Consider the following 57,671-nt stretch of genomic DNA (forward strand, 5'->3'; position numbering starts at 1 on the left):
GTTCTGAATTTCTCATTCAAAGCTGTTCAAACACAGCTTATTATTAGAATTTTCAGGGTTTTACATACTGTTCAATCTTCTGTTTTCAAAGTGCTTTTTGTGTTGTCCGCTTCAGGAGTAACTCATATAGGATATCATGTCCGGTTGTTTTTGTCAACCATTTTTTTCATTTTCTTCAAAACTTTTCTCATCGTTCACTGATGTGTTTTGGAAGAAGTTTGCCGCCGTTTTCAGCGGCGAGGTATATCATACCAAAGCTTTCGACAAAAGTCAACACTTATTATGAAAATTTTGTCGATAACTTTTTGCGGTTTCAAACTATCTTTATTATCGTTAAAGTAACCAAAATATACCATAATGTGTTATATTATTGTTACAAACTGCCGATATAGATATATAATCCATAACTATTCAGAAAAGGAGGTGTTCCATAAAGCCTGTTTGTTATGGTTAAATCCAAATACAAACGAAACTACGGGTATCTATTAACTGGCGTCTGTAAGATGGAACAAAAGGATTGCAGCTTTATACATGATTGCTTTCCTTATAATAGCGCATTTATGGGGACTATATTATACTCTATTTGCCGACACCGGATATTTTATATCCGGTAGTCCATATGTTAGGGGAGAAAAAAATGAAAGATAAGAACAGAAAAGGATTCTTTGGACTCTTTCAAAATGTAAAACGCACTTCAGAGTCTTTGGAAGAAAACGAAACACCACATCTGGAACCGGTTAAAGCATCAGAAAGTGACAATAGCGGGGAGGACACCACCGTAACAAATGACATTTTATCTCCAGACCCTGTTTCGGACGATGAACCGGATATGAAAGAAAACGCTGCCCCCACATTAATATGGGAACCTTCCGATGATCCTTTGATACTCCGGGTTAACGAAGATCTTCTTGAGGTGGAACGCAGACAATTTGCTATGAAGATGAAAGCTCTTTCTAATATTTATAAGAAGAATGAGGTAACTACTTCTGAATCAACAGATCAACCAGAACCAAAAGCTGCCCAGCCCCATATACTGATCTCCACTGACAGAATGGCTGCATGGATCTATGTTTTTTCGCCTTTAAATGGTGGTTCGGATATCAAAGAAGAAAATCTGCGTTCTTTTCTTGCCCAGGAACATGTAAAAACCGGAATATTGGAAGATACCTTAAAATCAATTGCGAACGAGCATATTTATGATCAGGTATTGTTAATAGCAAAAGGGATACTTGCCAGAAATGGAATTGATGGTTCTATAAAAGATCACTTTGACCGGGTCATACAGCTGGCGTTCGAGGAGGACGAGAACGGTTCTGTGGATTACAAGAATCTAAATAATATACAGGCCGTTAAAGAAGGGGAAGTTATTTGTGAGATTACTCCTGCTATCCCAGGAGAAAACGGGACGACCATAGAAGGTCAGGTATATCCCTGTGAGATCAAGGGAACTCCCGTAGCGATTCCTGCCGGACGTAATATGCAGCTGACGGAAGATGGTACTCTTATTATAGCTCAAAAAACAGGACATGTTACCTTTTCTAATGGTAAATTTAATATTGATCCACTGTTGAAGATTAACGGGAATATTGATAATAGCACTGGAAATCTTGATTATGACGGAGATATTTTTATTTCTGGAGATGTAAGAAATGGATTCTCTGTAAAGGCCACCGGAGCCATTGATATCCGTGGATCCGTGGAAGGAGCTGAAATTGTTGCCCGGGGTCCAATTACAATTGCCAGCGGTATGTCTGGAAATGGGCGGGGAACGCTCACATCAGAATCTTTTATCAAATGTCGTTATCTGGAACATTGTACCGTAAAAGCAGAGGGGAATGTTTATGCAGAAAGTATTATCAACTCTAAAGTACAAAGCGGGGAAGACATCATAGTGACCACAGGAATCGGAGTTATTATTGGAGGATCCCTACTTGCAGCCTGTAATATCAACGCCAACATTATTGGATCAAAAGTCCGCCGTCTAATTACAGAATTAATCATAGCCAACGTTCCCAGAAACGTAGAAGAATCGTCCCGGCTTACACGGGAATTAGAACAGCTGCATCACAACCTGTCGGAAATCAGAAAGAATATTATTTATCTTGAGACAGTACAGAGACCAGATAAGCAGCAGCTGCTGGATAGTTTAAAACAGGCTTCCGATTATTTAAATATAAGGGAACAGGAAATAACAAATCGATTAACTGAAATTGCCTCTACTGATTCGGAGCAGGTTGGTCTCATAAAATGCAGACAGCTATTGCCGGTAGTACGTGTCCGAATAGGTTCATCCAGCCTTTTAATTCAGGAAGAATGCTCCAGTAGTGTTCTGTACAAAAACAGCGAAGGTGAGATTACCATAGGAACTAATTAGTTCTTCGAAAGGGGAAGATTATGAAAAAGACAATTATGATTGTTGATGACTCCATTTTAATAAGAAATGAAATTGGAAAACTTCTCGAGGGAACGGATTACGAAGTAGTCTGTCAATGCCGGAGCGGAGAAGAAGCTTTGGAAACATATGAGAAAATACTTCCTGATATTGTTACCATGGATATTATATTACCAGGAATCGATGGACTGGAAACTTCCAAACAACTTTTAAGCAAGCACCCGAAGGCAGGCATTGTTATTATCAGCTCCCTTGTATATGATAGAACCATGCAGATTGTTCAGGAACTGGGTCCTGCAATTCCTTTTGTATTTAAACCCATTAATCAATCATTCTTTATTGAATCACTTAATAAGGTGAGCAATGATTTAGATACAACTTTATAATTACATCGTATAGAATAAAGACGGTTTAATTCCGTTTCGTTTCATACAATGCAAAAAATACGCCATCAATTGAGCATGTACAATTGATGGCGTATTTAAATTAAATATTATAATAAGCTTCCGTTGCTGGAATCATTTACATCAAACTGACCCGATACGCCGTTTGAAGCCATCTGCATTCTAAGCTTCATAAGTTCAATCAGATATAAGGAATTTGTCTTTTGGGTTGTCAGATCCATATCAGTACCATCTGCTTTTCCTGTTATTGATTTTAAAATATCCAGCCACTGAGAACCGTTGAGGGAGTCCTGATCTGAGAAATAAGCGGACAGATCAGAAACCGAATTCCCGGAATAACCAGAAGCATATACGGCGTTATCATTCTCACCACCTGACACTTCCATATCTCGCATTATCTTCTTCACATATTCCTGTGTTTCTTTAAACGGAGGAATTCCTCCATACTTTTTCACATTATTGCTTCCTGCATTATACGCAGCAAGGGCAAGAGATACATCTCCATTATAATGATCCAGTTTTTCTTTTAGATATTTGGCTCCCCCCAATATATTGCTGCGCGCATCATATGGATCAGAAACGCCCAGTGATCTGGCTGTAGCAGGCATTAACTGCATCACACCCGCTGCACCTTTGGGAGAAGTAGCTGCCGGGTTATAATTGGACTCAGCCTTAGCAACTGCTTTCAGAAGTTTTTTTGATACTCCATATGTCCTGGAAGCTTCTGTAAAAAAGGAATCCAAATCTTTAGGTACTTCCATCACTGATTTAAGGACTTTTTTAAAATTTCCAGCCGGAGCTTTTGCGGTTTGTCCTTTCTCCAATGACTGCTGATTCCCTAACGCCATCATACGCAACTGATCTATCGTCGCCACTTATTCATCCTCCTGTTGGATTTATCTACTGTATCCATTTTCCGTCAGCACCAATCTGATATCCGCCTATATTTGTGCTGCTGGCCATACTTCCATCTGAATTCATGTAGTACCAGATTCCCGGTTGGGGTTGAATCCAGCCAGTCATCATCTCTCCGCCTGTTGGATTTAAGTAATACCATTTTCCATTAACAGACTGCCACCCTGTAAGGAGCTTGCCATCTGCCGGATTCATGTAATACCATCTGATCCCTGTTTGTACCCAGCCAGTGCGGCGCACTCCGTTTGCATCAAAATAATACCAGTCATTTAAAATCTGCTTCCAGCTGTTTCTTGGGGTACCACCATCTTCCTCTACATAGGTGCTGCCCTTCCATGTTCCAGAGGTACTTCCCTCATACTCCATAGTAATATCCTGAGAGGTTATATTGTCCCCCTCTTTTAAATACTTTCGGTCATCTGCGGTAAAGCCAATGGCACGGACCTCATAATAATAAACAGCATTCTTATCCATCAGATCTGATAAATCAACTGTATTGGTTTGTACTGTAAGTGCCTTTTTTAATTTATCATCAGCATAAAGAGATACTTTATATCCTGTAGCAAACTCTACCTTGTCCCAGACTGCTTTCGTTTTTTTGCTGTCAGTCCAGCCAGCCCTGGCTGTATTCCCCAGCTTAACTACCGGAATATAATCCACTTTTACCTCCAGTGTATTATTATCCAGCGCTTTTGCAGAGACAAATCTTGCACCAGTAATTTTACATTCCGAGCGGTTATAGGTTTCTGCAAAGATTGTATTGGAAGAAGTTAAAATAACACTGACTCTTTCTGCCTTTGCCGCCTTCCACTTGCTGATGTCACGTTTCCATACAAGATCCTGTACGGATACATCGGTAGTGGTTGTTGATACCTGAGGCATTAATATTTCCTGATCGCCAAACTGACTGTCGAATTTCAGATTCAGACTTCTTATTACAACCGATTCGCCTGCATAGATCTTTAATGGTGCCGCTCCTGAGAGTACTGCAGTTGTTACTACAGCCATTACGATACTAAATATAATACTTCTTTTCATTTGAATTATTGTTTCCATACCCCATCCTCATCTAACTGACAGCCGTCAATTACCGTGCTGACAGCCATAACTCCATCCTGCTGGTAAAAATACCGCCATACCCCGTCCACCTTTTGCCAGCCGGTGAGCATAACGCCATCTTCTCCAGTATAATAAGTCTTGCCATCACGGGTAAACAGCCCCTTTAACATAGCCCCCTCTAAGTTACCCTGTATTGTATTCAGATAATACCATCTTCCTGCCTGGTTGACCCAGCCCTTTTGCATGGCACCCTGGTTATTAAAATAACGGTAGTAACCGTCAATCACCTGCCAGCCAGTTGCTGCTGCCCCCATGGGAGCCTCATAGCCATTATCCGGATAGAAATAATACCAGTTGTTATCTATTTTATTCCAGCCGGTTACCATCGCTCCATTGGAAGCCATATAATAAATATCGGATTGCGTAAGAAACCAGCCTGTAACCATCTTTCCATTTTCATCAAAGCGATAGTAAACATTATCCAGCATAAGCCAGGAGTTTGCCTGTACGCTTCCGTCCGCATAACGGTAATACCAGACGCCGGATTGTTCTTCCCAACCCGTCTTCTTTTCCGGATTGGCTGCAGTTCCTTTTGTTGTATCCGATTCTTTTCCTGTACCATCAGAAACATCTCTGTCCCTGATAACCAGTTCATCGGATTCAACCCAGCCGCTTTTCTTTCCATTCTTCAGCTCATCTGCTTTAAACGGAACGGATCGGATCTTGAAGGAATATGTGCCTTCCTCCGTCATATATGGATAGAAATTGTAGGTAGTTGCTTTTACCTGCTCTTTCTTAAAAATCACCTTTTTACCTAAATAAAGCCAGACTTCATACGCTCCAGAGGTATTATCTCCCTTGGACCATACAGCCTGTCCCAGTCTCGTATCCTTCCAGCCGATATCTTCCGGCTCCGCATACAGTCCTTTAATTGCCTTAGCCCTTAAAGTAACAATCAGATCACTGCCGTTTCGCTTGGCACTCACATAGGTGCCTCCGCTTATCTTAATTTTAGATGCCTCATAGTTTGATTTAAAGTAAGCGTCATATTCATCGGAAGGTGTCAGTGTAACATTCATCTTAGGTTCTTCTCCGATTGTCATATCCTTTGAAGTTGACGTCACCCATTCGGCTTCTCTGATTGTGTATTTCTTATCTCCGGAAGTTACATAACATTCTCCATCTGTCTGATTAATCTTTATGTCGGGCAGTCTGTCTCCCGCTTCAATATTTAATGAGACCTTGACACTGACTGAGTTTATGGATTCTGTTGCTGTTACCTTCTGAGCAGTAAGACACAGACAAAGTGCGCTTATAATGCCCACTGCCAAAGCTTTCCTCTGTTGTTTCATTCACTCGCTCCTTTCCTTATAACTTTAAAATACAATAAAGCCTGTAAGTTATATATCGGCATAATGAGCTCCATTCATAAGCAATTACTGGATTTTTCTCCTTTTCAGCTGTTCCTGAAACGTAAATTTACGAACCATGGACTCCTGATAAGTGGACAAACCAAAATAACGGCTTCCATAACGATAAAAAGGTTCTTCTCCTTTTTCCGTAACTTCTCTGACCCATAAAACAGATGCCTTTAACCGGGTGTTTCCTGCATCTGTTTCAAACTCAAAAGAGAAAATCTGATTCTCCCTTAGCTTTATTTTGGATTCAAATCCGATTCCACCAGCACTGATGTCTTTTAGCTTTGCCGGTATATGGGTCACTTTCCCCAGTTCATCAGCAGTTTCCAGCACAACGGGAATTGCCACCCTGACTTTTAAGTCAATTCTTCTTTGTTCCACGCCCATCAGTTCATCTATTCTGCAGGGAACCTTATAAATGGCTCTCCCTAAGTCTCCCAGCTCATTTCCTACCACCTTGACTCTTGCGGACAAACTGCATTTACACGTTACAAGCCCCTGTATGCCGTCGTAGAATACAATCACGGATTCGGTATTAACCTTTTCCATGTCCTCTTCTTCAAAAATCAGAGCCATGCTGTCCTTCTCGGAATCAACCACCTTTACCTCTGCAAGAAAAACTCCATCAAACGAATAGATACAAGCCTTTTCACATTCCTTTAACATAAATTATTCCACCGTTTCTTCTTTTATTGTTTCCTCTTCCTCTGTCTCTGTCTCTGTCTCTTCCAAACTTTCTTTCATTATGCTATTTTGTTTTCCAGGTACATAATCCAGAAAATAAAGGTAGATGTCTACAATAGCCTGATACAATTCTTCCGGGATCTGGCTCCCCAGTTCAAGCTGCGTGAGTATGGTAGCAAGGGAATTGTCCTCATAAACAGGGATCCCGCTCTCATTGGCCAGCTCTACAATCTTTTCTGCTGTGTACCCCATTCCTGATGCAACGATTACAGGAGAAGTATTTTTTGATTCATCGTATTTTAAAGCAACTGCTTTTTTGTTAAGTGTACTTTTAAATTCTGACATCGACTGTATTCTTCCTTTCCTGTATTTTAGGAAAAACAGATACAAGAGAAGAAGGTCCCTCTCCTGCCTGCAGGATAATCCGATCTGACCGCAGGTGGTTTTTTTCCAGAATACTCTTAATTCCTCTCTGGATACTGGTTTCTGATTTCTTTAGCTTCTCCGGATAATAAAGCTGGAGAGTTGATGTATTATCTCCATAAAGCATTAATAGCTTAAATGGTCCAAGTTCTGCAATTTCAAATTTAATAAAAATCCTTGCAATCCGCTGGGCGCCTGCCTGTGTACTGCTGCCCTCTTCATCCGGGTCAATCCACATCTCTGAGAATAATTTCTTTCCATTGATTTCCATTGGAAATGCCAGATGAAGGATGGGCATATAAACGCTTTCATTGACCACAAGTGACTGGATTATATTCAGAAACGTCTGTCTGTTTTCAAGTCCGGCGCCTCCGCTTACTCCGGTTCTTAAAAAATCAATAAATTTATCTGACCACTGGTTCTTTCCTGCTGCCTGCTCCATGTCAACCTGACCAAGCAGTTCTCCAAATTCTTCTGCAGTCGTCGAACCAAAATGCCTGCGAAATCCCTGATATCCCGTAAGTTTTGCAAATGCCTGCAGGACATCTTCTCTGTTACCATTTTCATATCTTGCCATAAGAACGCTTAAAAGGGAAATCTTATCACGTACAGTACCCATATCATGGTTTGCAGCAATATAACGGCCCATAAAAGGAAGGATTTTCTCTTTCAAAAGAGCACTGTTTGCCTGGGTATCTCCCTCGTTTGCAGATAGATCCAGTTCTTTTAACATCTCCTCCAGCTGGGAAGCAGTCTGCTTGAATACATACCCTTCCATACCTTTTACTGTATTAAATATATCATGAAGAATATGCTTTCCGGAAGACATATCATTAAACTTTTTTATAAAATTTAATATATCAGCTTTTAAGTCAACAGAACCTGTGTCAGCCATGACCTGTCGCAGCTGATCAAAGATTCCTCCGTTGAAGCGGACGGAAGACTCCGCCTGTTCTTTTAAAAACCCAGGAACATCTTCCTCTTTCATCTGGCTTGCTTTAAAAAAAGAAGCAATTTGTCTGGCTGCTTCTTCTCCCATCACACCTCCGGTTAACATCTCTTCTCCCTGAAAAAAAACATCAGAAAAAATCCGGGTAATATCCGGAGTATTCTTGATCATATTGAGAAATGTACCGAAGTTGGAACGATACTGAAATGCCAGCTGCTGTTCCTGATTTCCTCCTGAATCAGTCCGGTTATCCCCACGCATCACTTTCGACGGATCCACAGGGTTTTGTATCTGAGGCCCCTGGCCTGCCTGGGGGTTATTTTTAATTGTAGAATTATCATAGCCGGACATTGGAGTTGTTACTTTCAGAATATCTGCCATATTATGCCTCCATACAAGTGGTGTTTCATATATTTTTTCAAAAGGTTGTTTGATTTACTATTATTTTTTTTTCAGCCATACCGATAAATAATTATATACTATACTAGACAAGGCGGTGTAAATATTATGGATAACGGCATGGATAATATGCTTGATATGTATCTTTTTGAAACCAATTCTCTACTGGAGCAATTGGACGAACTCCTGATCGAAGCCGAAAAAGCAGGAGATTTTACGGTGGATGATGTGAATGAAATTTTTCGTATCATGCATACCGTTAAGGGTTCTTCTGCAATGATGGAGTTTAACTCTTTGATGCAGATCGCTCATCACATTGAAGATTTATTCTTTTTTATCCGTGAGAACGGTTTGGATTCCCTTGAGAGTTCTCACAAAAGCACCCTTTTTGATTTAATGTTCCGCTCTACTGATTTGCTTCGTGCCGAAGTTTCAAAGGTTCAAAACAATGAGCCACTTAGTGATAATGTCGACAGTCTGACCGAGGAAATTAATAGTTTCCTGAAAAAAATCAGTAAGGATAATAAAGATACTGCACCAGAAAACAAGAAGACCGCTAAGCCGGCAGCAAAAGAAAGTGTGAAGCCAGCTGCTGCTCCTGTTGCAGTAGTGGATCTGGATGAGGTTCGTATGGATCTTGCAGAATGCCCGGATGATAATGCAGCTTATTTCCTCCGTATCTTTTTTGATGAGGGCTGCGGAATGGAGAATCTCCGCGCATTTATGCTCATCAGCTCTTTAAAGGAATCCGGTCTGGAATTTAATTTTTACCCCAGCGATGTGGAAACCAACAGTCAGAGCAGTGTTTCTATTATCGAAAAAGGATTTTATCTTGCTCTTGACTCCAGGGAGACTGCAGATGCAGCAATCTCACAGATCAATAATATGAACAACCTCCGCTCTTATGAACTGATTCAGAATGTACGGGCAAAGAGTGCAGTGGAAGAAAAGGCTGTAGAGGCAGCTTCTGCTCCCGTTAGCCAGGAAAACGCCGCTCCTGCAAATGCTCCCGCCGCCAGCACAGGACATCAGATGCCCAGTAAGCAGAATCTGATCAGTGTTAATTTAGCAAAGCTTGACAACCTGGTTGCAATTGTAGGTGAGATTGTAATAACGGAATCCATGGTTACTTCTTCTCCTGAAATCCAGAATATGAAGAATCTGGATAGTTTCTTAAAGGCAACCAGACAGCTTCGTAAGCTGACTGATGATCTGCAGGATATCGTTATGTCTCTCCGCATGGTTCCTGTTTCCGGCGTGTTCCAGAAAATGAATCGTATTGTCAGAGATATGAAGCAGAAACTGAAAAAGGATGTCCGGCTGACAATCGTTGGTGAGAATACGGAAGTTGATAAATCCATTGTAGACAGCATCGGCGATCCGATCATGCATATTGTACGTAACTCTATGGATCATGGAATCGAAGAGACTGCTGAGGAACGGATCAAAGCCGGTAAAAATCCTCAGGGTGAAATTATTCTTTCTGCCAACCATACCACGAATGAAGTCATTATCTCCATACGTGATGACGGACGCGGCGTAAATCCAGCCGGTGTCCTTGCGAAGGCAAAAAGAAACGGCATTCTTACCAAACCGGAAAGCGAGTATACCCAGAAAGAGATCCTTTCTCTTTTGTTAGCCCCGGGCTTTTCTACCAACGAGACAGTTACTGAGTTTTCAGGCCGTGGAGTTGGAATGGATGTTGTTAAGAAGAATGTGGAAGCCATTGGCGGAACCATTACTATTACAAGTGAGCTTGGAAAGGGAATGTGTACCACATTAAAAATCCCGCTTACCATGGCGATTGTTGACGGTATGGAGATCTCCGTAGGCAAATCCGTATTTACAATTCCGATTGCCAATATCCGCCAGTCCTTTAAGGTAAAGAACGAAGAAGTTATTTATGATACAGAAGGAAATGAAATTATCAGATGCATGAATCAGTTCTATCCAATTATCCGGATTCACAGACTCTACAATATTGAAACAGAAGTGACCAATATTGAAGACGGTATTCTGGTATGGGTTGAATCCGGGGATAAATCCTACTGTCTCTTTGTAGATGATCTTCTGGGCGAACAGCAGGTGGTAGTGAAGCCTCTTCCGGTATACTTAAACAGCTTTAATATTAAAGATTCCGGTATCAGCGGTTGTACCATTCTTGGTGACGGCAATATCAGCATCATATTAGACGTTTTAAATCTGTATGCTGCAGCTCATAATTAATTTTAATTGGAAACGGAGGAATACAAATGTCAGCAGAAAGTACTAGAACAGCTATGGATGGTGCAGATAATTTAACAGATTTTATCTCTGACGCAACAGAAGCCATGGAGCGTTATCTCACCTTTCGCACCGACAATTTAATTTTTGGTGTAAGCACAAACTATATTATTGAAATCATTACCAACCACGTAATTACTGCTATGCCCATGATGCCAAACTATGTAAAGGGTATTATCAATTTAAGAGGACAGATCGTTCCGATTATTGATATAAGGCTCAGACTGGGAAAACCTGCAATTGAATACACCAGCACTACCTGTGTCATTGTATTAAATGTTGATTCTGTTTTCATCGGTATCATTGTAGATGCAGTGGAACAGGTTCTGGATATTGATTATTCCAGAATATCCTCAGTTCCGGCAAGCAACCGGGAAGAACTTGTCAGCGGCATGATTTCCATGCCGGACAACAAAGTTGTTCTGCTTCTGGATTGCGAAACATTAGTTAATAACTCATAAAGGACGGCTATCTATGTTAACACTCTCACAGCAAGACTTCACACGGCTGGTTCAGTTCGTGAAAAAAAATTACGGGATCGATCTTTCTAAAAAGATGCAATTGATTATGGGGCGGTTATCCAATACCATTATATCAATGGGGTACACCTCATTTACAGATTATATAGATCAGATTACCTCGTCAAGAAACCCAGCCGACCTTGAAGTAATGCTGAATAAGCTTACAACAAATTATACTTATTTTATGAGGGAAGAGGCTCATTTTAATTTCTTTCGTGATACCATTCTCCCATATCTGTTAGCCACAAAGAAAAACAAGGTTTTAAGTATATGGAGTGCAGGCTGTTCTTCTGGTGAGGAGCCTTATACAATATCAATGATTATAAAGGAAACCCTGGGGGCGCAAGCCGCCCTCTGGGATACCCGGGTTCTTGCTACCGACATATCACAGAACGCTTTGCGGGCAGCGAAGGAGGCAGTATACGACGAGGATTCCCTCAAAAATTTGTCACCTGCATGGGTATCAAAATATTTCGTCAAAACAGCAGAAAAAGGTATTTATACTGTGGCACCCTCCATTAAATCCAATGTTATTTTCCAGACATTTAACCTAATGGACCCCATACGATTCCGATTAAAATTTGACGTCATTTTCTGCAGAAACGTAATGATTTATTTTGACCAGAGCACCAAGGACGCTTTAATACAGCGCTTCTATGACGCAACTGCTCCGGGAGGCTATCTGCTGATTGGCCATTCGGAGACGATTAACAAGGAAAAAACACCTTATAAGTATCTCATGCCAGCTACATACCGAAAAGAATAATCTGCCTAATATAAAATCTATTTACCAGTATAAAAACCGGTAAATGGATTTTATATTACACAGATTTATCCATATAATATGGATGATTTAAAAATCATTTTCTGACTGTATAAACTCAGCAACAGAGAACGGAGTATATTATGAATGAAAAAATAAAAGTTTTTATCGTAGATGATTCCATGCTTTTCCGCAAGGTTTTAATTGATAATTTATCGCAGAATCCAAATATAGAAGTAGTTGGATATGCAATTGATGCATTTGATGCAGAAAGAAAAATACCCTTAGTCAAACCTGACGTAGTGACGGTGGACGTAGAAATGCCGCGGTTAAACGGGATTGATTTTGTAAAAAAGCTTCTTCCAACCTACCCGGTTCCGGTCATTTTGGTTTCTTCCCTCAATTTAAATGTATTTGAGGCGCTTTCTGCGGGTGCGGTAGACTTTGTAAGAAAACCGGATATGTCCATGAGCATTAATACCAATACATTTTTAAATACATTAATGAGCAAAATATTTATAGCCTCACGGGCTAAAATTAAAGTGCCTGCAAAGGTTTCTCCTGCTGCTGTTCCGGTAGCTGCATTAGGGGGAAATAAGCCTTTCGGTCTGAATGCTTATAATACAGTTATTGCAATTGGGGCGTCAACCGGTGGAACAGAGGCCACGCTCCAGGTATTAAAAGATCTTCCCGCAGATACACCTGGCATCGTGGTTACCCAGCACATGCCAGAAGGATTTACCAAGATGTATGCTGACCGCTTAAACCGTCTTTGCCATATGAAAGTGAAAGAGGCACAAAGTGGTGACCCGATTGAGCGTGGGCAGGTACTGATTGCACCTGGCGATTTTCAAATGAAAGTAGTCCGTGTAGGTAACCGTTACAGTGTAAACTGCTATTCCGGTGAAAAAGTAAGCGGACACCGCCCTTCCGTAGATGTACTGTTTCAGTCTGTTGCAGACGCTGCCGGGGCTTCCTCCGTTGGTATCATTATGACTGGTATGGGGCGTGACGGAGCGGACGGACTTTTAAGCATGAAGAAGAAAGGCGCCTTTACCATCGGGCAGGATGCAGAAAGCTGCGTGGTGTACGGAATGCCTATGGTTGCCTACAATATTGGTGCTGTAGTTACTCAGGTTTCCTGTTCTAACATCTCCAATGTGCTTTTAAAGCATTTATACTCACTTTAATTAAAGAAAATCCTTGATAAAAAGTTAATATTTCTTATTAAATGACGATAATATAACTGTGATATAAAAAGTTAAGTTATTTGAAGCTCTCAGAAAGGAGTAATTTCATGCGTATCTCATCGAATTATCTTAATACGCTGTATAATACATCCATGATACGACAAAATCAGGACTCAACCAGCAGCCCGGCTTACGAATCAGCAAAAACCAATTACGATGAAATCACCATACGTTCCGCTTCCCAGGAAGATATGGATTCAAAATTTGCTGCCACGCTAAAGAACATGCTCATGAATGAAATCAAGAATCCAGCGTCTGACGAAAAGCTGAGTCAGTTAAAGGAACGAATGGAAAACGGTACCTATCAGGTAGATGCCAATAAGATCGCAGAGAAGATTCTCTGGTACAAAGGAGCAGAAAGTAATGAATGAGTTTACAGCCATCGTTGAAGATCTGGTTGAGCTCTTCAAAGAGCTGACTGAGATCGAACAGATAAAAATAGAAGCAGTGAAGAAGAACATGGTCACTTATGTGGAAGACTGCATGAATAAGGAACAGGCGGCCGTTTTAAAACTGAGAGGCCTGGATAAAAAGCGGGAAGCCTGTCAGAAGAACATGGGCTTTGAGGGATATACCTTTCAGCAGATACTGGAGAACACCACAGGGGAAGAGCAAAGACGGCTTCGGCAGCTGTTTGACACTCTCTCCTACCATGTCAGTCTTTTTCAGGACACCAATGAAAGTGCCCGGGCTATGCTTGAAATAAGCCTACATAATATTAACAAAGCCATACAACGCACCCACAAGGACAGTACAAAAGATAAAAAGAATTGGGAGGGTCTCATATGACACGATCTACATTTTCCGGTTTTACGATTGCTCAGCTTGCCATGACCGCCAGTCAGCGAGCCCTTGATGTTACCGGACAGAATATCGCTAATATTAACACAAAAGGTTACACAAGACAGCAGGTGGATCTTGTAAGCCTTAATTTAAAAGGTGCTGACCCTACCGGCAGCGGTCCTGGATCTAAAATCGGTTACGGTGTGGAAATCACAGGAATTTCTCAGATCAGAGATCCATTTCTTGATGTGCAGTATCGTAATCAGATTGCAAAAGTGGGTACTGCAGATGCCCGTCAGGCAGGTTTGGATCAGCTGGCTGATATCTTTGACGAAACTGACAGAGATGCATTAAAAAAAGCACTTAGTGATTTAAGCAGCAGTTTAGACCAGCTGTCTTCCAATGCAAATAACAGTGAATTTGACAGCATAGTTCGTTCCAGATCTCAAGTTCTGTTAAACTATATTCATCAAAAAGCTACGGATTTAAAGACTACCCGTGAAGAAACCATGTACGGACTGGAGAATACTGATATAAAGACTGTTAACAGCCTTCTCTCTGATATCGGTGAATTAAATGATACCATTTGGAAGGGTCAGATATTAGGTAATCCATCTCTTGAACTGATGGATCAGAGAAATAACAAGCTGGACGAGCTCGCTGGTTATCTGCCTATCAGCGTAAGTTACAAAGAGGTTACTATCGGCTCCAGCGAGAAATACAGTTATCCAGTGGTGATGTTAAACGGCTCCAATGGAATGAGCTATGAGCTGACAGCAGGGGAGCATGGAGAAAATACTGCATCCTTTTCCATGGAGGAACATAAAGACTTAAATGGCAACCCAGATGGAACCGTCCGTATATCTGTTATTCCTGCCACCAATTATCCCAAGGGTATAGATGTTTCTGCTCTAAAGACAGATATTACTAATTATCTAAAGGATGGATCAATAAAAGGTACAGTGGACTTACTTAATAAATCCGGAGAACTTGATAATCCTGCTACGGATTTCAGAGGTTTTGGGTATTATGAGAAGACACTGGATTCCATTGTTCAGACCTTTGCCAAGACTTTCAATGATTTAAACGGAAATATGCAGCCTTATACAGGAGCCAATTTAATGCCGTCTTCCGGGACTGCCAATGCTATGATTACGACAGGATCAGAAAATGCAGAATTTTCTTTCGGTTTTTCTAATACAACTGGCAATTTCTTAAGTGGTGAAACCATCAACTTTAATGGTACTGTGTATACCTTTGGTGACGGTTCCGGAACCACCATTAAAATTGGCGATACATTGGATGACAGTCTGGAAAATCTGGCCTCCAGATTATCTACAGAATTTGCCAGCTTAAATGTAAACGGTTCACCAGTTGATGGTAAGTGGAGCTATAACAGTAGCAGTAAAAAACTGACGTGGGCTAGCGATTCGCCTTTAAGCTCTGGTACAGAAATCACTAGTTCCAGCATAAAATTTACAGATACAAATACAATAAGCTTTTTATATAAAGCAAATAAAAACAATATTAAAAACTTTGATTTATTTAAGACATCTGACGGCAGTAAGGATTTCACTGCCTCAAATATAAAGATTAACGATGATTGGATGAATAACTCAATTCATATCATTGCCTCTCATGATCCGGATGCAGGCTCGACAGCCAATGATAATATTTTAAAAATGTTAAAATCCCTAACTGACAGCAGAGAGTTCAAATATGAATATACTACTACGGATAGCAGCGGCATTAAAACATCAAAATCTATATCATTTTATACCGGAAATTTCTCTGAGTGCTATTCCACTCTTGAGAATAATCAGGGTATTGACAGTTCATCAAATAAAGCAATATTGGATAATCATGTTTCAGTAGTGCAGCAGACAGCCAACAATAGGGATTCAGTATCTGGTGTCTCTTTGGATGATGAAGGAATCAATCTGATGCATTATCAAAAATCATTCAGTGCAGCTGCCCGTTTCATGACAACTTTGGATCAGGCTCTCGATGTTCTAATTAACAGTACCGGAGTAGTCGGCAGATAAAAGGAGGTAAATAAATGAGAATTACTACTAATGCGTTAATCAGAAATTACAAAAGCAATCTCTCTGCTTCAATCAATAACTTAAATATTTCACGTACTCATGTTATGACTCAACGGAGTTTTAATACAGCTGCCGAAGATCCAGCTTCTGCTGCCAGAGCCTCCCAGCTTCACCGTAAGTATTATAAGAACCAGGATAATTTAAAAATGCTTGATGAAGTACAATCCAGGCAGGATGGTCAGGAAGATGCACTGCGTCAGGTTTCAAATATGGTCAAGACTATAAGTAAAAACTATAATATACAGGCATTGAATGGAACCAACCAGACAAAGGAGGTACGCCAGAGCTACGCATCTGCAATCCGCCAGTTCCAACAATCTATGGTACTGAGTCTTAATTCTACCTACGAAGATACGTTTCTTTTTGCTGGCTCCGACGGAAAGAATCCTCCATTTGAATTAAGTTCAAATGGAACTCTGAGCTATCGTGGAATTGATGTTAATGCAAGCAAGGGTTCCGCTGACTACCAAAAACTTAAGACTATGTCAAATGAAAATCTGTATGTAGATCTTGGAATGGGACTTTCTATGGATAATTATGACCAGGTTGTATCTTCTAGTGCTTTCAACATGTCTCTTCCAGGGATTAATGCAGTTGGTTATGGGAGCGATGAAAACGGAATGAGCAATAATATAATTGTGATGGCTGGTAAACTTGCAGACGCTTTAGAGGCAGATACCTTTGATGCAGACCAGTTTCGGAATCTTATGAATAAATTTGATACTTTAGGTACAAATTTAACAAATCAAATCACTGAATTAGGAGTTAAATCCGAATTTCTGACCACTACAAAAGACAGGTTGGATAATGCTGAAATTTCAATACAGGAACAAATGTCAAGTGTGGAAGGTGTTGATATGGCGGAAGCGATCACCAATTATTCATGGGATCAGTACGCTTATAATGCTGCATTAAAGGTTGGAACCAGCATTTTATCCTCGTCTTTCATCGATTTCATGCGCTAAGATTTGCAGGAGGGATTTTATATGGAACCGTTGCTTCAGATAAAAACCATACCAATAAAATATGAGATGAAAATACAGAAGGCTGAACTTAGATATTCACAATCTAAGACTGATGTATTAATCAATAATGAAAGCGGTGGCCTGGATATTAACAGCAAGCCGATTAAGCTGTACATTGATACTTACGATGCCCGCAGTTCAATTAGCCCAACCACTATGGAGAGCGTCCGCCAGGCCGCTGCTTCCGGATTGGAGGCTGCATCAGAAGCTACCGCTAACTATACAGAGGAGGCTGCACTATTGTTAGACGCCAAAGTTTCAAATCCCCTTGATCAGATTTTCCGCCAGCGTGCTCAGATGCCTACCGGAGAGTTTGGTTTAGCTTTTATCCCAACTACCGGTCCTGATCTTGAATGGTCAGCCCCTGATTTAAATATTAAATATCAAATGGACAAGATGAGTTTTGACATCAGAGCTGCAAAGGGGGACTTTGAATTTATACCTGGCAGCATTGAAATTTCAATCACACAAATGCCCGATGTAGAAATAGAGTATATTGGCAAACCAATGTACGTTCCTCCAAGCGCTGCTAAATACTTTGATCACGAACCAATTGATGTCCTGGCTTAAATAAATATTTGGAGGTACACATGGAAATAAAAACGCAATATTTTGGTTCAATTTCATGTTCTGATGAGGAACTGATTCATTTTTCAGACGGATTATTTGGATTTTCAGAGTTGAAAAATTATGTACCTCTTGCATTTCAGGATAGTAGTGACGCTTTGATATCTCTTCAGTCTACTGATGATTTTAGAGTATCTTTTATAATCATGAATCCGTTTCAACTGTATTCTGAATACGCTCCAGTTTTATCTGCCGAAGATAGCAATTTATTAAAAGCTTCCTATGACGAAAAAAATATATCTTATTATATTATCTGTGTTATACATGATCGTATGGAAGAGAGCACCATCAACTTAAAAGCACCTATTGCAGTCAATACAGATACAAGAGAAGCAAAACAGATAATATTAGATAACCCTCTTTATAAATTCCGTCATCCAATCAAAGATTTTATAAAAAGGGGGAAATAATATGCTGATACTTCAGAGAAAGAAGGAACAGTCTCTAAACATTGGCGATAATATTTCTATTACTATATTGGAGATTGGAAATGACTGGGTAAAGCTGGCAATTGATGCACCCAGAGATATATCTATATTAAGATCCGAGTTAGTAGAAGCAGCTTCTGCTAATCAGGAGGCAGTTTCTCTACCTCTGAATGCAGGGTCAATTTCTAAAATAAAAGATTTTTTTTCAGAAAAGAAGGAAAACAGTGAAAATACCTGATATTACTTGGGTATTTCCACTGTTTCTTTTGATTCTTCATCTGTATTCTCTGCATTTGCTTTTCTACTAATAAAAGGTAATCGTTTCACTGCCCCAGATAACACACTTTTTAACTTAGGGTATATTATATAACGTAGAGGATTTGTACATATTCTGATTAAATATCTCCATAACCTTAACCCCCAGAATACCGGTAATAATAATTTAACCTTCCCCAACAACGGGTATATTGTTTCCATATATCTACGATCAGGGAAAAGCCAGATAACTATCTTTTTTATTTCTTCTAATCTGCGATTCCTTGCATAACAATCAGCAACTGTGTTTATCAACGGAAGAAGCTTAGAACTAATTTCTCTTCCATCTGTTCCTTTTGAAAGAATATATGATTCCATAGCTTCATAGATCTCTACATTTTCAATTACTGCTCCGGTACCAAACCATCTAAGAATTAAATGCTCAAGACGCTCTGAAAAATCAGCTATTTTTAACTTTTTAAGTCTGCCATATATATATGGCCAATTGAAATCTTCACTATAAGTCTTATAAAAAATCCAAAAATCCATAATTTGACTTAAACTGATATCTCCTCTTGCATAACTATTTGTAAGTCTGCACATTAAAAACAAATATCTGTCATCAAGAGGCAGTTCACGAATACTCTTATTTTCGTTCTTAAGCGGAGCTATTTTAAGCAGTTTCTTAAAAAATTTTTGCATGGATGAACTAAAAAAAAGTGTATAATCGAAATTTATTACCCGTATTCCCGGAATACGATAAAACAGCCTGCCTGTCTCATCGATTTTACGATCTTCAAAATCTACTTTTTTTAGTATTTCCCATATCATACGGGTACTTTTTCTACTGGAACCAATCTCGATGGATTCGCGGCAACACATCTCTTCAATAGGATAATTTTTTACTATATCTGTATAGCTAATATAAAAGCAGTTAATCCTCTCACGTTCCATCAGTGCGATCAGTTGCATTTCACTTTTTTGTAAACGTCCTACCCTATAAACTGATTCTAGATATTTATCAAAAAACTGCTGTCGTACAGCCTGAGGGATATCCTGATCAAGCCCTAAAATACCATAGTGTACAGCATGCGCAACGCCATGGTAATCAGATAACCGAAACATCTTTTCCCAATCAAGTGAACGTATTGGCTCAGGTGAAGGTTTTTGATTCATCACTGCAGATAGTATAATCAATAAATACCGCTCTTCATAACCTTTAATCATTCATTTTTCCATCCTTAATTAAGTCACATGTGCCACATACCACCTGTATTAGCATACAAACCCTATAATATATATCGGATTTTTCATCTTAATCTTAACTTTATAGAGTGTTTATCCGATAAATTACATATAACAATAAAGAAAAAGGTGAGCCGTATGAACAGATTCTTTAAATCACTATTCAAAACCCTGTTCGTAATCGTCATCCCGTTTGCGATTTTTTCTTCTAACTATCAAATTAATGGATCAGCGGCTGATGTTTCCCAAAGTTCAAGCATTATACTTCCTGAGACAGTTGAAGCAGATATCCCTCAGGAAGGCAAATACGATTTAATGCTGGACAGCGTATCCGGTCCCCTCACTTATTATAATCAGGCAGATGCCAGGTGGGGTAATTATCTTTGGGGTGGAAGAGACCCTCTGGTTACCTATGGATGTGGACCTACTGTTATGGCTATGGTCATAACGAGCCTAACTGGAAATCAGGTGCTTCCGACCGATATAGCAAACTGGGCGGCGGCCAATAACAGTTGGTGTCCCGGCGAGGGCTCGTATCATCGCATCATACCTGACAGTGCTTCAGCATATGGTCTTTTAGTTTCACCAATAAAAAACCGTACTGTAGAAGGTATTAGAAGTGCTCTGGATTCTGGGCAGTTAGTTGTTGCTTTAATGAGAAAGGGGCATTTTACTCAACAGGGGCATTTTATCATCATAATTAATTATACTGCTGATGGATCCTTTCGAATTGCAGATTCTAATAACTATGATAATACAAAATACAATTGGGATCCTAATGTAATAGTCGGTGAACTGAATTACCGTGCCTCCAACGGAGGTCCTCTTTGGGCTATTACTCCACCAAATTAAATTATTTAATTATAAAAGGAATGAGTACCTGCAATCCGCGTATTGATATATTTATCAATCTCAATCGTGCGTTTTAGTATTTGCTGGATATTCTTTCCTTTTTCAATGACTTTTTCTGATATCTGACTGTCTGTTTCGCAATTTTCCTTCCCTCTTATCCAATTTTCCACTTTAAGAGCTTCCTCCGGTGTCAGCACAGATATTAGGCATTTTATATTCCGATCTATCACATCAGCCTTATCCATCTCATCCTGACGCATTCCCAAAAGCATCTGTACTGAAGTTCGATCATTGCGCGAAAGGAAATCTCCCACTTCACGTGTTATCCTTTCTATTTCTGCAATACACTGGTATTTTTTCTGCATTTCTTTTAAAATCTCCAAGAGTATGGAATCTTCCATATGTATATCCTCCTATTTGCAGATTATTGATAACAGGCTGAAGAGATGCTACTCTCCAGCCTGTAGAAATCAACTGCCGATTCGTTGCGCCTCTCTAAAAGAGTCACGTAACTCCATAATCAAAGGTCTTATTTCTGCTATTATTGCAGAATTTCTTCCTGCTTTAATACGGATTAGTTCGTAAATGAAAAAATCATAAAGTCGTTTTAACTCATTACTAATCTCGTATTGAAAATTAAGAGTATCTTTTAAATAGGTAACTATATCCATAGACCGTTGTATCGATTGCTCAAAAAGCTCATAATCCTTATTATCCAATGCCAATTCAGACCTGGTTAGCCGCTTTAATAATTCATCATATAAAAGATTAAGCATCTCACCCGGAGTCATTGTATTTACAGTCTGTTCCTTATAATGTTGATATCCATTAACTGCCATTTTTCACTCCGTTTCTTATGAACCAAAGGATGAACTCAGCCAACTGCTTTGAGAGTTCATCTGAGAAATCAATGTTTCCAAATTTGTAAACTGCTTGATATACCGGTCTGTCTCTGTTTTTAACTGAGTGTTAAGCCGTTCAATCACATCATCAAGGCTGTCCATTGATGTTTGCAAAGAATTCTTCAGAATACTGGTAGGTGCATATACAGAACCAGCTCTTTCGATTAAAATACCTTTTGTAGCACCAGTGGTACTAGCATATTTTTCAGTGATCTCAGTTAACCTTGCCATAACACCGCCCTTGTCACCTGTTGTTGAATCTGCCTGCCTTGTAAATAATTTCTGAAGATCCGAAGAATTAGACGCCAAAGCTGCCCGGAACTTCGTCTCGTCAAGAACCAGCTTTCCATTATCACCGTAATCGGTACTAGTGGATATTCCAAAAGACTCTAATGCGGTTTTATCAGCAGAACCACTGTCGAAAATAAACCTCATACTATCAGAAAGGCCTCTTAATTCTGAATCATTAAAAAGCATACCGGCTTTTGCTTTTTCTTCCCACTTTGTAATCTGATCATCTGTCATATCCTCTTTCTGATCGTCAGTAAGGGGTTCATAGCTACGGTTTGGTTTCGTGGAAACTTCTTTGTTTACCAGTTCTATTATTTCGTTATAATCTTTAATCATGCTGGTTACGGCAGATACAATGGTATCAGCATCTGTTTTTGCATTAAATGTAATCGGTTCTGTACCTGTTGTCAGGGTATCTCCGCTATAACCAAACGTACCGTTTACAGTTATATTCAATCCGTCAAGATTAAATGTATTATTTCCACGAATTAATTCAACCGGAGTATTCGATCCCTCATATTTTACACTGACAATGGCATCCTGACCATCCTTTGTTGTATAATCATGAAATAGTACACTGGAATCATCATCAGGACCAAACTCAATTTTACCAGCTGAACCATCTGCTTTGGATACGATAGAAAATTTATCCGCATTCTGTAAATAGCTGATTGTTACACCCGCATCGGAAGAATTGATTTTACTCATGATATCACTCATCGAGCTGCCATAAGTAAGTCCTGTAATGGGTACATTATTTATTATTAACTTTAACTCAGTATCTGCCGTTTTTCCAGAAAAATCACTGTCCAGCCCTGAATTTATTAATGATGATGTTAAATTTAAACGATTGGATTCACCTGATTCTACTTTTAAAGCTCCATTCTTTCCGGTAATACCGACATCAGCTGATGATATAGACAATACAGAAGAACTATCATTAGTATTATCCTTAGTAATACCATTAGTACTGGTATTTGGTATCTTGGTCTCAAACTTCAGTGTATCTCCCTCAGGGGTAACGGCTATTCTCCCAGATCCAAATTTTTTTGCAAGTTCTGTCTGTAAGTAATTTGCCAAATCACTTAAATTGCTGTATTCACTTTCTCTGGTCTTGTCAAACTCAATCGTCTGTGTGGTTCCGTTATAGGTAAAACTAACACCTTTCCCTGACACTCTTTCCAAAAAGGTTTTTGAGTCGAACAGTTTTTGAGTCCTGTTATTTAATTCTGAAGAAAAACCATCTGCTGTAATTGTTTTGTTTTCTTCACTGATGCTTTCAATATCAGATATTCCTAAAGCACTTAAAGCACCGCTTGTTCCTCCAGTAATCTGAATTGTGTTACCTGCTGTATCTTTCGAGGTAAAGTTAACCTTAGCCAATGCAGTTGTGGGATCTGAAGCGTTAGCTCCAGTTGTCTGTACCCCAATAACATCAGCTAATGTTTTTCCATTACCAATGGAAACATTCTTTAAGGCTCGTGCAATAGATTTCTCAGCAGATTCCGCTGTGCTGTAATCGTATGTAAAACCATCGGATGCCGTTCCGCTGCTTAGAGATACAGAATAAGTTTTAGTACCATATTTAAAATATAAAGACTGTCCTTCTAAAGTGCTTACGGATTCTGGTCCAAAATTAATATCTCCTGTAGCAAGCTTACTGTCTGAAACATTTCCATTTGAAGTTATAGATGCTTTAGTGGCAAGCTGCTTCACTCCCATTATAGACATGCTATCAGAGAGGGACGAACTTCCTGACACACTGACATAACTGCTGTTTGCACCTTCCGTAGTCACACTGCTTCTTGCCCAAAAACTGGGACTTGACAAGTTAGTTGTCTGATTGGTATATGAGGTGTATTTTTTGGAGAACTCTACAAGTTTAGAGCTGACGGAACGATATGCCTCCTGCGTCCATAAATAAGTCTGTTTTTTCTTCTGCTGTTTTGCAATTTTTGCTTTTGTGGAAGCTGTCATTCCCTCAATCAGGGTATCTCTGTCCAGACCACTTGCCAGACCGCCGTAACCTCTTAGAGATGATGCTGAACTGTTTTTAATACTGGTCAATGCTGATGCCATATAAATAACTCCTTTCTTAACTATCTAAATAATCCAATTTTCGTCAAAAATCGGTTTTTTTTCTGATTTGGCTATACTTATTTATCGTCATATTGTATACTAAAGATAATAGTATTATCTTAATTTACGAATGGAGGAATACAATTTGTCAACTGTAATTGCTATTACAAATCAAAAGGGCGGCGTAGGCAAAACCACCACTTCCTGTTCCCTTGCCTGCGGTCTTGCCATGAATAATAAAAGAGTGCTGGCTGTTGATTTAGACCCACAGGGTAATCTTGGATTTAGCCTGGGACTTGAAATTGAAAACTGCGCAACAATTTACGAAGTTTTCCAGGGAACTGCAACGCTGCAGGAGGCAATACGTCCATCAAAATATTGCGACGTTATTTCATCTAATATACTTTTAAGCGGTGCTGAGCTGGAATTTACCGGTAAGCAGAGAGAGAGTATGTTAAAGAACTTACTGTCTACAGTTGCCGGTTATTATGATTACATTATTATTGATACTCCTCCTGCTCTGAACATTTTAACAGTCAACGCATATGCAGCTGCAGATTATCTAATTATTCCCATGGTGCCGGAAATTTTAAGCCTTCTTGGTGTATCTCAGATTAAAGATACCATTAACACAGTACGTGCCTCTGTTAATCCAAATCTGGTTGTTTTGGGAATACTGCTGAATAAGTATAATTCCCGAACACTTCTTTCCAGAGAGGTGAAGGAGATGGCTCAGAGTATTGCCTCCCAGATCGGTACACGTGTGTTTGTGACACATATCAGATCCAGCGTCAGTGTTGCTGAAGCACCGGCCCAGGGAGAAAGCCTGCTGGATTATGCACCCAGATCCAATCCTGCCCAGGATTACAAAGCATTGGTAACTGAAGTTCTTGAATTGATTAAAAAATTAAAATAATACAGACTTGAGAGGAGCACATAAACATGGCTAGGAAAAGCAGCAAAACAGCTCATGTAATGAATCTTCTGGCCGGAGGTGAGGCGGAATCTTCGAAATCAGAGGCTGCTAAGGAAAACCTTGCTGCCAGCCAGGCAGCTGAGTCAAAAGGGACAATTAAAGAATTGACGGTTCTGGCTCAGCAGGCATCCATACAAATGCAGGATAGTCCCATGTCTCCCAGCCCAATTTCTATTATTGATCTTTCCTCTTCGGTTCAGGATCCGGTCGCTGAATTAATAAAACAAAAACTGGAAGAAGATGAAAAAAAGGAATTGGGGACTGGATTTTCTAAGAAAAATGAAGAGGAATCTTTGCCAGATCCTCCTCCTGACTCTGTTTCAGACAATGGAATAAATAATGGGAAAGACTCAACTACAGCAGACAGTGAAGAGGCTCCCATTGCAGAACAATTTACTGAATCATATGAAAATTCAGTAGATGAGACAGATGTACAGGATATAGATGATCAAAATGAACTAAGTATATCTGATGTTAATGATCATGTTCAAATGGACATATTAAGTGTCGATGAAACAGATCAGGCCAGTATGCAAGACTCAGATGTATTGAAACAAACAGATATTGGGGCGTCTGATGATTCGTCACAACCGAATAAACAGGTTTCTAATGATACGGAGCAACCTAATATTCCGATTTCCCATGAATTAACGCAGGTAGGTCAAATTAACGACGAGTTGGCACAGCCTGATAATTATAGTTTCAATGAGCCGACGAAGGCTGATATTCAAATGCCCAGTGAGTCTGCACCTGATATTCAGGATTCCATTGAGTCAATAGCTCCCCCTATACAAACTGAGGACGTTCCTTCGAATTCTGTTACTGATATTCCTGCCACTCCAAAAGCCTCTAATTTCAAGTATTTGAATGTAATGGAGCATGTTGTGGAGAATATCGCCAGGGACTATGTAGGGCGTCTAGGTGGCTGTACCTGCGAACACTGCATTGCTGATGTTACTGCTTTGACGCTTAACAAGCTTACTCCTAAATATGTGGTGGTGGAGCCTCCCGCAGCTTCTCCTTTGCTGAACTTTTACTCCAGCCGTTTTGGCCCACAGGTAATTGTAGAATTAACGAAATCATGTTTTATTGTAAAAGAAAACCCACACCATTAAGTGTGGGCTTTCTTGCTTACGGGAATATCTGTTTCCTGATCTGCGCTGACCGTTAAACCGTTCCATATTTCATTCACAGCTTCCACGCAGTCCATATAAGTCTGTGCAAGCTGTCCGGAAGGTATATTGAGTTTTTCGGAAAGCTGCTTGACTTTTTTCCATTCTGCGCTTTCATAGCTAAGAATGAGTTCATATAGTTCACCGCAGATGCCTTCTTTTTTGATAAGGGCATCTTTTATTTCCTGGGCAACCGGAACTTCTTCCAGTATTTCCTCCAAAGGTGCATTGATCATATATTGAAGTGTTGAGAACATACCCATCATATAGACTTCTGAACGGATAATCGGAAGATCCTTAATGTGATCTGAAATCGTCATTGCAAAATTTGCTCTGAGGAAAGACAGTTTCATCATTGCTTCCAAGGATTCCTCATTATCAATGTCATTGTTGAAGCTTAATAAATATACCCATTGCTTCAACTGGCTGATCCCCATGGTAACAAGTGCCTGACGTATGGAGGAGACTCTTCGGCGAAGAGCAAAGTATGCGGAATTAACGATCTTAAGAAGGGCATAGCTTAATGCGGCATCTCTGCTTATCACTTCTTCGATCTTTTCTATATCCGGTTCATCTTTGGAGACCTCTACCACCAGCTGGAAAAAGTTTCCTTCTAAGAATTCCATACGGTTTACTTTTCCAGCCATAGCCTCTGCAACATAGCTTCCTTCTGCGTAATCAGCGCCTACCTCGATTGCAAGTTCATAATCAGCCATGGAGCTGACGCCTGTTACGATACACTTCTTATCAAAACCCTTCATTGTATTAATAAGGTTTTTTAAAGAACTGCGTTCTTTTCCTTCCTGCTTGTTTCTGATGTCAATCTTTATGTAAGTAACATAATCCAGCATGGAAAAATATTTGGGAGAGAACTGGAAGTCGTTGATGGCAAATACATACCCCTCTGCCCTGTATTTTCTTATGATAGTTGGAGACAGTGGGTGAATCATGACATGATCTTCAATCTGAATCACCATCTTGTCTTTATCAAATATCTTTGGTGTATTCCGGAATAACAATGAAGGAGTAAAAGTAACAAAAGTAAGCTTATCATGGAAAATGCTTTCTGTATTCTGCATCAAAAATCCTGCAATTGTGTCAGCTGCGGCTACGTCGGAGCTACTGTAAAGAGAATCATAATCCTTCTGAAACAATACTTCATAGCCGATAATCCTGTCCTCCTTCAACGCCTTAATAGGCTGCCGGGTGACATACTTATCCATTCGTCTTCCTCCTCTGAAGCAAGTGATCGATTACTTCTACCAGATGGGCGATTTCCGGCTTGCTCAGCTGTTCATCCGCTCCCAACTGCTTTCCCTTTATCATCAGTTCCTGATTAATCATGGAAGAGAAAATAACCAAAGGAATATGTTTTAATTTTTTATCTTCTTTCACCAGCTTTGTAAGACGGTGCCCATCCATCTCAGGCATCTCGATGTCTGTAATAATCAGGCTTACCTTCTCATCTAAATCTGAATCATCTCTTATCTGGCTTAAATAATTCCATGCTTCCTGGCCATTATTTTTAAAAGTCAGATTTTCATATCCTGCTTTTCTCAGAGCAGCTTCAATCATCTTTGTTAAAAGAATGGAATCTTCTGCAATCAGTATCGGATTGGTAACAGAAGTTCTCTTTCCCAGTTTATTAATATCATCGATCTGGATTCCGGTCTCAGGAGCAATGTCAGCAACAATTTTTTCAAAGTCAAGGATTGTAACAAGATCAGTTCCGCACTGAGCGATTCCAGTTGCCACGCCTTCATCTCCACGGCTTATGGTATCATCTGGTTTCTGAATATTCTTCCAGGAAATACGGCTGATACCAACTACGCTGTGAACACGGAAAGCAATGTGCAGCTTGTTGAAATTGGTGATAATAAACAGATCTTTGCCTTGTTTTTCACCTTTACTGCCAGTAAGGTAATAAGGGAGATCAATGACTGTAAGAAGAAGATCCCTTGGTTTAAAAATACCCTCTACAGCTGGGTGGGCATGAGGGATGGGTTTCACCTTATCTGACATCATAATCTCGCGTACTTTCGCAACGTTAATTCCATATAACTCACCATAAATGGTGAATTCCATTATTTCAATTTCATTCGTCCCTGATTCTAATAAAATCTCTGTTTCTGCCATACTTTTTCTCCTTTATCCCAATATAATCCAGCAAAAACAACTGCCTGCTAATTTATCGGCAACTTTCTGCCAGTTCATAATGTTTACAAAACAATTTCTGCTCTGCCGTAAGTTCTGATTTTAACCTGCCCCGTGCTTACATCCATAGACATGGTGCGTGCATAGTTTTCTCCAACGTCCAAAGCGGCAAGCCGGATCCCCTCTTTTTGGAGAATCTGTTTTACGCTTATAATATTGCGGGCTCCGATATTGCCAAGGGTACTATTTCCCTGCAATTCGAACATTTTTGCCCCCCCTGCAATCTTTGCGATCAATCTTGGTTTTCTTGCGCCCAGGATTTCTATCTTTCTAAATGTCTCAGCAAGTCCTGTATCTGCATACTTAAATATATTTCCGTCTCCTGATCCGTATACTTCCGGAAGCATGATATGCACAAGCGCTCCCAGCTTTATCATGGGATCATATAAACAGATTCCAATGCAGGACCCCAGCGCATAGGTGATCAGTGTCCCCTCCTGCCTGGCAAATTTCATGTCCGCAATTCCCACTGTTATCTGTTTATCCATTTACAATCCCCAGCTTTTCCATTAAAAAGTTCAATGACATAATATCCGGCATCATCAATAAGTCACTGTGTAGGACTTTTCCTCCTATTATAAACTGTCCGCTTATCATCATCATCTTATCTGTCTGATATCCAAATTCCACCATTGGAACACTTAAGATACCACCCAGCATGTTGACTGCAATATCCGGTACGGAAAGATTAATTGTAACTTCACTTAAAGTTGACATTGCGTTTACATAAGATGAGATAATAATATTGCCGATTTCTTCCAGTGCGGAGGTCTCTAAAACATTGAGCTGGTAATAGTCTTCAATCTCCTGCTGCATAACACTGGATAAAACCTCATTAATAAAATCCATTTTTAAAATAAAGAGCATTAAACCGTTGATTTCTCCTGTCATCTTTACCAGGATCGCTGCCACAATTTCCTCCGGATCTCCCAGAAATTTAATGGCCTCATTGTATCCCAGTATCTGAACATCGGGAAGTGTCATACGAACGGTCTTGTTCAGCATAGAAGAAAGCGCAGTAGCTGCATTACCTGTACCAATACTGCCTATCTCCCGGATCAGATCCAGCCCAAGCCCATTCATTTCGTCATAACGTGTTATTTTCATATGATCGCCCTCTTTCATCGAACTCTGCGATATTTATCGCAGAGAATTTATTGTCGATTCAACTTCATCGGAAGTCTGTACCATCTTAAGAGCATAGGAGTATGCTCTCTGGGCCTCCATCATTTTTGTCATCTCCAATGCAAAATCTGTACCGGACTGCTCCAGTGAACCACTTATCACTTTTGCCTTCTCAAGTAGAATGGGAGTCCCGTTAACTGCCGTTGCAGAAAAAACATTGTCTCCTATGGGTTTAAGACCATTGGTATTTGCAAAGGTATAGATACCAATGGCATGGGGGTCATGTTCTCCCTCCTGCAGTTCCTGGGTTTCTTCTTCCTCTTTCTCACCTTCTTCGGAAGGATAGGATGCCGGCTTTACATCATAGGAAATTTCTGCCTGATCCATATTAAGAACCCGTTTCCCATCCACATTGACAAGATAGAATTTGTCCGTTGTCTTTGCAAGGGAAAAACGTCCATCCCGCGTATATGTGATTTCTCCGGATACTGGATCCTTCAGCATGAAAAAGCCATCGCCTTGTACAGCGTAATCATGCTCCTGTCCTGTAGTCTGATACGGCATAGCCGTCATGTTTGTCTTTATCTGATCAATTTTTGATCCGCTTCCGGTCTTTATGTTGGTATCACTAAGTGAATTCCGTGTCTGTGCATAGATCAGATCGGAAAACACACTGTATTCCGGTTTAAAACCAACTGTATTTACATTTGCTATATTATTCGATACAACATTCAGCTTCGTCTGCTGATTCATGGCACCCTGGGCGCCTATGTAAAAGGATTGATTCATCCGTTGTTCCTCCCCTATACTCTGCCAATGTCAGATACTATTTTTCCCATGAGCTGATCATACATCTTAAGCACCTGGGCTGCACTCTGGGTAGCTCTCTGACTGGTCATCATGGAGGTCATCTGTTCGATGGGGTCAATATTGGACCGTTCCACTGATTTCCACATAACTCCACCGTCAACAGCTTTTCCCTCTGCCTGGGTTGTGAAGGTTCCATTATCCCCTTTTACCAGCTGGGCTGTATCATCGAAGTTTACCACCCCAAGCTTTCCAATCAGCGTTGGTTCCTTTGCCTCCGTATCACCGCCATCTTCATCAGTTTTAAGACCTGTTAAGGGCTCTTCATATATATTCCCGGACTTGTCCACTGTAATGTGATTAGAAGTCATTTCAATGGGATTTCCGTCTTCTCCAAGTACCCTTCCTAAGTTTGATAAGCAAAGGTAACCATCCTTATCTACATCAAAAGAGCCATTTCTTGTATAAAGACGAGTCCCGTCAGCACCTTCGATTGTAAAAAATCCAGACTTTGTTAAAGCAAAGTCCAGATTACCGCCGGTTTCTTCCACATTTCCCTGATCGAAGCTGGTTTTCACACCTGCTACTGTCTTCAGCATGGAAGCAGTACCAATCGGAGTGTAACTGCTTTTATCCACATTTCCGCTCCTGTAGAGCATCTCTTCCTTAAATGTGGTGCTGGTCATACGGTCTGATTTAAACCCAGGAGTACTTACGTTTACCATATTGTTACTGATGGTATTTAAATTCCGGTTCTGATAAAGCATCCCGGAAGCCAGATTATAAAATCCTTGAAACATCCCGCTATTCCCCTTTCCTATTTCCCATTTATAAAATTAGTCAGATTCAGTCTCAGTTTCTGTATGGCATTGGAGTGAATCTGTGAAATTCTTGGTTCACTGACATTCATGACCCTGGCAATCTCTTTCATATTTAATTCGTCCATATAATACAAAGAAATAACCTTTTGCTCATTTTCCTTTAAATTATTTATGGCAGATACCAGGATCTGTTTAAATTCTTCCTGAAGATAGTGAGATTCCGGCTGGTCATTTTCGCTGATAGATGGCAGCTGAACTGTTTTCTTGTTATCATTGCTTCCCTCTAACACCATATCAAGGGATATTACACTATACACATTGGTCTTTCCTAATGCTTCCTGGTATTTGTCCAATGATACGTTTAAATATTCGGCAGTTTCTTTTGAGGATGGGAAACGTCCCAGACGGTTACATAATTCCATCACTGTATTGTCCAGTTCTTTGGCATTTTTTCTGACACTTCTTGGGATCCAGTCCTGTTTTCTTGCCATATCTATAATCATACCACGAATCCGCTTGGAGATATACGTTTCAAACTTCACATTCATATCAGGATCAAACTTTTCAATCCCATTCATGATCGTCAATACACCTTCATTAACGATATCCTCTATTTGAGCAAAGCTTAAATAGACATCACGCATTTGAATTGAAATGCTCTTCACCATATACATATAACACATTACCAGCTCGTGCTTGATTTTAATATCCTTAGTACGCTTATATTTAATTAGTAAATCTTCATTGGTATATTGGCTTAACTCCTGCTCCATTCCGATTAACACTGCCTTTCTGACATTAACCCCTGTCAAACGGTAATATTTCCGACTGCCTGGATCTGAATATTATTTGCAATTTCATTAAATGAAAGAACATAGACATTGGGATAAAACTGCTCGATCAGACGGTAAAAATACAGCCTTACTACCTGACTTGTAAGAATTACAGGTTTTTGTTCCAGATCGTTAAACTTCTTAATCTGTTCGCCAAGCTGTCCGATTACTGACTGCATTACCTCAGGACTAAGGGCCAGATAAACGCCCTGCTCGCCTTTCGCCATGCTGCTGATAATATTTTTTTCCAGGTCTGCATCCAGAGTCAGAACTTTCATCTGACCTCCATCACAGAACATTCTGGTAATGGTTCTCTTTAAAGCGATTCTGATATTTTCTGTAATAAGATCGATATCTCTGGTTGTTGAAAGAGCATCCACAATGGTCTCTAAAATGGTTTCCATATCTTTGATCGGCACACCTTCCTTTAAAAGACTGTTGAGTATCTTTTGGAAGTTGCCGTAGGATAACTGACCTGGGAATAACTCCTCCACAAGTTCAGGTGAATGTTTCTTAACATTGTCTAACAGCTGCATGATTTCCTGTCTGCCAAGCATCTCATATGCATGCTGCTTAATGGTTTCTGATAAGTGAGTCAGCATAACTGACAACGGATCAATAACCGTATATCCATAGATTTCGGCCATCTCTTTGTTTTCAGGCCGGATCCATTTACTGGGAATTCCGTAAGCAGGCTCCACAGTTTCAATCCCATCCACTTCACCGGAAAGAACCGGCGGTTCCAGGGCGAGATAATAATCTACAAGGATTTCACCTTTCGCCACTTCTTCGCCTCTGATCTTAACCACATACTGGTTGGTATTCAGGCTGGAACTGTCTCTCAATCTGACTGACGGGATGACAAATCCCATGTCCTGAGCATATTGTCTTCTGAAAATGACAATCCGGTTAATTAACTTTCCTCCGCTGCCTTCGTCAATCAGTGGAATCAGACTGTAACCGAATTCCAGTTCAATAGGATCTACACTAATCAGTGAATATACATTATTTACATCTCTGTAATAGGATTCTTCGTCTGCTGGTGCCTGCTGGCTCGTATCCTCCATGAAAGCGTTTTGAGACTGCTCCACCTCTCTAAAAGCTGACTGTTTCACTTTACGCTCCAGCTGATAACCGGTTCCTATGAGCAATACTGCCATAAGACCAAGCTGGAATTTAGGCATTCCAGGAACCAGCATCAATACCAGCATAACAAACCCTGTGAGCATAATGGCTCTTGGCTGAGCCAAAAACTGTGCAGATACATCTTCATTAAGGCTGCCGTCGGAAACGGCTCTGGTAACAACCATACCGGTAGCCACTGCGATCATAAGAGAAGGAAGCTGGGATACCAGTCCATCACCTACCGTAGCAATACTATAAATGGTTAAAACCTGGGAGAAAGGCATATTGGACTGAACAATACCAATGATCGCACCACCAATAAAATTGATGGCGGTAATGATCAATGAAACGATTGCATCGCCCTTTACGAATTTGGTAGCACCATCCATGGCGCCGTAAAAATCTGCTTCCTTCTGGATTTTATAACGTCTCAGCTTTGCTTCCTGCTCATTGATCAGACCAGAACTTAAATCCGCATCAATGGCCATCTGCTTTCCTGGCATGGCATCCAGGGTAAATCTGGCTGCTACCTCAGATACACGTTCCGTACCTTTTGTAATAACCAGAAAGTTTACTAAAACGATAATCAGGAATATGATAAAACCTACTACAACATTTCCCTGCAATACGAAATCACCGAAGGCCTTAATAACAAGACCGGAAGATCCCATATTGGTTAAAATGTTACGGGTGGAAGAAACGTTAAGTCCAAGCCGTAACAGTGTGGTAATCAAAAGCAGCGATGGAAATATGGAAAATTCCAACGGCTCCCGAATGTTCATGGTTATCAGAAGGATAATCATGGAAAGGGAAATATTTATTATAATCATTACATCCATAAAAAATGGAGGTAATGGGATGATCAAAAGAAGCACTATTGTAATGACAAATACTACAACGGAATTTTTAAGTAAAGTCTTCATTCTTCTTACACCATTTCTTTCAAGTATCTATGCCGCATTTTCTACTCTATGATCTTGTTATTCATACGGTATACGTATACCAGAATCTCAGCGACCATACCATAATATTCCGGAGGGATTGGTTCCCCCACTTTGGTACTGGCAAAAATCCCCCTTGCAAGAGGCTTGTTCTCCAGCACATAGATTCCATGTTCCTCGCCTATGGCCACAATCCTTAAAGCAAGTTCATCCTGGCCCTTGGCAAGCAGAACCGGTGCATTATCTTTTTCTATATCATAACGCAGCGCTACTGCAAAGTGGGTCGGATTTCGAATAATTACATCTGCAGTCGGAACTGACTGCATCATCCTGCTGCGGGCTCGTTCTCTTTGAATGTTCCGGATACGCCCTTTAATCTCCGGATTTCCTTCCGTCTGCTTGTATTCCTCTTTCATCTCCTGCTTTGACATCTTAATCTGGCGTTCATAATCCCACCACTGGTAGAAATAATCGAAGCCGGCGATTGCCAGGAATACAATTGATACTTTCATAACCATATCCATGATAGAATTTAAAACATAAACAGATGAATCCATTACATTCATATCAATGGTTCTGGCCACTGCTCTTAAATCACCTTTTATGATCTGATACAGAATGACTGAAAGTATAATAATTTTAATCAGATTTTTAATAAGCTCTACCAGACTTTTTAAAGAGATAAGATTTTTAATCCCTTTAATCGGGTTCAGTCTTTCAAACTTAGGTGCCATATTACTTTTTGTAAATAGAAATCCTGTCTGTACACCAGTTCCAATCACTGCCAACGTAGTGGAGACAAGAATGATCGGTATCGCTGCTTTGGCAATCGCAATCACCATATCCCAGAATATGCTGGTTGTATAATCTGAAATGGTATCTGCTACCGGAGCCAGACTGACATATTTGATCATATAATCCCGCATCGTCCGATACATAAGCGGAAATAACGCTTTCAACATCACGAAAGTTCCAAGAAGAGTCGCGATCATTACCACATCCTTACTAACAGCAACATGACCTTTTTTTCGTTCATCTTTCCGTTTTTTCGGTGTGGCCTTCTCGGTTTTTGAACCATCTGCCATTTCCGTTCATCACATCCTTTGCGTTATAAAATTCTGATCATATTCTCTACGCCCAAAAGCATCTGACTGATTATAAAACCAACATAGTCAGACATAGGGGAAAATAAGAATATAAGCATTAATAAACCAACCAAAACTTTCGCCTGAATGTTAACCACAAACACATTAATCTGGGGTATCACCTTCATCAGAATTCCCACTGCAATTTCTGTTATAAACTCAATTGCCATAATTGGAAAAGCAAATTTAATTGCCATAACAATGCATTGAGTAAACACTTCCATCATCGCCCATGCTACTTTTGTACCTATGACAACCTGTCCATAAGGAACAATCTCCGAAGACTGGATCAAAAGCTTAAACAACGCCAGATGACCGTCTACTGCAAAAAACAATAAGATAAAATATGCATGAAAGATACTTCCTGTAACGGCAACCTGTGCATTGCTCTGAGGGTCAAATACGGTGGCCATGGAAAGTCCCATCTGAAAATCAATAATTGTTCCCGCATATGTAATAATCATGAGAAACAGTTCCATGACAAATCCAATCACATACCCCATGGCAAACTCTTTGATCAGAAGCACTGCATATTCAACGGAAGTAACCGGCTCCGGTACCTGCGAGGATGAAAATGAATATAGCAGAAGGGTGAATACCATAATCATACCGCCCTTTACAAAACCGGGTATATTCCGTCTTCCTAATATGGGATTCAGAAGTATAAAACCTGACATCCGCATGAAAATCAGGGAGAAAAGCATCATCTGTCCTATATCCGGCATTTAACTCTTCCTTTCGTCTGTCTAACCTACCCCAGCATGGTATTGAATACATGTATGGTAAAATCACTAAGGGTCTTCATCATATTACTGCCCATCATCAAAAGAATGAGACCTACAACAAGTAACTTGGGCACAAAGGTTATGGTCTGTTCATGAATCTGGGTTGCTGCCTGCAGTATGGAAATGAGAATACCGATGATCATACTGACCACCAGAACCGGGCCTGCCAGCTTAACGGCTGCTCCAAACATTTCGTACATCAGGCTGCTGATTGCAACGTCTGTCATAAGAATTCCTCCCGTCATTAATGAAAGCTTTTAACAAGGTTTGTAAATAATAACTCCCAGCCATTTACTGTGACAAATAACAGCAGCTTAAATGGAAGTGAAATCATGGCGGGTGGCAGCATTACCATACCCATTGACATCAGTGTACTGGAAACAACAATATCCACCAGCATAAATGGGAGAAAAATCATAAAACCAGCCGTGAAAGCCCGTTTTAACTCCGACGTCATAAATGATGGAATGACTACAGTCATTGGTAAATCTTCGATGTTTTCCGCTTTTTCCGTATGAGATAAATCTACGAACAGATTTAAAGTACTTGTTTCGGTCTGTTTCAGCATAAAACGCTTCATGGGAATCTGAGCCCGTTTCAATGCCTCCGACTGGTTTATCTCTTCTTTTATGTAAGGCTGGTAAGCCTGGGTATTAATGTCTTTTATAACCGGATCCATGATAAACAAAGTTAAAAATAACGCAATGCCCACCAAAACAATATTAGGGGGCGTCTGCTGTACACCAAGTGCATTCCTTGTAAAAGACAGGATGATGATGATTCTGGTAAAAGAAGTCATCATAACCAGTATGGAAGGCAGCAGTGATATGATGGTCAGAATGAGGAAAAGTTCCAGGGTTGGCACCCTGCCTCCATTAATGTTAACTAAGGCATCTGTATTCATTCTGCTCCTCCTACAAGTCTTTCCGGTTTTTATCCGTATATTTTTTCAGAATGCTGATAAAATCAGGGTATCCATCTCCGGTTTGAGGATTTGGGATATCCAGGCTTTTTTGAATATCCTCCTCCGTCAGTTCTGCCAGAACGGTAATCTGTGAAGAAGCAATACCAATGAGAAAATAATGACTGCCTGCGCGAACAACCGCAATCGCCTTATCCTGCCCAAGGGGTAGCCTGTCTAACATCTGCATATAATTCCCCCCGCGTTTTAATCCCATCCCTTTTCCTATACTTTTCGTAAAAATATAACTTAAGTATAGAATCAGAATGGTAATAATCAGTACCGACATCAGACTGATCACACTGTTCATCTACAGGCACTTCCTCTCTATTCAACGCTCTTTTTAATGATCTCCGTAATACGAATACCAAAATTGTCATCAACCACTACTACGTCGCCTTTCGCAATGCATCTTCCATTTACATACAAATCTACCTGCTCACCAGCAAGTTTGTCTAAAATAACAAGAGATCCTTTTGTAAATTCAAGTATATCTTTTACCAGTTTTCTTGTTCTGCCGATTTCTACTGAAACCTCTAACGGTACTCCCATGATCAGTTCACGGTTTTCCTCCTGCTCCTCATAGCTTACCGGTCCTTCTGCAAGATTATTCTGGGGTACCGGCTTCACATTGATGGTCTTTGGCTCTGGAGCATCTTTTTTCGGTGTATTCGTCTGTGAATTCTGCATCTGCAGAATCATCTGCTGCATCTGATTAATCATTTGCTGCTGCATCTGCATCTGATTCATCATCTGCTGTACAGAAGAATTGTCTATGCCTGCTGGCTGGCTTGTCATAACCGGCATGGATACTGCAGGTTGAGAAACTGGCGTTGGCGTTGGCGTTGGTGCTGGTATTGGTGTTGGTGTTGGCGAAGGTGCTGGTGACACATTGTCTGAAGCATTACTGCCGTTTAACAGCATCTCTATTTCCTCCTGAGACAAAATACCGCCTGAAGACTCCTGCTTTGGAGACACCTGCGGCTGCGGCTGCGGTTCAGGAGCTGAACTGCCCGCAAGAAGTTTCTCAATTTCTTCCTGGGATAAAATACCTCCAGATGATGCCGGAGCAGAAGCAGGCTGGGAAACAGGCTCAGGTACAGGTTCTTCTTCCGGTTCACTGTCAACCTGTGGGAAAAATCCTGCAACCAGTTCCTTTGCAAGAGCTGGCGGCATTACGTTTATAAATTCACTCGCCATCTGATCCGCTATTTTCAAATTAAAACCAACCACAACCATTAAGTCTTCATCATGGTAGTATTTTTCTTTGAAATCTCCCACATCTTCTATTTCAAAAGATGTCGGCGTTGAAATGTTGACAGTCTTACTTAAAAATTCACTGAGCGCGGTTGCAGAAGCGCCCATCATCTGATTCATAACTTCACAGATCGCGCTGATATTTAATTCATTTAATTCAAAATCCTCTTCCGGGGTTTCCGTTCCCATCAGCATATCTACAATAACCTTAACATCATGCTTTTTCAGGAGCATAATATTGCTTCCGCTAAGACCTGCAATATAAGTAATTTCCACACCCACTGCCGGTTCCAGGTTTGATATTTCAAACTCACTCTTAGATAATACCCTTACTACAGGTGTGGTGATATCAACTCTGGCATTGAGCATGGTAGATACTGCAGTGGCTGAGGCACCCAGGCTTATGTTTAGTATTTCACCTATGGCATCAATCTCAAATGCGCTAAAATTCTTCGAATCCATACAACTTTTCTCCCTTTATACTCATTTAGCCCTCTATGCCATATTTTACCTTATTTCCCAATCTCCAATGCCTTGGAAGCCATCATTTTTATGGCATTAAATGCGGTTATATTGGCTTCATAGGACCGGGTTGCAGACATGCTGTCCACTGTTTCCTTTATCAGATCCACATTTGGCATCTGTACATAGCCGTTCTCATCTGCATCCGGATGTTCCGGGTCGTAAACGGATTTCAAAGGACTGGTATCTTCCACTACCTGTGATACCTTAACTCCCCCCGCGCTCTCCTGGCGACTCTTACCTGCTGCATTCATTAAGGTTCTGCGGAAATTATTTTCAGTCTGTGCTTCAAGGACCACCATTCTTCTGCGGTATGGGCCACCGGTAGCCGTTCTGGTGGTATCGATATTTGCGATATTTTGTGATGCAATATCAAGTCTGAGACGCTGTGCTGTCATAGCAGACGCACTGATATTCATCGAGCTTAAAAACGACATTTGTACCCTCCTCAATGAATCAGCTTAGCCGATAATACCAGTAACTGTCTTTAAAATTCTGTCTGGTTTAAATGGCTTAACAATAAAGTCCTTTGCTCCTGATTTAATGGCTTCAATAACCATGCTTTCCTGTCCCATCGCGGAGCACATAACAACGACTGCATTGGGATCTTTTGCTTTAATTGCCTTTAATGCTTCCAGTCCATCCATATTGGGCATGGTAATGTCCATGATGATAAGATCAGGACTGATCTCTGTAAACATCTGTACAGCCTGAGCTCCGTCAGCTGCTTCATACAGGTCGGTATATCCGTTCTTTGTCAGAGTGTCCTTAATCATCATTCTCATAAATGCTGCATCATCTACTAATAATATTTTTGCCATTTTCTACATCTCCTTTATTATCCTATAATTCTTTATGTAATCCCTGACTCAGCTTTCACTGGTCTGGTAATTTCCATTTTCATCCTGATCATCAATTTTAACAGCCACCTCATCGATTTTAACAGCGACGTTCCGCTTATGAACACCCAGCTGACCCTTAAACCATGGCTGACCTTCCACATAAAGCTTGACATCAGATTCTTTTGGCGTATTTAAATTGATTACATCTCCAACATGTAGATTATATACATCATCGAGCGAAATTGAGGTATCACCCAACTGTGCTCTGACAAGCATATCTGAAGATTTAATACTCTGCATAATCTCTCTCTTATTATCCTGGCTATTCGCCTCTTCACCCATGGCACTGTGCTTACGCTTGTCCATAATATCAAAAATATTCATGAGAAGCGATCCTGGAATGCAGACATTCAGCCTTCCTGAACACTCTTTCATATCTACATCGATCACTACAATAACAATGGTCTCATCCACACCAATTTCCTGAAACATACTTGGATTTTCTTCCAGCCTTGTCAATTCGAACTTTAAATTGATATAACTGGACCAGGAGTCCTTTAAAGCACCGATTATATATTGAATCACTCTGTGATACAATGCCATTTCAATTTCCGTATATGTATAGGATTCGTCTACTTTCACATCAGTTCCCACACCTCCCAGCATACGGTCGATTAAATTGAGCATCAGCGTCATACTTGCATTAATAAGAAGGGGAGGGTTTTTACTGTTGTTGGGCAGAGTTACATTAACTACAGTAAGAATATCATTATCACTAAGTGCGTTGCCGAACTCATAATACCTTTGTTCCTCAACTGTAACTACGGACAATTCACTGGATGTCCGAAATATGCTGCTAATCTGGGAGCCTGCTATTCTGGAATAATTGTCGAATATACTTTTTAAAATTTTCAGTCTGTCCTTGGTAAATTTCTTCGGACTGTAAAAATCATATTTCCGGTATTTTACTTCATTTTCCTTTTTCTCAATCTCATCAATAGGCTCATCAGTTCCGCTTAAGGAATTGAGCAACGCATCGATTTGACTTTGGGATAATACTTCAGCCATTTGTTTCACTCCCGCTTTTTATTTAATTGCCCGCATTGTTCTGACTATTGTGATACACCTGATTGTAATATTCCTCCAGGGTCTTTTCAACCGTATCGTTTTTCGTTATCAAAATTTCAACACGGCGGTTTTTTGCACGTCCGTCTTCGGTATCAAACGGTGCGATAGGGCGAAACTGTCCAAAACTCATCCCTACCAGTTTTTCCGGTGAAACAGCGTTTTGGCTCTACAGAAAGATTATTACCTCTGCGGAACGCTGTGCAGACAACATACGGTCATTACGAATGTTATTGGCTCTCTCTGGGTTCCCCTGTGAGGTATGTCCCAGCACCTGAACTTCCTTAATATTGTCATTGGCCTGCGCCATCGAAGCTGCAAATTCACTCAGGACATCTTTGCCTTCCTGTCTGAGAACAGAACTGTCCCCATCAAAAAATACTTTATCACGAAATGAGATAAATGTGAAGCCATCTCCCCTTGTAATTTCGACAGAATCCTGCATATTTCGATCATCGACTACTTTCTTAAGCATCAGATATAATTCATCAAAATCTGTGCTTTCTCCTCCGGAAGCGGGGCTTCCTTTTAGTTCCCCATCTCCTTCACCGACTTTTGCATTTAATACTACCTGATCCGATGACTGAGCAGCACTTGGATTAAAACTCTCTACCAGAAGCTTCCATTTTGTCTGATCGACAGAAGACATTGAATACAGAAGAACAAAAAAGCAAAGCAACAATGTTACCATGTCTCCATATGTATCCATCCAGCTTCCAAGCTCTTCCGGCTTTTTATCTTTCTTTATCATTTAATCACCTGTTTCCCTGTTTAAAACAGCATCATTAATTTTCTGGCCTGTTAAGAAGATGTTTCACTTGCTCCTCCGCCAGACCTTTTCTTTGCTATCTTATTCTGCTGAGCCTGAGAAAGATAAGATAAAAGCTTTTCTTCAAGGTATTTCGGGTTATCGCCTGCCTGAATGGACAGAACACCTTCAATTATAATCTGCTTATATAGGAATTCCTCATCGTTTCGTATACGGAGTTTTTTGGCCATAGGACCAAAGAGCAAGTGTGCCAGAACGCAGCCGTAAAATGTGGTTATAAGAGCAACTGACATGTCCGCTCCTAATGAGTTTGATCCTCCGGCTTCCATATTCATACTCTTAAGCATGTTTACTAAACCTACAAGCGTACCAATCATACCAAACGCGGGGGCTACGGAAGTACCTTTCTCATACATGCTGACATCCTGTTCATGCCGGTCGGACATGGCGGAAACCTCACTCTCCAGCATTTCTCTAATCTTATCCGCATCCATAGCATCTACAATCAGCATGATGCTCTGCTTGAGAAAGGGATCCTTAATGCCGTTGGCCTGCTCTTCCAAAACCAAAAGACCTTTTTTTCTTGCTGTTTTAGCCATATCAACCATGATGTCAATTACTTTCTCTGCATCATATCTTTTGGGATTCAGCATAATCCCCACATGCTTCGGTATTTGTGCCAGAGTCTTAAACGGATAACTGGCGATCAACGCTGCTACAGTACCGCCTACAACAATAATTACACTTGGTATATCAATAAAATTTCCGATTTTTTCAAATGTAATTCCATAAACGATAAGGATAACTCCCATTATCCAACCTACAATCAACGAAATGTCCATGAATAACCTCCAACCATCCAGGTCGCTCCCGGATTACTCTTTCCTCTTTTGTGCGCGTGCATAAATCTGAGCATTAAACTCAATTACCCTGTCTATAATTTCTTCAATACTTTCTTTCACCACATAATGCTTCCCGCTTATCAGGATCACATTGGATTCCGGTATGGATTCCACCCGCTCAATCTGTGTGCAGTTTATAATGAATTCCTCGTCATTCAGTCGTGTAAGTCGAATCATATATTACCTCTCCTTATGTCCGGAGAGACAAAGTGAATGCCTCTCCGGATGATTGTGGAACAAATTATCGTTTCATATTAACCAATTCTTCCAGCATCTGATCGGTTACGGTGATGATTTTGGAGTTCGCCTGGAAACCTCTCTGTGTGGTAATCATATCTGTCATTTCTGTGGCAAGGTCAACTTTGGCCATTTCCAGGAAGTTGCTTCTTATAACACCATCTGATCCTCCACCTTCAAATACACTTACATTTCCAGCACTTGCACCAACGGAATAATAATATCCGGAGTCCTTTTCCAGACCACCCATATTCTGGACACGTCCAAGAGCAATCTTACCAATTGTTACTGAATTGCCGTTTGAGGTGGTTCCGACAATGGATCCATCTGTCTGAATCTTATAAGTGGAAAACTCGGCCAGAGAGTCCTCTGTATTTGAACCACTACTGCTACTACCACTGTTTGATGATGCTGCAGTAGTCTGAGCAGTTACTAAATTCGCCTTTGCTTTGATAACGGCATTATTTGCAGCTTCAAGAGTTGCTTCTCCCGTACTTACTTTAATCTTCGCTGCATCCCGAATGCCCTGCAAAGATGAGTCTTCTAAAACACTTAATTTGTTTTTTACATCTTTTAATGCACTTTCAGCTGCATCAAAATCTGCCTTTGTAGTTGGATCAGCTCGATAAGCTTCTAATGCATCTTGATAATCTGTAAAATATTTATCTAAATCCGGTTGAATGGCTTTAAGGGTATCCAGTGCATTGGGGGCTATCAGTTCAGCTTTTTTCTGGATTAATGTATATTCAGACTTCTCATAATCCTCAACACTATCATAATATTTCTTTTTCAATGTAGCATCTGTAGCATCACTCTGTAACGCATTATAAGCAGTTACCATAGCTGTCTTTTTAGCAGTTAATTCCAACTCCAGCTCATCAATCGTTAAAGATTTCGATTTATCTTCATAATTAGACAGTGCTGTTACATATGCCTGCCTTGCTGCTGACAATGAAGCACTCTGATTGTTATATGCGACATTTGCGTCATCTAATGCTTTTTTAGCTATAGCCACGTTATCACTGTTCTCTTGGCTTTTCTGCTTATTCAAAACTGATTGTGCAGGCAGCTTTAATGGTACAAGTGATCCTGTTGCAAATTTACCACTGTCCTGATCATAACTGAAACCATACACATAACTACCACTATCATCTGTTAAGTAACCATTTGTATCTACCTTAAACTTACCAACTCTTGATAAATACAAACCGCTTGATTTAACTGCATCATCGCCTTCTAACGAAAGTGAACCACCACTTAACATAGGACCAACAATAAAGAATCCCGTTCCCTCAATCATACAATCCAGACCGCTTGCAGATGGTGACATACTTCCAGTTGAAAAATCGTAAGTAATTGCACCTGTAGTAACTCCATAACCAATTTGGTTGGCATTCACAGCACCGATTCCTCCAGTTTCGGTGTTACCACTAGATCCTGAGCTTGTGTTCTGATACATGGCATCCTTAAAAGACATACTTGCAGCTTTGTATCCCCATGTATTTACGTTTGCAATATTATTACCTATAACATCCATCTTTGCCTGATGCGCTCTTAGACCTGCAACACCAGCGAACATTGATCTGACCATATTTTTTATCCTTTCTCTTTTGAAACTGCCGTTTCCCCATGTCAGTCAGACATACAGGATAAGCCCCCATAAATGGTCCGGCTATAACAAAACGGCACTGTCAATATTAGTGAAAATATTCTCTTTCATTTCATTTCCTGACATAGTTGTTACTACTGTGTTATTAGGAACATTCACGATAAACGCTCCCCTTTCACTGATAATAACAACATCCTTCGCCCCTTTTAAACGGGCTTTTTCCACAGCAGACTGCAGATCATCTAAAAATGAAGGGGTTACTTCGATTCCCCGCTGATTTACCCGTTCTGCCGCATGTTTGGAAAAATGAAGTTTTTCTTCTCCAATCCGGCTGTTTAGAACATCACTAAAGCTGCTGCATTCTGATGCTGTTGCCGTACTGCGAAGTTTCAGTTGCCGGACATCTTCAAATTGGTTTATTTTTCCTATCATTTTCAATCACCAACCATATCATTCTGGCCCAAACCACTGCCATACTATCAGTTATACTGACTATTTATTTATCTGTTGTATCCTTGTCGTCAGTACTGTTTGCAGCGTTATTCTCAGTATTCGTATTATTTGTAGTTTCATCCACCGGCTCATGTCCTTTTTCGTAAACAGACATAATACCAGACACTGGATATCCTGTTTTTGTGTCATCATCGAGATAAATGGTAGGTGTTCCATTATAAATGTCCACACGGGTAACTGTTCCGTTATGTTTCTCCACATTACCGTTTTTATCCAAAACGCCAAGCAAAACCGACTTTCCCATCATAGAAGTACCATAATTGATTGTATTTACCTGAGCAAAATCATCCATTGATGTTGAGAAATTGTCCATTGCCTGCATCATGGCAATCTGTGTCATCTGCGTCATCATCTCAGAGTTGTCCATGGGACTTGACATATCCTGGTTCTGAAGCTGTGCAGCTAAAAGTTTGAAAAATCCTTCCGTAGACAATTCACTGTTTTTTTTCGTACTAACATTCGAATCAGTGTCCGTTGCAGCAGAGTTATATAACAAATTGCCTGTGCCTATTGAATTCGTACTAGCCATCTTTTTCTCCTTATGGTAAATTACTCACTGATTTCATCAGAATCTGCACCTGATATACCAAGTCTCAGCTTTTGAATAAAATCGTCTCCAAAATCTTCGGAATGGTTCTGTCTCTGTTCCTGCTGTTCTCTCCCATTACCCTGATGTTCCTGGTTATTATTCAGGTAATCCGGCTGCTGCTTGTCTACAATCACATGAATCGGACGTTCTAAGTTGTTTTCCAGGATAGTTCCTAATTCTCCAGCTGACTGGGACAGCATTTTTAAAGTTTTACTTTCTGTGCAGACAACAGATACACTCACCTGATCTTTCTCATATGCAACTTTAATCAGTATCTTACCTAAATTGTGAGGTTCCAGCTGTACTTCCAGACTCTTTTTACCTGTTTCAATCTGTGAAATGATCTTTTCTGACAGCTTTGTATTCAGTTCTTCCAGATTCTGGACTGGTAATGTAGTATTCGCTGTTTCTGCTTTGTGAGTACTTAATTCAGACATTTGTCCTGATGGGAGTAACTTCTCCTGAAGCATTCCAGAGATTTTGTCCTGTGCGGTATCGTTGTCGTTCTCACTGTCCTTTTCATCTGTTTTCAACCGATATCCTGGTCCGTCAGTCCGTACCAGTTTTTTTTCTGTCACACCGGGGCCATACTCTGCAAGAATCTTCCCTGACTTAGAGCTTTCCTGTCCGCTCATTTTTAAAAGAGTCTCTCCAGGTCCATTTACCTCTTTCTTTTTTCCATCTTTCAATGAAGCAATGTTTTCATCTTGCGCTGTCAATCCGATTTGGGAATCTGGCACCGTCTTTTTGGGCATCAGACTGTTTAATGCATTGAAGTCTTCCTTTTCCTGTATCAGGGCGCTATCATCCTCCGGGTTCCAGTTCTTAAGCCGAAACTCCTTAAGCAGCTGAAACGATTCCATGGATTTTGTATCTCCTGATTCTTCTTTTGAATTGAGCGGATCAGGTAGTTGTCCCTTTAAGGATCCCATGCCTGCAACCAGCATCTCTTTACTCTGCGGGTCCAAAGTGTCTGCTGCTTCACTGGCTTTTCCTGCCTGCTGTGCTTGTGGTACTCCCGCAATGGATGCTGCTGTTTCCAGTTCCTTATTTAAATCCTTCTTGTCTTTGCTTCCAGTGTCCTTCTTTAGATCTTTTTCTCTCATCATTTTCTTAAAACCAGAAGAATCATCTACTGATTTCTCATCTGTTTTCTGAGATTTTGGCATTTGCCTGATCAGAACTTCCACACTGTTTGTCTTCATCTCCATTGTTCTCCCTCCTTTCTCTTCTCTGCCATCAGGCATTATTTTATATGGTAACTGCCGGTTTTTAAACCGACAGGACTACCTGCTGCTACGAACTGACATCGTATTGGAAACAAATTCTTCGATAAACAGTTCTTCGCTTTTCAGTACTTCCTTGTTGTACTGATCCAGCTTTTTTTCTTTCAGCTTATCTATTGAAGCCTTTTCTTTTTTCGCCTCGATCACTTCTGCCCGCTTCTGTTCTTCTTTTTTCTTAAGTTTTAAAAGCACTCCCTGTTCTGCCACAATTCTTTGCTGGATAAATGTTATATAGCGTTCATATTCTCTCATGATATTGACAGTAACACCGCATTGGGTATCTTCTCTGTAACGAACGGCAGCACTTTGGCTCTTCTCCATCAATTCCTCAATCCGTCTCTCCTGCTGTGCGATATCTGCAAGAATCTTCGAATGTTCCGTTTTGAGATTCTCAAGCACCTGGTCTTTATAATTTAAAACAGTATTAAGAGGAAAATTGAATTTTTTCATCTTCAGCCTTCTTTCACAGAGTTTACTTTAAAATCGCTTTCATCTTCTCAAGTATTTCATCGTAGCTGTCATTTTCATTGATTCCCTGACATAAAAACTTGTTGATTTTCTCTATCTTTGCAATGGCTACATCCAGTTTCGGGTTGGTTCCCGATTTGTAGGCACCAATTGAAATTAAGTCTTCATTTTTTTCATACAAACTCAAAATATCTCTGATCTCAGAAGCCATTTTCCTGTGTTCTTCCGAAACGATATTGGTCATAAGTCGAGAAATACTGGCACTTACGTCAATAGCCGGAAAATGATTGGCATTGGCCAGTTTTCTGCTAAGTACAATATGACCGTCTACAATACCTCGAACGGTATCAGCAATGGGTTCATTGGTGTCATCACCTTCAACCAGTACTGTATAGATTCCAGTAATGGAACCTTCTTTAAAATTACCGCTTCGTTCCAGAAGTTTTGGAAATTCAGCATAAATAGAAGGAGTATACCCTCTCGCTACCGGAGGCTCGCCAATAGCGAGTCCTATTTCTCTTTGTGCCATGGCAAAACGGGTCAGAGAATCCATCATAAGGAGTACATCTTTTCCCTGATTTTTAAAATACTCTGCTATGGTAGTGGCAACCAGCGGACATTTCATACGAAGCATGGCCGGCTGGTCCGAAGTAGCTACAATGAGAACCGAACGTTTCATACCTTCCGGACCTAAGTCCTTTTCTATAAACTCTCTTACCTCTCGTCCACGCTCGCCCACCAGTGCAACAACATTGATATCTGCTTTTACATTTCTGGCAATCATTCCAAGCAATGTACTTTTTCCAACACCACTTCCTGCAAAGATGCCGATACGCTGGCCTTTTCCGATGGTGTTCATACCATCAATTGCTTTGACTCCAAATTCCAGCGGATCTGTAATGGGGGGTCGGGTCATGGGATTGATATAAGGGTTTTCTACATAATAATACTTGGGATTTTCGAAAGGTCCTTTTCCATCCATGGGTTCCCCCTTGGCATCAATAATCCGTCCTCTTAAAAAATCTCCCACAGGTATCTTCAAACGCCTTCTTGTATTTCTTACAAAACTTCCAGCTGCAATTCCGCTCATATTTTCATAAGCCATAAGCTGAATTTTATCATCTTTAAAGCCAACTACTTCTACAGGAATCTGTTCTTTCCTGTCTTCATTGTAAATATAAGCAATATCTCCAATGCTGGCCTTTCCTCCGGAGGCTTCCATAGACATACCAACAATATTTTCTATCTTGCCAATATGGTCTATGGTCTCTGTTTTCATGATTAATTCCGTTAAATCTTTGAACATACGGATTCCTCCTGCTACAGTCTTGCATTATTAAGGATTCCCTTAATGTTTTCAATCTGAGTATTTACACTGACATCAATAATCTCTTCCGGAAGTTCAATGATGCATGTCCCTTCTTCTGAATGGTCCATAGAAATAATTTTAATATTTCCGGATATATGGGAAAGTTCATTTAACAATCCAACGTCTCCCTGGAGCATCATTCCGGCATCCTTTTGAGATACGTAGATCTTCACCCATTGAGTCTTTTTCAGTTTTCCTGCAGCAGCGACTATCATTCTTTTTATAATTTCACCGCTTGATTTCAAGCTTGTCTGAATCACCTTTTCCGCTATGGTTAAAGTCACCCGTTTTAAATCATCAATGTAGGTTTCCAGAATCCTGTTTTTTTCTTCTGTAACACTTTCTATAGTAGCTTTCATGGTTTCTCGGAATTCTTTCATATGTAAATCAAGTTCTTCCTTATGTTCTTCGTACGCAGCCGCACGTCCTTCCTGCAGACCGGCTTCATAGCCCTCCTGATAACCGGTCTCTCTGGCATCTGCGAGAATTTTTTCGGCCTCTTCTCTCGCCTGATTTACTATGTACTCTGCCCGATTAGATGCTTTTTCAAAGATCTCCGCGACCTGAGAATAACCATCTTCCTCATCTGGCTGAAACAGGTCTTCCTCAATAGGTTTGATTGTATCCTTTTTCACAACTATATCTTCAAATTTCTGTTTAAACCCATATTCCAGAACCCGGTTTTCAGCCTCAGGACCCTTGATAATATTAGGCAATGATATCATCCTTTCCGCCCTTGCTGATGATCAGTTCGCCTTCTTCTTCCAGACGCCTGATAATAGCAACGATTCTCTGCTGTGCCTCTTCTACATCTTTCAGACGAACATTAACGGTAACTTCCATATCGGACTGAATGCTTTCTTTCATACGGGTTGACATATTATTGAATATAACATCTGCAATCTGCTTATTGGCATTCTTAAGCGCATAAACCATATCCTTCATATCGCATTCGCGGATAAAACGCTGAATGGATCTGTCGTCCATTGTAATAATATCTTCGAAAACAAACATCTTCTTTCGGATGGTATCTGCCAGTTCTGCATCTTTTCTTCCCAACTCGTCGAAGATAAGTTTTTCGTTTCCTCTGTCCATATGGTTCATTACGTTTGCTATGTAATCGATACCGCCAACGGTTGTATAATCCGTTGTAAGAATACCGGAGAACTTCTTCTTAATCTCATTCTCTACAATCTTAATAGCTTCCGGAGATGCACTTTCCATTCTGGCAATGGATTCCACTACCTGAAGCCGCTTCTCTGGAGAAAGCTCCGAGATCAGCTGCGCTGTCATCTCTTCATTGGTATAGGATAATACAAGCGCAATGGTCTGAGCCCTCTCATGCTGGAGAATCGAGAAAAGATTCTTGGAATCACTCTTCCGGATAAAGCCAAAGGATCTGGATTTAAGGGACTGGGTAACTTTTTGGAGAAGGCTGTTGGCAGTGCTCTCTCCAAACGCCTTTTCCAAAACAGTTCTGGCATATTCCAGTCCACCGTCCGTTACCACCTTCTGGGTTAAACAGGTTTTATAAAACTCATCCAATATGGCCTGTGTGGTTTCTGACGGAACATGTCCCAGTTTTGCAACTTCGACTGTTAATTTCTCAATTTCCTCTTCACTCAGATACTTATATATTTTGGAAGCCTTTTCCACACCGAGTGAAACAATAACTGTTGCCGCTTTTTGTTCCGGCGTTAGATTAGTCGTCATTATTGTTTCCTCCATTTAACCAGGTCTTTAATAGCTGTGCTGAAATCTCAGGATTCTGCTCTGCGAATTCCCGTACACTTTCACGAAGTTCAGCCCCTCTGTCTTCCTCTGGAACAAGAATTTCAATCTCCTGCTCTTCTTTAACAGGCATTTCAGGAACAATCGGTACATCTTCCTGGCTGTCTTCTTCCAGTTCTTCTGCAAGCGCTCTCTTCTTTCTTCTGCTCCGTACAATAAGTACAATCATAAGTATCAGAATCAATACTCCAGCCAGCGCTCCAATGAGAATCCACTGATTAATCAGAATACCATTGGTACTTGCTTCCGCAGGTTTATCCGGCTCTTTCGGAACATCAATGGTGTAGAATGGTGCTGCTACAGCCGTGATTTTTTCAGCCCTGTCTGCCTGAGCAATTCCTGCAGCATTTCCAGCAAGATTTCGGATATCATCGACGGAAAGTGTTCCAAAGTCACTGCCGTTGACTACAACTGAAACAGTAAGATTCTCGATACTTCCCGGATTAACCTGTCCCTGTTCCTTAATCTGGTTTAATAAGTACTTTCTATTTAAACTGTTGGATGCGTATGCACTATCCGTGTTTTGTCCGCCCGCATTATACTGCGGAATATCGGCATTGGCCTCTGAACCGGCAACCCCTGACGCTGCCTGTGCATTCCCTGAATATTCTTTTGAAATGGATTCTTCAGAAGTAAGACCTGTTTTATCCTTTTCATCAATCTTCTCCGGTGTATTGTAAACAATGCTTTCCCGGATCAGCTTATCCATATTTACGGTGCCTTTTACAGATACACGTACATTGCCGTTTCCGTATATGGGACCCAGTACATTAATTACCTTAGCCGTGATCTGGTCTTCAATGAGCTTTGCTATCTCATCTGCAGCTTTTCCGGAATTTGTATCTGTATCGCCAGCGTTAGTTGATACCTGACGGCCGTTGCCGTCAAAGACAGATACATTATCAATTACCATTCCCGGAATACTTCTTGATATTAAAAGCTGTATGGAATTCGCCTGTTCTTCCGTCGGCGATCCCCCGTCCTTCATAACGACAACAGCCTGGGCACTCGCTTCCTTCGCACTATCTTCGGACAGTGCATATTTAGAAGTTTCTCCCAGGGCTATGGTAACGTATGCTTCTTTTACTCCATCAAAAATCTGAATCGTAGATCCAATTCTTGTTTCCAGATCATACAGCTTAAAAGTCTGACGATCTGTATCTGTAGTCATAAGATTAACATTGTTTTTGAAAACATCATATGTAAAACCGCTTTTGGGATATCCTTCTGACACCAGCTTGGCTCTTGTGGTGTCCATCTGCTCTGTAGGCACCTTAATGTCACCATTATCATACTGATAATCTATATTATCTTCCTGCAGTTTTCCAATAATCTGTTTTGCTTCTTCACTACTCACCCCGGTAAACATAACTTCATACGGCTTCTGCCGCATGGACATTGCTGCAAAGACAGCGCCGCCTATAACCAATACGCCAATCACTGACGCAATAATTATCTTTTTCGTCTTATCACTTAGTTTACCTAATAATTCCTTAATTTTTTCCATCGCGTACGTCCGCCCTGTTATCTGTTTTAAATACTAATACGAATAATTTCCGTATAAGCTTCCAATGCCTTATTCCTAAGTGCTGATAAAAGTTCTACGGATAACTGGGCCTTTGCCGCTGCAGCCGGCACGGTATGTGCATCATCAATCTGCCCGGTCGCCAAAAGGTACTGCTGTTTGTTTAAGTCTGCTTCCGTTGTTTTCACATTCTGAACTGCCTCTTTGAAAATGTCTGAAAATGCAGAACCCCCGTCTTGTCCGGATACTGCCTTCTTAGCTGCTCCTATATCCCCAATGGAGTCCAATGAGCGAATGGGCGTTATGAACATCTGTTCCATCTTAATATGCCTCCCGTTTTAACCTTTAATAATTGTACGTAGTCTGCTGATATCACTGTTTAAAGAATTCAGTTCGTACTGATACTGCAGGGTTGTCCTTGCCAGTTCCACGTTCTCTACATCCACATTGACATTGTTACCGTCTAATCTTGCAGATTCCTCATTGGTATTTCGTATAAAATATCTGGAGTTACTGATAACGTTACCGATATCTGCCGAAGTACCTTTCCTCGCTGCCGCGAGCCGGTTACGAAATTCATCTTCGAATTTCACATATTTGGCCTTATAGCCCGGAGTTTCCCCATTCGCGATATTATTAAGCGTGGTCGTCTGCTTAGCCCACAAATAATCCAGAGATTTTTCCGCCATGGAAATGCTGTTTCCAAAAATCGAATTCATCGGATCTGTTCCTCACTTTCATTTCTTCCGGCAATCTGCCATAATGACGTATACGGACTGTTACAAAATGGAAAAAATAGTTAAATTTTAACAGTCAAATGCAAAATCTTACATTTTTTGTAATTTTCTTACTCCATTTTACATTTTATTACAAATATTGTCAAGAAAGTTCTTTTGAATCGACACTGGTTTTATTGGTAAAAATATGAAAAATCCTCAGAAACTTCGTATTTACGAGGTTTCCGAGGATTTGAAGAACAAAATTTTACTATAATTTTTATTGTAGCTGGGTAAATATGGGTTAATTCTTTGGCAAATTTTGCGTATTTTACCCGTTTTTTAGTTACCATTTCAAGCTTAACAATATTATTTTATTCATATATGTAACAGTTTTACTTTTAAATTACGATAATTTTACCTGTATAATAAATCTTTGGAATTGTATATATAATTTCATCTGTGTATCTGACAAAGTCCAATCCTTTTGCTTCCATACCTAGACGCACTAGGGGCTTGTATCAGTTAGTGCTTTTTTTGCAAAAAAAGCATTTCAGACAAATTCTCTTTTAAAGGTAAACGACGTTATTTATCTACCTCCTGTGGAAAAAGATTTTTAGAACTCTATCCCTTTCTTACTTCCTATCAGTGCTTCAATTCTTACTGGGGTTTCCGTCCCTACAATCTGCAGACTTTTGGATACCATCCATTGCTTATCCACAGATAACTTCTTGAGGCTGTTTCCATTGATTGATTTAAAGACAATGCCTTCACTGGAAAATATCAGTGTATCCTCGTTATTTCAAAAAATACTGGATTGTGGATATTCTTCCAGACCGCACTCATAGCCATCTGGCTGATTACTGGAAAAACATTACAAGAAAGGAATGGCTGAAAACAAAGTTTTTTGTCTGTGACATGTGACTATCCTATGTGGAGCCCGCCAGAACCTTCTTCCCAAATACAAAGATTATCGTGGACAAGTATCATTTCATTCGTCAGGTCACATGGGCTATCAAAAATATTTGTAAACGTCTACAGAAATCTATACCGGCTTCTCTTCGAATATACTATAAACGAAGCCGGAAGCTGATTTTGACCAGCTATAGAAAGATGAAAGATGAGAACAAGCAGGCCTGTGATCTGATGCTCCAGTATAGTGATGATACTAATGCAAGAAGATGCAGTATTAAAGAATTTGAGAAATGTGCTAAAACGTTCCAGTCTTGGAGAAATGAAATCTTAAATGCTTTTGAATATGGCATTACAAACGGTGTCACAGAATGATTTAACAATAAGATTAAAGTATTAAAAGGAAGTTCTTATGGAATCCGGAACTTTAACCGGTTCCGGACGCGGATACTTCATTGTACATCATAGGATAAATGGTCGGGATATGGAGGCTTATTTTGAATACCCAAAACAGCATACAGTAGTTTGAAAACAGCTCTAAACGTAAGAAAGGGGCGGGATTCATACGAATACCACCCCAACTATTGACAAAGAGCCTGGTAAAGGAGCTATCGCACCTAAAATAGGATCAATGCGATAACTCCTTTTTTAAACCAATTAATTATAAATTATTTTAATAACTGTAATACCCCTTGAGGAATCTGATTTGCCTGAGCAAGCATAGCCTGAGAGGACTGCACAAGAATATTATTCTTAGTATAATCCATCATTTCTTTAGCCATATCAACATCGCGAATACGGCTTTCAGCAGCAGTCATATTCTCAGATGTTACTCCTAAGTTATTAATAGTATGCTCCAGACGGTTCTGAATTGCGCCTAAATCACCACGGGTTGAAGAAACAGTATTAATAGCAGCTTTGATTTTATCAATAGCTGATTTAGCGCCAGCCTGTGTGCCTATATCGATACTGCCAATTCCAAGAGAATTAGCGCTCATATTGCCAACAGATACTGTCAACTTGTTGAAATCTGCTGCGCTATCGCCAATCTGAAGAGTTAATCCGCCACCTGTAACTGCCTTACCTTCTGCAGAGATTCCAAGAACCTTAGCATAATCACCGCCATCTTTGTCCTCAAAACCAATTTTGCGACCAGATGTATTTGTAATTTCTAACTGTCCCTTATTATTAAAGGTAGCAGAAACTTTACCAGAAGCAGCATCATCTCCAGTATTTCCCTTAGCAGTATCGTATTTTGTCAATGCTGCAGTAATAGCAGTAGTTAACGCTGTAGCAACATCGTCTCCAGTAGATGCACTGGTTAAACCGCTGGAACTCATATCAACTTCTACAGCTTCTCCATTAACAAGCATGCTAAACTTACCATTAGCATTAGCAGGATTTATTGTAAGCTGAGAAGTTGCAGTTGCTAATGATGTAACCTCAGTTGAAGATGCACCATCTGCTATACCTAGTACAACACCACCTACACTTGCATCTGTAGTAGGTGTTCCTTTAATACCAATGCTGGAAGCTCCACTACCTTCTAAACCACTGGTCATTGTAAAGCCTTTTGCACCGTCATTCTTAACTGTTACGTGGCTTATTGTATTGCCTGTTTCCTGATTTGTCTTATCAATGGCAGAATTAATTGCATTCTGCATAATAGTAGCTGCTTTTTTTGCGGTTTCCGTACTGGTATTGGAAGTCCAATCAACCTGAAGGGCTGCCCGATCCTCACTGCTAAGTGTAGACCAGTCAACAGTTACCTCACTGCCATCAACAACAAATGTATCACTCTTAGTATAGTCAACCGCTGTACCAGTAGCTGATGCATCCCCGCCAGTAAGATCTTTTGTTGCAGCTCTGAATGTTCCAATCGTTCCGCCAACTAAACCATTAGCAGATGTTCCGTTTCCAGCCAAAGATCCATCCAACAGGTTGATTCCGTTGAAATTTGTGCTTTCAGAAATACGGTCGATTTCACTCTTTAAAGAAGCAACTTCTTTCTGAAGGTTTTCACGGTCAACAGCATCCTGGTAAGTACCATTTGCAGACTGGTCAGCCAGTTCTACCATACGATTTAACATGGAATGAACTTCTGTTAACGCACCTTCAGCTGTCTGAACTAAAGAGATACCATCGTTTGCGTTCTTGGAAGCTGTCTCAAGACCTGTGATCTGTGCCCTCATCTTCTCAGAAATAGCAAGACCAGCTGCATCATCACCTGCGCGGTTGATTCTGTATCCAGAAGATAATTTTTCAAGATTTTTAGCTACTGTGTTGTTGTTGCTTCCTAACTGTCTGTAAGAGTTTAAAGCTGCGATATTGTGCTGAATTCTCATGTGTTTTTCCTCCTTGAATATGTATCAGGGAAATCCTTTTCCCTGTATGATAGGACGCTTTCTGGTTTCCAGATAAGCGTTAAGATGTTTGAAACCACAGCGGGGTACCAGCCGCTTAGCGGGTTTCGTAAAAACTTGACACTTGTGTCTGTAAGAAGCCTGTCCAATAAACTGCTGCTACAAAATCAGATTAAAACCGCTTTGCAAAAGTAATTTATCATCATCTTCCTTTCACATACATTATCGAGTCGAAGGCTTAAAAAGTTAAGTCATTTTTTGTAAATTTTTAAATATTTTTTGCAGAATTCAAAGAACCCGGACAGCAACCATATAATAAAGTGATACCTGCATACCTAGCAGCATCTTTTGATCATTTTTATACACCTGACGCTGCATTTCATTCTAAGAAGGAATCTATTATGACGCATAAATTTCTAACATTAGATACAGCTTCTTCAGACGAACCTATAAATTACTGGAAACGGGTAATTCAAAGGCAGAATTTCCTGCTGCATATAGCCACAGCCCTCCTTCCCACTCTGCCCTATCAGGAAAACCGCCTCCTGATTAGCCAGCTAAAGATATTAAAATCCCTGATCATTGACTTGGAATCTGCATTAAGTAATCCTTCATTACAAAATATTACAATTTCCTTCCAGGCCATGTACCACAACGTAGACGATACAATTGACAAGCTCACATCGCTCATCTTAATCGACAACCGAGAAAAAGCAGCCACACTGACCGAATATCAGTTAATTCCATTTCTTCAGGAATGGCTGGAAGACACCTACTTCTGGACTCTCATCTATCCTGATAAAGAAAAATTGAAGGAATACTACGAATCTGAATTTGCCGAAAACCACAAAAACACCTACAACAACAGAGGTGAAAAATATCTTATTTCCATTATGATTCCTGTTTACAACAAACTGGAATATACAAAAAGATGTCTGGATAGTCTCTTCCGCAACACAGATCTCGCCAAATACCCATGTGAGCTCATACTTCTAAATGACGGGTCTACCGACGGCACAGAAGAATACTTTGAAAGTCTTGGCATAACAAAGGTAATAAATTTAAAGAAAAATGTAAAAACAATGATCTTTTCCCTGCTGTACCGGGTTTGCGAAGGAAAATATGCAGCATTTGTCAATAACGACACCATCCTCACGGAACACTGGCTGGATAACCTTCTCACCTGCTTGCAGTTTCACCCTAACGCAATCATGTCTGTTCCCAGCACGCCAAACACCAGCAACCTGCAGGGTATGGCAGCAGAATTTAACCCGGAAAATGCAGAAGCAACGGCAAAAGCCCACAACCGCCCCTGCCCCTACCTCTGGGAAGAGCGGTGCAGGCTCATGCCTGTAATTGCATTATACGATGTGGATAAGGTGAATACCATCGGATTTGCAGACCGCTATTTTCATACCATGGAATTCTGGGATGATGATTTCAGTCTGCGTGCAAGAAGAGCGGGATTTCAGCAGATTCTCTGCCGGGATACCTGGTGCTACCATTATGGAAGCATTACCGGTAAAGACGACCAGATTAAAAACAGAACTCTCTTTAATGGAAGATTACTGTTCCAAGAAAAATACGGAATTGATCCCTGGGGAAATAACTATTGTTATGATGCCTATCAGCTATCTCAAATTGTACTTACCATTCCACAGCAGTCTGGGGAAGTTTCCACACTTGTCATTGATCCCGGCTTTGGAGCTGATGTGCTGCAGTTTAAAACACAGCTTAAAAGACTGGTGAAAAAAAATTCATTTTCATTCCTGATCAATGACTCTAACCTGAAAGACGATTTAAATCCATTTAATAGCCCGGTCATTGTGTCTCCCTCCATATTAGAAACACACAAGCACATTCCGGACGGACTCTACAACTATATCAGCCTGGGAAGGGATTTATCCATTTATCCGGAC

The 57,671-nt window shown here is 40.4% G+C and carries 60 protein-coding genes and 1 pseudogene (1 of these 61 running past the window's edge); 18 read left to right on the top strand and 43 right to left on the bottom strand.

What is annotated here, in order from left to right:
• Positions 1-637 precede the first annotated feature (637 nt).
• Complete coding sequence (locus BXY41_RS20510) at positions 638-2,374, top strand: flagellar assembly protein A (protein WP_170072496.1); 1,737 nt, start codon at positions 638-640, stop codon at positions 2,372-2,374.
• A 20-nt stretch (positions 2,375-2,394) separates the two neighbouring features.
• Positions 2,395-2,778, top strand: a complete 384-nt coding sequence (locus tag BXY41_RS20515) for a response regulator (RefSeq protein ID WP_104438755.1) — start codon at positions 2,395-2,397, stop codon at positions 2,776-2,778.
• A gap of 107 nt (positions 2,779-2,885) precedes the next feature.
• Here the strand turns inward: BXY41_RS20515 and BXY41_RS20520 are convergent, their stop codons facing one another.
• The 6 genes from BXY41_RS20520 to BXY41_RS20545 all read right to left on the bottom strand — a co-directional run bounded on the left by BXY41_RS20520 (position 2,886) and on the right by BXY41_RS20545 (position 8,625).
• Positions 2,886-3,671: a lytic transglycosylase domain-containing protein gene (locus tag BXY41_RS20520; RefSeq protein ID WP_341457869.1), complete on the bottom strand. Its 786-nt coding sequence runs from the start codon at positions 3,669-3,671 to the stop codon at positions 2,886-2,888.
• Between the two features lie 25 nt (positions 3,672-3,696).
• Positions 3,697-4,767 (bottom strand): N-acetylmuramoyl-L-alanine amidase family protein, encoded by a 1,071-nt coding sequence (locus BXY41_RS20525; protein WP_104438757.1) that lies wholly within the window; start codon positions 4,765-4,767, stop codon positions 3,697-3,699.
• A complete protein-coding gene (locus tag BXY41_RS20530) occupies positions 4,755-6,122 on the bottom strand; it encodes an N-acetylmuramoyl-L-alanine amidase family protein (protein ID WP_104438758.1) in 1,368 nt (455 codons plus the stop codon). Before BXY41_RS20530 ends, BXY41_RS20525 begins: the two co-directional genes overlap by 13 nt.
• An 84-nt stretch (positions 6,123-6,206) precedes the next feature.
• Positions 6,207-6,854: a PilZ domain-containing protein gene (locus BXY41_RS20535; protein ID WP_104438759.1), complete on the bottom strand. Its 648-nt coding sequence runs from the start codon at positions 6,852-6,854 to the stop codon at positions 6,207-6,209.
• Between the two features lie 3 nt (positions 6,855-6,857).
• A complete protein-coding gene (locus tag BXY41_RS20540; protein WP_104438760.1) occupies positions 6,858-7,217 on the bottom strand; it encodes an EscU/YscU/HrcU family type III secretion system export apparatus switch protein in 360 nt (119 codons plus the stop codon).
• A complete protein-coding gene (locus tag BXY41_RS20545; RefSeq protein WP_104438761.1) occupies positions 7,204-8,625 on the bottom strand; it encodes a hypothetical protein in 1,422 nt (473 codons plus the stop codon). Before BXY41_RS20545 ends, BXY41_RS20540 begins: the two co-directional genes overlap by 14 nt.
• A 126-nt stretch (positions 8,626-8,751) precedes the next feature.
• On the opposite strand from BXY41_RS20545, the gene BXY41_RS20550 reads away from it, so the two are divergent.
• The 11 genes from BXY41_RS20550 (at position 8,752) to BXY41_RS20600 (ending at position 18,666) form a co-directional block, all read left to right on the top strand.
• Complete coding sequence (locus BXY41_RS20550) at positions 8,752-10,869, top strand: chemotaxis protein CheA (protein WP_185140381.1); 2,118 nt, start codon at positions 8,752-8,754, stop codon at positions 10,867-10,869.
• Positions 10,870-10,895: 26 nt separating this feature from the next.
• Positions 10,896-11,387: a chemotaxis protein CheW gene (locus tag BXY41_RS20555; protein WP_104438762.1), complete on the top strand. Its 492-nt coding sequence runs from the start codon at positions 10,896-10,898 to the stop codon at positions 11,385-11,387.
• A gap of 13 nt (positions 11,388-11,400) precedes the next feature.
• Positions 11,401-12,213: a CheR family methyltransferase gene (locus BXY41_RS20560; RefSeq protein ID WP_104438763.1), complete on the top strand. Its 813-nt coding sequence runs from the start codon at positions 11,401-11,403 to the stop codon at positions 12,211-12,213.
• Between the two features lie 140 nt (positions 12,214-12,353).
• Positions 12,354-13,400: a protein-glutamate methylesterase/protein-glutamine glutaminase gene (locus BXY41_RS20565; RefSeq protein ID WP_104438764.1), complete on the top strand. Its 1,047-nt coding sequence runs from the start codon at positions 12,354-12,356 to the stop codon at positions 13,398-13,400.
• A 107-nt stretch (positions 13,401-13,507) separates the two neighbouring features.
• Positions 13,508-13,831, top strand: coding sequence for a flagellar biosynthesis anti-sigma factor FlgM (locus BXY41_RS20570; RefSeq protein ID WP_104438765.1), 324 nt, complete (start codon positions 13,508-13,510; stop codon positions 13,829-13,831).
• Positions 13,824-14,249, top strand: a complete 426-nt coding sequence (gene flgN, locus BXY41_RS20575; RefSeq protein WP_170072498.1) for a flagellar export chaperone FlgN — start codon at positions 13,824-13,826, stop codon at positions 14,247-14,249. Before BXY41_RS20570 ends, flgN begins: the two co-directional genes overlap by 8 nt.
• Positions 14,246-16,288, top strand: coding sequence for a flagellar hook-associated protein FlgK (flgK, locus tag BXY41_RS20580; RefSeq protein WP_104438767.1), 2,043 nt, complete (start codon positions 14,246-14,248; stop codon positions 16,286-16,288). Before flgN ends, flgK begins: the two co-directional genes overlap by 4 nt.
• A 14-nt stretch (positions 16,289-16,302) precedes the next feature.
• The gene (locus BXY41_RS20585; RefSeq protein WP_104438768.1) at positions 16,303-17,313 is read left to right on the top strand and encodes a flagellin N-terminal helical domain-containing protein; all 1,011 of its coding nucleotides are present in this window, start codon (positions 16,303-16,305) and stop codon (positions 17,311-17,313) included.
• 21 nt (positions 17,314-17,334) lie between these two features.
• On the top strand, positions 17,335-17,943 hold the full coding sequence (locus BXY41_RS20590) for a DUF6470 family protein (protein ID WP_104438769.1): 609 nt from the start codon (positions 17,335-17,337) through the stop codon (positions 17,941-17,943).
• 20 nt (positions 17,944-17,963) lie between these two features.
• Positions 17,964-18,410, top strand: a complete 447-nt coding sequence (fliW, locus tag BXY41_RS20595) for a flagellar assembly protein FliW (protein WP_104438770.1) — start codon at positions 17,964-17,966, stop codon at positions 18,408-18,410.
• A 1-nt stretch (position 18,411) separates the two neighbouring features.
• Entirely contained in the window at positions 18,412-18,666 is a 255-nt protein-coding gene (locus BXY41_RS20600; RefSeq protein WP_104438771.1) for a carbon storage regulator, read from the top strand.
• A 2-nt stretch (positions 18,667-18,668) separates the two neighbouring features.
• Here the strand turns inward: BXY41_RS20600 and BXY41_RS20605 are convergent, their stop codons facing one another.
• Positions 18,669-19,910 carry a nucleotidyltransferase family protein gene (locus BXY41_RS20605; RefSeq protein WP_104438772.1) on the bottom strand — a complete coding sequence of 414 codons (1,242 nt, stop codon included), beginning with the start codon at positions 19,908-19,910 and terminating at the stop codon, positions 18,669-18,671.
• A 156-nt stretch (positions 19,911-20,066) separates the two neighbouring features.
• Between BXY41_RS20605 and BXY41_RS20610 the strand changes: the two genes are divergently transcribed.
• Positions 20,067-20,780 carry a C39 family peptidase gene (locus BXY41_RS20610; protein WP_170072500.1) on the top strand — a complete coding sequence of 238 codons (714 nt, stop codon included), beginning with the start codon at positions 20,067-20,069 and terminating at the stop codon, positions 20,778-20,780.
• A gap of 5 nt (positions 20,781-20,785) precedes the next feature.
• Here the strand turns inward: BXY41_RS20610 and BXY41_RS20615 are convergent, their stop codons facing one another.
• The 3 genes from BXY41_RS20615 to fliD form a co-directional block, all read right to left on the bottom strand.
• Positions 20,786-21,181: a hypothetical protein gene (locus BXY41_RS20615; RefSeq protein ID WP_104438774.1), complete on the bottom strand. Its 396-nt coding sequence runs from the start codon at positions 21,179-21,181 to the stop codon at positions 20,786-20,788.
• A 69-nt stretch (positions 21,182-21,250) separates the two neighbouring features.
• Positions 21,251-21,619, bottom strand: coding sequence for a flagellar export chaperone FliS (gene fliS / locus BXY41_RS20620; protein ID WP_104438775.1), 369 nt, complete (start codon positions 21,617-21,619; stop codon positions 21,251-21,253).
• Positions 21,620-21,634: 15 nt separating this feature from the next.
• The gene (gene fliD, locus BXY41_RS20625; protein ID WP_104438776.1) at positions 21,635-24,052 is read right to left on the bottom strand and encodes a flagellar filament capping protein FliD; all 2,418 of its coding nucleotides are present in this window, start codon (positions 24,050-24,052) and stop codon (positions 21,635-21,637) included.
• Positions 24,053-24,197: 145 nt separating this feature from the next.
• Between fliD and BXY41_RS20630 the strand changes: the two genes are divergently transcribed.
• A complete protein-coding gene (locus tag BXY41_RS20630) occupies positions 24,198-24,968 on the top strand; it encodes a ParA family protein (RefSeq protein ID WP_104438777.1) in 771 nt (256 codons plus the stop codon).
• A 26-nt stretch (positions 24,969-24,994) separates the two neighbouring features.
• Entirely contained in the window at positions 24,995-26,143 is a 1,149-nt protein-coding gene (locus tag BXY41_RS20635; RefSeq protein WP_104438778.1) for a late competence development ComFB family protein, read from the top strand.
• Here the strand turns inward: BXY41_RS20635 and BXY41_RS20640 are convergent.
• From BXY41_RS20640 to flgB, 32 genes are all read right to left on the bottom strand, one after another.
• Positions 26,140-27,423 (bottom strand): EAL and HDOD domain-containing protein, encoded by a 1,284-nt coding sequence (locus BXY41_RS20640; RefSeq protein WP_104438779.1) that lies wholly within the window; start codon positions 27,421-27,423, stop codon positions 26,140-26,142. The genes BXY41_RS20635 and BXY41_RS20640 overlap by 4 nt on opposite strands.
• Positions 27,416-28,336 carry a chemotaxis protein gene (locus tag BXY41_RS20645; protein WP_104438780.1) on the bottom strand — a complete coding sequence of 307 codons (921 nt, stop codon included), beginning with the start codon at positions 28,334-28,336 and terminating at the stop codon, positions 27,416-27,418. Before BXY41_RS20645 ends, BXY41_RS20640 begins: the two co-directional genes overlap by 8 nt.
• Positions 28,337-28,419: 83 nt before the next feature.
• Positions 28,420-28,902, bottom strand: a complete 483-nt coding sequence (locus BXY41_RS20650; RefSeq protein ID WP_104438781.1) for a chemotaxis protein CheD — start codon at positions 28,900-28,902, stop codon at positions 28,420-28,422.
• The gene (locus BXY41_RS20655; protein WP_104438782.1) at positions 28,895-29,521 is read right to left on the bottom strand and encodes a chemotaxis protein CheC; all 627 of its coding nucleotides are present in this window, start codon (positions 29,519-29,521) and stop codon (positions 28,895-28,897) included. Before BXY41_RS20655 ends, BXY41_RS20650 begins: the two co-directional genes overlap by 8 nt.
• Positions 29,522-29,554: 33 nt before the next feature.
• A complete protein-coding gene (locus BXY41_RS20660) occupies positions 29,555-30,328 on the bottom strand; it encodes a flagellar hook-basal body protein (protein ID WP_104438783.1) in 774 nt (257 codons plus the stop codon).
• A 14-nt stretch (positions 30,329-30,342) separates the two neighbouring features.
• Positions 30,343-31,146 (bottom strand): flagellar hook-basal body protein, encoded by an 804-nt coding sequence (locus BXY41_RS20665; protein ID WP_104438784.1) that lies wholly within the window; start codon positions 31,144-31,146, stop codon positions 30,343-30,345.
• A gap of 17 nt (positions 31,147-31,163) precedes the next feature.
• Positions 31,164-31,979: a sigma-70 family RNA polymerase sigma factor gene (locus tag BXY41_RS20670; protein WP_242980276.1), complete on the bottom strand. Its 816-nt coding sequence runs from the start codon at positions 31,977-31,979 to the stop codon at positions 31,164-31,166.
• Positions 31,976-34,048, bottom strand: coding sequence for a flagellar biosynthesis protein FlhA (gene flhA / locus BXY41_RS20675; RefSeq protein WP_104438785.1), 2,073 nt, complete (start codon positions 34,046-34,048; stop codon positions 31,976-31,978). The genes BXY41_RS20670 and flhA overlap by 4 nt, the downstream gene beginning before the upstream one ends.
• Positions 34,049-34,089: 41 nt before the next feature.
• Positions 34,090-35,151, bottom strand: coding sequence for a flagellar biosynthesis protein FlhB (gene flhB / locus BXY41_RS20680; protein ID WP_104438786.1), 1,062 nt, complete (start codon positions 35,149-35,151; stop codon positions 34,090-34,092).
• Between the two features lie 23 nt (positions 35,152-35,174).
• Entirely contained in the window at positions 35,175-35,936 is a 762-nt protein-coding gene (gene fliR, locus BXY41_RS20685; protein ID WP_104438787.1) for a flagellar biosynthetic protein FliR, read from the bottom strand.
• A 26-nt stretch (positions 35,937-35,962) separates the two neighbouring features.
• The gene (locus BXY41_RS20690; protein WP_104438788.1) at positions 35,963-36,223 is read right to left on the bottom strand and encodes a flagellar biosynthetic protein FliQ; all 261 of its coding nucleotides are present in this window, start codon (positions 36,221-36,223) and stop codon (positions 35,963-35,965) included.
• A gap of 17 nt (positions 36,224-36,240) precedes the next feature.
• Positions 36,241-36,900: a flagellar type III secretion system pore protein FliP gene (gene fliP, locus BXY41_RS20695; protein ID WP_104438789.1), complete on the bottom strand. Its 660-nt coding sequence runs from the start codon at positions 36,898-36,900 to the stop codon at positions 36,241-36,243.
• Between the two features lie 10 nt (positions 36,901-36,910).
• Complete coding sequence (locus BXY41_RS20700; RefSeq protein ID WP_104438790.1) at positions 36,911-37,267, bottom strand: flagellar biosynthetic protein FliO; 357 nt, start codon at positions 37,265-37,267, stop codon at positions 36,911-36,913.
• Positions 37,268-37,284: 17 nt separating this feature from the next.
• Positions 37,285-38,676, bottom strand: coding sequence for a flagellar motor switch protein FliN (gene fliN, locus BXY41_RS20705; protein ID WP_104438791.1), 1,392 nt, complete (start codon positions 38,674-38,676; stop codon positions 37,285-37,287).
• A 50-nt stretch (positions 38,677-38,726) separates the two neighbouring features.
• Positions 38,727-39,173, bottom strand: coding sequence for a flagellar basal body rod protein FlgC (gene flgC, locus BXY41_RS20710; protein WP_104438792.1), 447 nt, complete (start codon positions 39,171-39,173; stop codon positions 38,727-38,729).
• A gap of 24 nt (positions 39,174-39,197) precedes the next feature.
• The gene (locus BXY41_RS20715; RefSeq protein ID WP_104438793.1) at positions 39,198-39,557 is read right to left on the bottom strand and encodes a response regulator; all 360 of its coding nucleotides are present in this window, start codon (positions 39,555-39,557) and stop codon (positions 39,198-39,200) included.
• Positions 39,558-39,605: 48 nt separating this feature from the next.
• The gene (gene fliM, locus BXY41_RS20720) at positions 39,606-40,646 is read right to left on the bottom strand and encodes a flagellar motor switch protein FliM (RefSeq protein WP_104438794.1); all 1,041 of its coding nucleotides are present in this window, start codon (positions 40,644-40,646) and stop codon (positions 39,606-39,608) included.
• Positions 40,647-40,668: 22 nt separating this feature from the next.
• Positions 40,669-40,836, bottom strand: coding sequence for a hypothetical protein (locus BXY41_RS27250; RefSeq protein WP_242980278.1), 168 nt, complete (start codon positions 40,834-40,836; stop codon positions 40,669-40,671).
• A 36-nt stretch (positions 40,837-40,872) separates the two neighbouring features.
• Positions 40,873-41,454, bottom strand: coding sequence for an OmpA/MotB family protein (locus tag BXY41_RS20725; protein ID WP_242980280.1), 582 nt, complete (start codon positions 41,452-41,454; stop codon positions 40,873-40,875).
• 50 nt (positions 41,455-41,504) lie between these two features.
• Positions 41,505-42,314, bottom strand: coding sequence for a motility protein A (locus BXY41_RS20730; RefSeq protein ID WP_104438795.1), 810 nt, complete (start codon positions 42,312-42,314; stop codon positions 41,505-41,507).
• A 33-nt stretch (positions 42,315-42,347) separates the two neighbouring features.
• On the bottom strand, positions 42,348-42,551 hold the full coding sequence (locus BXY41_RS20735) for a flagellar FlbD family protein (protein ID WP_104438796.1): 204 nt from the start codon (positions 42,549-42,551) through the stop codon (positions 42,348-42,350).
• A gap of 64 nt (positions 42,552-42,615) precedes the next feature.
• Positions 42,616-44,202, bottom strand: coding sequence for a flagellar hook-basal body complex protein (locus tag BXY41_RS20740; protein WP_104438797.1), 1,587 nt, complete (start codon positions 44,200-44,202; stop codon positions 42,616-42,618).
• 81 nt (positions 44,203-44,283) lie between these two features.
• Positions 44,284-44,652, bottom strand: a complete 369-nt coding sequence (locus BXY41_RS20745; protein ID WP_104438798.1) for a TIGR02530 family flagellar biosynthesis protein — start codon at positions 44,650-44,652, stop codon at positions 44,284-44,286.
• Between the two features lie 64 nt (positions 44,653-44,716).
• Positions 44,717-45,262 carry a flagellar hook assembly protein FlgD gene (locus BXY41_RS20750; protein WP_104438799.1) on the bottom strand — a complete coding sequence of 182 codons (546 nt, stop codon included), beginning with the start codon at positions 45,260-45,262 and terminating at the stop codon, positions 44,717-44,719.
• Between the two features lie 20 nt (positions 45,263-45,282).
• A complete protein-coding gene (locus BXY41_RS20755; RefSeq protein ID WP_170072502.1) occupies positions 45,283-46,533 on the bottom strand; it encodes a flagellar hook-length control protein FliK in 1,251 nt (416 codons plus the stop codon).
• A gap of 75 nt (positions 46,534-46,608) precedes the next feature.
• On the bottom strand, positions 46,609-47,058 hold the full coding sequence (fliJ, locus tag BXY41_RS20760) for a flagellar export protein FliJ (RefSeq protein ID WP_104438801.1): 450 nt from the start codon (positions 47,056-47,058) through the stop codon (positions 46,609-46,611).
• A 22-nt stretch (positions 47,059-47,080) separates the two neighbouring features.
• Entirely contained in the window at positions 47,081-48,382 is a 1,302-nt protein-coding gene (gene fliI, locus BXY41_RS20765) for a flagellar protein export ATPase FliI (protein ID WP_104438802.1), read from the bottom strand.
• A gap of 14 nt (positions 48,383-48,396) precedes the next feature.
• A complete protein-coding gene (locus tag BXY41_RS20770; RefSeq protein ID WP_170072503.1) occupies positions 48,397-49,161 on the bottom strand; it encodes a FliH/SctL family protein in 765 nt (254 codons plus the stop codon).
• A complete protein-coding gene (gene fliG, locus BXY41_RS20775; protein WP_104438804.1) occupies positions 49,154-50,158 on the bottom strand; it encodes a flagellar motor switch protein FliG in 1,005 nt (334 codons plus the stop codon). The genes BXY41_RS20770 and fliG overlap by 8 nt, the downstream gene beginning before the upstream one ends.
• Positions 50,148-51,743: a flagellar basal-body MS-ring/collar protein FliF gene (gene fliF, locus BXY41_RS20780; protein ID WP_104438805.1), complete on the bottom strand. Its 1,596-nt coding sequence runs from the start codon at positions 51,741-51,743 to the stop codon at positions 50,148-50,150. Before fliF ends, fliG begins: the two co-directional genes overlap by 11 nt.
• 26 nt (positions 51,744-51,769) lie before the next feature.
• Positions 51,770-52,081: a flagellar hook-basal body complex protein FliE gene (gene fliE / locus BXY41_RS20785; protein WP_104438806.1), complete on the bottom strand. Its 312-nt coding sequence runs from the start codon at positions 52,079-52,081 to the stop codon at positions 51,770-51,772.
• Between the two features lie 18 nt (positions 52,082-52,099).
• Positions 52,100-52,480 carry a flagellar basal body rod protein FlgB gene (flgB, locus tag BXY41_RS20790; RefSeq protein WP_104438807.1) on the bottom strand — a complete coding sequence of 127 codons (381 nt, stop codon included), beginning with the start codon at positions 52,478-52,480 and terminating at the stop codon, positions 52,100-52,102.
• Between the two features lie 574 nt (positions 52,481-53,054).
• Here flgB and BXY41_RS27510 point away from each other — a divergent pair.
• Positions 53,055-53,857, top strand: a pseudogene (locus tag BXY41_RS27510) (transposase); the annotation flags it as partial.
• A gap of 200 nt (positions 53,858-54,057) precedes the next feature.
• On the opposite strand, the gene BXY41_RS20800 reads toward BXY41_RS27510, so the two are convergent.
• A complete protein-coding gene (locus BXY41_RS20800) occupies positions 54,058-55,734 on the bottom strand; it encodes a flagellin N-terminal helical domain-containing protein (RefSeq protein ID WP_104438808.1) in 1,677 nt (558 codons plus the stop codon).
• A 419-nt stretch (positions 55,735-56,153) separates the two neighbouring features.
• On the opposite strand from BXY41_RS20800, the gene BXY41_RS20805 reads away from it, so the two are divergent.
• Positions 56,154-57,671, top strand: the 5' portion of a protein-coding gene (locus tag BXY41_RS20805; RefSeq protein ID WP_104438809.1) for a glycosyltransferase family 2 protein. Its footprint extends 300 nt past the window's final position; only the first 1,518 of its 1,818 coding nucleotides appear in the window; it begins with the start codon at positions 56,154-56,156; the stop codon falls past the right edge of the window.

Source organism: Lacrimispora xylanisolvens (assembly GCF_002934545.1).
Classification (GTDB): Bacteria; Bacillota; Clostridia; order Lachnospirales; family Lachnospiraceae; genus Lacrimispora; species Lacrimispora xylanisolvens.

Bases quoted from the DNA above. Each gene is read 5' to 3' on its own strand.
- BXY41_RS20510 (WP_170072496.1), top strand. From the start codon at position 638: ATGAAAGATAAGAACAGAAAAGGATTCTTTGGACTCTTTCAAAATGTA.
- BXY41_RS20515 (WP_104438755.1), top strand. From the start codon at position 2,395: ATGAAAAAGACAATTATGATTGTTGATGACTCCATTTTAATAAGAAAT.
- BXY41_RS20525 (WP_104438757.1), bottom strand. From the start codon at position 4,767: ATGGAAACAATAATTCAAATGAAAAGAAGTATTATATTTAGTATCGTA.
- BXY41_RS20530 (WP_104438758.1), bottom strand. From the start codon at position 6,122: ATGAAACAACAGAGGAAAGCTTTGGCAGTGGGCATTATAAGCGCACTT.
- BXY41_RS20535 (WP_104438759.1), bottom strand. From the start codon at position 6,854: ATGTTAAAGGAATGTGAAAAGGCTTGTATCTATTCGTTTGATGGAGTT.
- BXY41_RS20540 (WP_104438760.1), bottom strand. From the start codon at position 7,217: ATGTCAGAATTTAAAAGTACACTTAACAAAAAAGCAGTTGCTTTAAAA.
- BXY41_RS20545 (WP_104438761.1), bottom strand. From the start codon at position 8,625: ATGGCAGATATTCTGAAAGTAACAACTCCAATGTCCGGCTATGATAAT.
- BXY41_RS20550 (WP_185140381.1), top strand. From the start codon at position 8,752: ATGGATAACGGCATGGATAATATGCTTGATATGTATCTTTTTGAAACC.
- BXY41_RS20555 (WP_104438762.1), top strand. From the start codon at position 10,896: ATGTCAGCAGAAAGTACTAGAACAGCTATGGATGGTGCAGATAATTTA.
- BXY41_RS20560 (WP_104438763.1), top strand. From the start codon at position 11,401: ATGTTAACACTCTCACAGCAAGACTTCACACGGCTGGTTCAGTTCGTG.
- BXY41_RS20565 (WP_104438764.1), top strand. From the start codon at position 12,354: ATGAATGAAAAAATAAAAGTTTTTATCGTAGATGATTCCATGCTTTTC.
- BXY41_RS20570 (WP_104438765.1), top strand. From the start codon at position 13,508: ATGCGTATCTCATCGAATTATCTTAATACGCTGTATAATACATCCATG.
- flgN (WP_170072498.1), top strand. From the start codon at position 13,824: ATGAATGAGTTTACAGCCATCGTTGAAGATCTGGTTGAGCTCTTCAAA.
- flgK (WP_104438767.1), top strand. From the start codon at position 14,246: ATGACACGATCTACATTTTCCGGTTTTACGATTGCTCAGCTTGCCATG.
- BXY41_RS20585 (WP_104438768.1), top strand. From the start codon at position 16,303: ATGAGAATTACTACTAATGCGTTAATCAGAAATTACAAAAGCAATCTC.
- BXY41_RS20590 (WP_104438769.1), top strand. From the start codon at position 17,335: ATGGAACCGTTGCTTCAGATAAAAACCATACCAATAAAATATGAGATG.
- fliW (WP_104438770.1), top strand. From the start codon at position 17,964: ATGGAAATAAAAACGCAATATTTTGGTTCAATTTCATGTTCTGATGAG.
- BXY41_RS20600 (WP_104438771.1), top strand. From the start codon at position 18,412: ATGCTGATACTTCAGAGAAAGAAGGAACAGTCTCTAAACATTGGCGAT.
- BXY41_RS20605 (WP_104438772.1), bottom strand. From the start codon at position 19,910: ATGATTAAAGGTTATGAAGAGCGGTATTTATTGATTATACTATCTGCA.
- BXY41_RS20610 (WP_170072500.1), top strand. From the start codon at position 20,067: ATGAACAGATTCTTTAAATCACTATTCAAAACCCTGTTCGTAATCGTC.
- BXY41_RS20615 (WP_104438774.1), bottom strand. From the start codon at position 21,181: ATGGAAGATTCCATACTCTTGGAGATTTTAAAAGAAATGCAGAAAAAA.
- fliS (WP_104438775.1), bottom strand. From the start codon at position 21,619: ATGGCAGTTAATGGATATCAACATTATAAGGAACAGACTGTAAATACA.
- fliD (WP_104438776.1), bottom strand. From the start codon at position 24,052: ATGGCATCAGCATTGACCAGTATTAAAAACAGTTCAGCATCATCTCTA.
- BXY41_RS20635 (WP_104438778.1), top strand. From the start codon at position 24,995: ATGGCTAGGAAAAGCAGCAAAACAGCTCATGTAATGAATCTTCTGGCC.
- BXY41_RS20640 (WP_104438779.1), bottom strand. From the start codon at position 27,423: ATGGATAAGTATGTCACCCGGCAGCCTATTAAGGCGTTGAAGGAGGAC.
- BXY41_RS20645 (WP_104438780.1), bottom strand. From the start codon at position 28,336: ATGGCAGAAACAGAGATTTTATTAGAATCAGGGACGAATGAAATTGAA.
- BXY41_RS20650 (WP_104438781.1), bottom strand. From the start codon at position 28,902: ATGGATAAACAGATAACAGTGGGAATTGCGGACATGAAATTTGCCAGG.
- BXY41_RS20655 (WP_104438782.1), bottom strand. From the start codon at position 29,521: ATGAAAATAACACGTTATGACGAAATGAATGGGCTTGGGCTGGATCTG.
- BXY41_RS20660 (WP_104438783.1), bottom strand. From the start codon at position 30,328: ATGAATCAATCCTTTTACATAGGCGCCCAGGGTGCCATGAATCAGCAG.
- BXY41_RS20665 (WP_104438784.1), bottom strand. From the start codon at position 31,146: ATGTTTCAAGGATTTTATAATCTGGCTTCCGGGATGCTTTATCAGAAC.
- flhA (WP_104438785.1), bottom strand. From the start codon at position 34,048: ATGAAGACTTTACTTAAAAATTCCGTTGTAGTATTTGTCATTACAATA.
- flhB (WP_104438786.1), bottom strand. From the start codon at position 35,151: ATGGCAGATGGTTCAAAAACCGAGAAGGCCACACCGAAAAAACGGAAA.
- fliR (WP_104438787.1), bottom strand. From the start codon at position 35,936: ATGCCGGATATAGGACAGATGATGCTTTTCTCCCTGATTTTCATGCGG.
- BXY41_RS20690 (WP_104438788.1), bottom strand. From the start codon at position 36,223: ATGACAGACGTTGCAATCAGCAGCCTGATGTACGAAATGTTTGGAGCA.
- fliP (WP_104438789.1), bottom strand. From the start codon at position 36,900: ATGAATACAGATGCCTTAGTTAACATTAATGGAGGCAGGGTGCCAACC.
- BXY41_RS20700 (WP_104438790.1), bottom strand. From the start codon at position 37,267: ATGAACAGTGTGATCAGTCTGATGTCGGTACTGATTATTACCATTCTG.
- fliN (WP_104438791.1), bottom strand. From the start codon at position 38,676: ATGGATTCGAAGAATTTTAGCGCATTTGAGATTGATGCCATAGGTGAA.
- flgC (WP_104438792.1), bottom strand. From the start codon at position 39,173: ATGTCGTTTTTAAGCTCGATGAATATCAGTGCGTCTGCTATGACAGCA.
- BXY41_RS20715 (WP_104438793.1), bottom strand. From the start codon at position 39,557: ATGGCAAAAATATTATTAGTAGATGATGCAGCATTTATGAGAATGATG.
- fliM (WP_104438794.1), bottom strand. From the start codon at position 40,646: ATGGCTGAAGTATTATCCCAAAGTCAAATCGATGCGTTGCTCAATTCC.
- BXY41_RS27250 (WP_242980278.1), bottom strand. From the start codon at position 40,836: ATGAGTTTTGGACAGTTTCGCCCTATCGCACCGTTTGATACCGAAGAC.
- BXY41_RS20725 (WP_242980280.1), bottom strand. From the start codon at position 41,454: ATGATAAAGAAAGATAAAAAGCCGGAAGAGCTTGGAAGCTGGATGGAT.
- BXY41_RS20730 (WP_104438795.1), bottom strand. From the start codon at position 42,314: ATGGACATTTCGTTGATTGTAGGTTGGATAATGGGAGTTATCCTTATC.
- BXY41_RS20735 (WP_104438796.1), bottom strand. From the start codon at position 42,551: ATGATTCGACTTACACGACTGAATGACGAGGAATTCATTATAAACTGC.
- BXY41_RS20740 (WP_104438797.1), bottom strand. From the start codon at position 44,202: ATGGTCAGATCAATGTTCGCTGGTGTTGCAGGTCTAAGAGCGCATCAG.
- BXY41_RS20745 (WP_104438798.1), bottom strand. From the start codon at position 44,652: ATGATAGGAAAAATAAACCAATTTGAAGATGTCCGGCAACTGAAACTT.
- BXY41_RS20750 (WP_104438799.1), bottom strand. From the start codon at position 45,262: ATGGCTAGTACGAATTCAATAGGCACAGGCAATTTGTTATATAACTCT.
- BXY41_RS20755 (WP_170072502.1), bottom strand. From the start codon at position 46,533: ATGGAGATGAAGACAAACAGTGTGGAAGTTCTGATCAGGCAAATGCCA.
- fliJ (WP_104438801.1), bottom strand. From the start codon at position 47,058: ATGAAAAAATTCAATTTTCCTCTTAATACTGTTTTAAATTATAAAGAC.
- fliI (WP_104438802.1), bottom strand. From the start codon at position 48,382: ATGTTCAAAGATTTAACGGAATTAATCATGAAAACAGAGACCATAGAC.
- fliG (WP_104438804.1), bottom strand. From the start codon at position 50,158: ATGACGACTAATCTAACGCCGGAACAAAAAGCGGCAACAGTTATTGTT.
- fliF (WP_104438805.1), bottom strand. From the start codon at position 51,743: ATGGAAAAAATTAAGGAATTATTAGGTAAACTAAGTGATAAGACGAAA.
- fliE (WP_104438806.1), bottom strand. From the start codon at position 52,081: ATGGAACAGATGTTCATAACGCCCATTCGCTCATTGGACTCCATTGGG.
- flgB (WP_104438807.1), bottom strand. From the start codon at position 52,480: ATGAATTCGATTTTTGGAAACAGCATTTCCATGGCGGAAAAATCTCTG.
- BXY41_RS20800 (WP_104438808.1), bottom strand. From the start codon at position 55,734: ATGAGAATTCAGCACAATATCGCAGCTTTAAACTCTTACAGACAGTTA.